The organism is Teichococcus aerophilus (assembly GCF_014490485.1).
Lineage (GTDB): Bacteria > Pseudomonadota > Alphaproteobacteria > Acetobacterales > Acetobacteraceae > Pseudoroseomonas > Pseudoroseomonas aerophila.
Genome location: NZ_JACTVA010000035.1, coordinates 1 through 55627 on the forward strand (window position 1 = coordinate 1; position 55627 = coordinate 55627).

Here is a 55627-nt window from a genome sequence, read left to right on the forward strand (position 1 = left end):
CTGGCCAGTGGGCCGTGCAGGTCGGCGCCTTCGCGGCGCGCGGCCCGGCGCAGACCGCCGCGCAGAAGGCCGCCGGCCGTGGCGGCCGCACGGAGGTGGAGCGGGTGCGCGTCAACGGCAACTGGTTCTGGCGCGCCCGCGTCACCGGCCTCTCCGCCGATGCGGCGCGTGGCACCTGCCGCGCCACGCGCGGCCCATGCATGGTGCTCTCCCCCAGCGCCCAGTAACCGGCGCACAGTAAGCGGCACGGGGCGCCGGGCCCCGCCCGCCGAGCACCGGATTAAGCCCGGTTGGTGGATCGCGCAGCGGCGCGATCCACGGTATCCTGCCCGCCTGTCCCACGTGCAAAGGCGGTGTGCAGTATGACTCTCCCTTATGACCGCGTGCTTCGCGGCAATCTCGTCCTCCCCGATCGTGTCGTCGCCGACGGCTACATCGCCATCCGGGGCGAGACCATCGCGGCCATCGGCGAGGGAGAGCTTCCCCCGGCGAACGAGGTACATGACTTCAGCGGCCACACCCTGCTGCCGGGGCTGGTCGATGGCCACATGCACACCAGCAGCGCGCTGGGCTGGCCGGGTATCGAGGGCGCGACGCGCTCCGCCGCCGCCGGCGGCGTCACCACCTGCGTGGACATGCCTTACGATGTGCCCCGCGCCGTCACCAACGCGGAGATCTTCGCGGAGAAGGTGGCGGTGGTAAACGCCACCTCGCATGTCGATGTCGCGCTCTACGGCACTATAACCAAGCAGGGCGGCATCGATGCCATTGCCGGGCTGGCGGATGCTGGCGCCTGCTCCTTCAAACTCTCCACCTATGAATACGACGCGGTGCGCTTCCCGCGCATCGACCATCCCACCATGGTCGCCGCCTTCCGCGAGATCGCGAAGACCGGCCTCATGGTGGCACTGCACAACGAGGACCAGGAGCTGGTGGAGCGGCTGACCGCCGAGGCCAAGGCCTCCGGCCGCGTCGACCCGATCATGCACGCCCGCACCCGCCCGCCTCTGGCGGAGACGATGGCGGATCTGGAGATCTTCGAGATCGGCATGGAGACGGGTGCGCACGTGCACATCGCGCACTCCTCGGTCGCCCGTGGCTTCGACATCGCGGAGAGCTTCCGCGCCCAGGGCGGCCTTTCCACCGGCGAGGCCTGCCTGCAGTATCTCTGCATGACGGAGGAGGACCTGGTCCGCCTCAAGGGCTTCGGCAAGTGCAACCCCCCCTTCCGCACCGCCGAGGAAGTGGAGCGCATGTGGGTGGCGCTGCTGGCCGGCAAGGTCGCCTACATCTCCACGGACCATGCCCCCTGGCCGCGCGAGAAGAAGCTGGGCGACGACATCTTCGCCTGTGGCGCCGGGCTGACCGGCCTGCAGTCCTTCGCGCCGGTCCTCTACTCCCTGCTGGTGGAACGCGGGCTGCCGCTGACGCTGATGGCGAAGTACGCGTCTGAGCGGACGGCGAAGTTCCACGGCCTGTTCCCCAAGAAGGGCGCGCTGCGCGTCGGCTCCGACGCCGACGTGCTGGTGATGCAGGAAGGCGACTTCATCTTCGACGAAGCCATCATCCAGGACAGGGAGGCCACCCGCTGGTCGCCCTATCACGGCCGCAAGATCAAGGCGCGCGTCGCCGCCACCTTCCTGCGCGGCACCCAACTGTGGGATGGCGAGACGGTGCTGGCCAACCCCGGCGCCGGCCGCTTCGTGCCACGCCAGCATCGCGACACCTATCTGGGCGAAGGCTGACACGCGATGCGGGTGTTCCTGATCTGCCTCTCCATCGTCCTGGCGCTGGCGCTATGGGTGTGGGCGACCGGGCCGGGAACATCCCTGTTGCTGGCGCTGGGCGGCGGGCTGTTCGCCGCCCTGGTCGGCCGCGTCGCCTATATCCTGCTGCGTCCGCGCATCCCGGACCAGAACGACCCGGTGCCGGCCCCGTCCGGCACGTCCCAGGTGCTGCGGCCCCGGCCGCGCCACCGCCACCACCCCTGAACCGCCAGCCACCAGGAACAAGCCGATGTTCGAGATCCGCCAGGAAGGCGACGAGGAATTCTCCGTCTGGATCGCCGGGAAGGAGCGCATCGCCCTGCTGCGCACCCAGGATGCGGCCGAGGCGCTGATGGATGCGCTGGAAGACGCGTGGGACGATGCCTTCATGCGCGCCATCGCCGAGACACAAATCGAGCACGGCGAGGATTTCATCGACCCGATGCCGCCGGCCGCGAGCCACTGAGTGGGGCTGGGGTGTGGGAGGCACCCTCCTTCGCATCCCTGTTCTCCCTTCCAGGCGACCTGGCCTGCGCCCTCGGTGACCCGGGCCCGCACACCGCCCCGCCTGACACGTCTGACCCGTGCTCGCCTCCCGCCGCAGCCCGCGGACTCGTAGAAGAAGATGGGGTCCGGGGAATTCCTTCCCCGGCCTTCCTTCTCCTGCCCCTCCCGAGCCGTGGCAGGCCGCGCACCGCAAAAATCCCATGAAAAAGATGGCCGGCAGGAATTCCTTCCCTCGCCGTCCCCTCGCATACTCGCCACCGAGTTCCTGGCATCCGGTTTGCTAGAGCGTGACCGCCCAAGGTGCGAAGCATCGGCCGGGCTTATCGCGCGGCCAGGCAACGGCCGGCCCTGGCGTCGCCACCTCCGGCGGCCGCCGGGTCCCGGCCTTCGCGCCCGTCTGAAGGAGTGACCACAGCATGACCCGTCGTCTCACCGTCGCAGCCGCCCAGCTCGGCCCCATCCAGAAGGCGGAGGGGCGCGACGTGGTCGTCGCCCGCCTGGTGCGGCTGATGGAGACCGCGCACAAGCGCGGTGCCGAAGTCGTGGTGTTCCCCGAGCTGGCGCTGACCACCTTCTTCCCGCGCTGGTACGAGGAAGACATCAACAACGCCGACCATTGGTACGAGAGCGCGATGCCGTCCAACGAGACGGCGCCGCTGTTCGAGGCCGCGCGGAAGTACAATATCGGCTTCCACCTCGGCTATGGCGAGATCGCCTACGAGGCGGACGAGACCGGGGTGGTGCGCAAGCGCCACTTCAACACCGCCATCTACGTGCATCCCTCGGGCGAGGTGGTGCTGAAGTACCGCAAGGTGCACCTGCCCGGGCACAAGGAATTCGACCCCGCGCGCAAGGTGCAGCACCTGGAGAAGCGCTACTTCGAGGTCGGCAATCTCGGCTTCCCGGTCGTGCGGGCGCCGATCGGCCAGGCCGGCCCGGTGAATATCGGCATGATGATCTGCAATGACCGCCGCTGGCCGGAATCCTGGCGCGTGATGGGCCTGCAGCAGGTGGAGCTGGTGATGCTGGGCTACAACACGCCCTCCATCAACCAGGACGCCAAGGGGTTCGAGGCGCATCACCTGCGCGTGGCGCACAGCCATCTCTCCATCCAGGCCGGCTGCTACCAGAACGCCACCTTCGGCGTCGCCGTCGCCAAGGCGGGCGTGGAGGATGGGTGCGAGCTGTTCGGCAATTCCATCATCGTCAACCCGCAGGGCCAGATCATGGCTGAGGCGACAAGCTGGGATGACGAGCTGATTGTCGCTGATTGCGACCTCGACATGTGCAATCTGGGCCGCACGACGATCTTCAACTTCGCCGCGCATCGCCGGGTCGAGGCCTATGGCCGCATCCTGGAGCAGACCGGCAGCGTGGCGCCCGCCGAGTGGGCGCCCGCCGCCAAGGCCGCCGAGTAACCGACTAGGCGCGGCCGGCCGCGGCCGCGAGACGAGACGGAAGCCGGCATGAGCGGCCGGCTTCCGCGCTGACATGAATTCGCTCCATCACACGCCAAGGGTTTTCGTCATGCACCGCCGCAGTTTCCTGTCCGCTGTCCTCGCGCCCGCGCTGGCGTCCGCCCCCGCCTTCGCACAGGGCAGTGACGCACGGGCCCGGACGCTGCGGGTGGTGCCGGAAACCCTGACCACCATCCTCGACCCGCATTTCACCACCAGCTTCACCGCGCGCGACTTCTCCTACCTGGTATTCGACACGCTCTTCGCCGTCGATGACCAGTGGCGCCCGCAGCCGCAGATGGTGGAGCGCTGGCAGCGCAGCGAGGACGGGCTGACCTGGACCTTCACCCTGCGCGAAGGCCTGGTGTTCCACGATGGCAGCCCCGTCACCGCCGAGGATTGCGTCGCCAGCCTGCGCCGCTGGGGCGCGCGGGATGCGCTGGGCGGCCTGCTGCTACGGGCTACCGGCACGCTGGAGCCGGTGGACGCCGCCACCTTCCGCCTGGTGCTGAGCCAGCCCTTCGGCCTGGTGCTGGAAGCCCTGGCCAAGCCCGGCGCCATGGTGCCGATGATCATGCCGAAGCGCCTGGCCGAGACGCCGGCCACCCGGCCGATCACCGAGCCCGTCGGCTCCGGCCCCTATCGCTTCGTGGCGGAGGAGTACCGGCCGGGCGACCGCATCGTCCTGGCCCGCCACGCCGCCTACAAGCCGCGCCCGGAGCCTTCCGTCTGGGCCAGCGGCGGCAAGCACCCGCGCTTCGACCGGGTGGAACTGATCGCCATGCCGGATGTCTCCAGCCAGGTGAGCGCGCTGACCACGGGCGAGGTGGATTACCTGGAGCGCCTGCCCGCCGACGTGCTGCCGATCCTGGAGCGCAACCGGCAGGTGAAGGTGCAGGTGGTCAGCCCGTTCGGCTACCAGGGCATCCTGCGCTTCAACCACCGCCTGCCCCCTTTCGACAACCCGAAGGTGCGCCGCGCGGTGATGATGGCGGTGGACCAGGCGGACTACCTGCCCGGCGTCGCCGGCCGCGCCGAGTTCGGCCGGGAATGCCGCAGCTTCTACGGCTGCGGCACGCCCTACGAGACCAATGCCGGCATGCCGGCCAAGCCGGACCTGGAAGCCGCACGCCGCCTGCTGGCCGAGAGCGGCGCCGATCTCTCCGTGCCCGTCGTCATCCTGCATCCGGCCGATGCGCCGGGCATCGCCTCGCTCGGCCTGGTGACGCAGGACCTGCTGACCCGCCTCGGCTTCAAGGTGGACATGCAGAGCATGGACCTGAACACCTTCTTCGGCCGCCGGGCGCGGCCGGAAGGCTGGAACATCTTCCACACCACCAACACCGTGCCGGACATGCAAACGCCGCTGCAGAACGTCTACCTGAACGGCGCCGGCCCCGGCCCGGCGGGCTTCGCCGGCTGGCCGGAGGATGCGGAGGTGGAGCGGCTGCGCGCCGCCTTCGCCGCCGCCAACAGCGAGGCCGAGCGCAAGACTCTGGCCGAGGCGATCCACGCCCGCGCCGCCGAGGCCGGCTTCTACATGCCGCTTGGCCAGTTCGTCGCCGCCTCCGCCTGGCGGGCCGAGCTGACCGACGTGCCGACCGGCCCGGCCATGTTCCTCTGGAACATCGGGCGCGGCGCCCGGTGAGCGCCATGCTGAGCTATTCCGATTATCTGGACCTGGTGCCGAAGGTGGAGTTGCACCTCCACATCGCCGGCGCGGTGCGCGCCACCACTCTGGTGGAACTGGCGGCAGCCAATGGCGTGCGCCTGCCGCGCCCGGCAGAGACGCTGTACCAGTGGCCGGATTTCTATGGCTTCCTGGAAATCCTGCGCCTCGGCGCTCTGGCGGTGCGGCGGCGGGAGGAATTCGCCCGCATCGCCTATGAATGCATCGAGGATCTGCACCGGCACGGCAACGTCCGCCATGCCGAGATCTTCTTCAACCCGCATTACTACACGCCCAACGGCGCCACCTACCCCGAGATCGTCGACGGGTTGCTGGACGGCCTGGCGCGGGCGGAAGCCGCGTTCGGCACCTCCGCGCTGCTGATCGCCTGCATCGACCGCAGCGTGTGCCTGCCGTCCGAGGCGCTGGAGATGCTGGACTGGATGCAGCAACACCCGCGCGAGAAGGTGGTCGGCATCGGGCTGGATGGCGCGGAACGCGCCGGCCCGCCGCTGGTGTGGGTGGAAGCCTGGCGCCGCGCCGGACGCGCCGGCTTCCGCCGCACCGCGCATGTCTGCGAGGATAACCAGACCCTCTTCGAAGGCCCGCCCACCCACTTCACCCATTGCCGGGATGCGCTGGGCTGCGACCGGCTGGACCACGGCTACAACATGCTGGCGGACCCGGCCATCACCGCCCGCGCGGCGGCGGAAGGCGTGCCCTTCACCATGGCCTGCTGGTCCTCGATCCTGCCCAATCGCGGGCCGCGCCAGCAGCGCATCAAGCGGATGTACGAGGCCGGGCTGACGATCGTGCTGGGCACGGACGACCCCACCTTCTTCCACACCACCATGGGCCATTGCTGGCGCACGCTGTTCGCCGCCACCGGCTGGCAGCCCGCCGATGCGCGCCGCCTGAGCCTGAACGGCATCGACGCCAGCTGGCTGCCGGAGGATCGCAAGGCCGCGTTGCGCGCCGCGTTCACCGCGCGGCTGGATGCGTTGGACACGTCGCTCGACCTGTCTGACCGGACAATCGATGGCGCCATCGAACGCCCGCAGCCACGCTGGGAAGGGTGAGGAGACTCCGCCGCTGACCTGCTGTGCGGGGATGGCGTTGTGGGGAACGAGGCGCCGCGACAATGATGACGATTAACGCCGCCGCCATCTTGTCATCACGCCGTCATGGGCGGAGCATCCCGGTCCCGACTTGCTGACCGTGGAGCCTGCTGCATGCCGAAAGAAACCGACGCCCGCGTTGCCGCCATCGCCGCCGAGGCGACCGAGTGGCGGCGCGATATCCACGCCCACCCGGAACTGGCCTTCCAGGAACACCGCACCAGCGACCTCGTCGCCGCCAAGCTGGAGTCCTGGGGCATCGAGGTAACGCGCGGCATCGCCGGCACGGGGCTGGTCGGCACGCTGCGCGGCGGCCGCGCGGCAGCGGGCGATGGGCGTGGCGCCAACAGCCCGCGCGCCATCGGCCTGCGCGCCGACATGGACGCGCTGCCGATGCAGGAGATCACCGGCCTGCCCTATGCCAGCCAGACACCGGGCAAGATGCATGCCTGCGGGCATGACGGGCATACCTCCATGCTGCTCGGCGCCGCCAAGTACCTGGCGGAGACGAAGAACTTCGACGGCACCGTCCACTTCATCTTCCAGCCGGCCGAGGAGGATGGCGGCGGCGGCGAGGTGATGGTGAAGGAAGGGCTGTTCGACCGCTTCCCCTGCGATGCCGTCTTCGGCATCCACAATGACTCGCGCACCGAGGCCGGCACTTTCGTCATCACCCGTGGCACCACCAACGCGGCGGCCGATTCCATCGACATCGTGGTGAAGGGCATGGGCGGCCACGCCGCGCGGCCGCATACCGCGATCGACCCGGTGGTGGCGGCGGCGCATATCATCGTCGCGGCGCAGACCGTGGTCAGCCGGCATACGGACCCGCTGGATTCCGCCGTCATCTCGCTCTGCACCGTGCATGGCGGCACCGCGCGCAACGTCATCCCGGAAGAGGTGACGATCACCGGCACCGTGCGCACCCTGCTGCCGGAGACGCGGGATGCGGTAGAGGAGCAGTTGCGCAACGTCATCACCGCCACCGCCACCGCCCATGGCACCCAGGTGGAGATCCGCTACGCGCGGGGCTACCCGCCGGTGGTGAATACCGATTCCGCGGTGGAACGCGCGCAGCTGGCCGCCGCCGCCATGGCCGGCGAGGCAAGGCTGGTGCGGGAGCGCCCGCCCACCATGGGCGGCGAGGATTTCGCCTACATGGCCAACACGGTGCCGGGCTGCTTCATCCGCCTCGGCCAGGTGGACATGTCGAAGGAAAACTTCGCCACCCACCACCCGCGCTACAATTTCAACGACGCCATCCTGCCAACCGGCATCGCCTTCTGGTCGAGCCTGGTGGAACAGGAGCTGGCCGGGGAGTGAAACGGTTTGGAGAAGGTCGGTCCGCCGCCCTTCTCCATCGCCTCGTCGCCGGGCCGAAGAGGCTGCGAAACGACGGCTGGCGCCGACCGTAGCCAAGGTGCCCACGAAGCTGGTCAGGCGCGCTATCCCGGACCGATGCGCCATTCGGCATCAGGCCGCAGGTCACGGTGGCCCGGTGCCGCCACTCTCCGCCTGCATGCCGGATCTGGGGGGTCTGCCTTAAGGCAGGTGGAGTGGCTCGAACCCGCCCCACTCCTCGCCCGGGCCAAAGGGGAGTGAGCGCCAGGAGACCGACATCTCGTCGAAATCGTCGCTGCCCTCGCCGGCGACCTCGATGCCGCCATGGCCATCCTGCCGGACGAAATCGCACAGAACGACAAGGCTCTCCGGGAACATGACGAAGGAGCGGTTGATCAGCGGCGCCTCCCCCGTCGCCCGCTGCACGGCCGCAATGGCTTCCAGCGGCGACACGCCGAACAACCGCACACCGCCGACGCTGAGGCGGTAGCACAGCCTCGGCGCGATCATCTCGCACAGCCGGCCGTCCCGGTAATCCAGGATCAGCCCGCTTTCCCGTTGCTCGGTCACCAGGTTGGCCTGCAGGGGCGCGGCTTCCCGCATGGCGTCCACCGCCGCCGTGATCTCCTCCGGCTCCAGCAGATTGGCGAAGGCCTGTAGGCTTTCCTCGGCATGCTCGGCCAGATCGTCCCCGGCACGTTCACGGCTGACCCCGCCGATGCTTTGGGAAAAGCTCCCCACATCGCCACGCGTCATGCCGAAATGAATGTCCCCCAGCCCCACGCGGGGCTTCAGGCTCCAGGTATCGTAATTATCGTCCAAGGCGAGCATGGGGGCCTATCCAAGCAGTCATGGGGAAACCATGAGCGCCCGGCGAGTTGCGCCGTGGCGTGCAGGGGCCTCCATTCTCGCCGAAAACCACGCCCAGCGGGGCTGAACTTTACGCCAGCGCCAGCAGCGCCTGCGCGGCGGCCGCCTGGCACGGCTCGATCACCGGCACGCCGGCCGCATCTTCCACCGCCGCGCGATGCCCGGCCATGCCGGCACAACCCAGGATGACGGCCTCACTGCCGGCCGCAACCAGCGCCCTCGCGGTGTCGCACAATGCGGCGCGGGCGGCGGTGGGGTCGGTCAGCGTCTCCATCGGCAGGTTCAGCGCGATGCTGGCCGCCAGGCGGGACTCGACGCCCATGGATTGCAGCACCTTGCGCTGCCTTGCCTTGGAGGCCTCGACGAAGGCGATGATGCCGAAGCGCTCCGCCCTGACCAGGGCAGACGCCACGGCGGAGCGGAACGGGCCGATCACCGGCCGCGACGTCACCGTCCGCAGTACGTCGATCGCGGGGTCGGACACGCAGGCGATGATGTAGGCCAGGGCGGCTTCCCGCTCCACCATCTGGCAGAGCGGCTCCGCCACGCTGAACCAGTCCCGCCAGGTGGCGATCGCCGGCGGGCCGCCGGGCAGGGAAACCACCTCGAACGGCGGGCGCCGCCCGTCCGCGCCGGGCGGCGCGGCGAAGGGGGCCAGGGATTGCGCGATGCCGGCAGTGCAGCTGTGCGAGCAATTCGGGTTGATGACGAGGATGCGGCTTGCCATCTGACCTTTGTCCCTGCCCCGCTGCCCTGTCGCAAGCCCCTCTCGCAAGCCTTGATCTGCGGGGGCGAAATGAACGATATTGCGTTGCACAAATCAGAAGGCCCACCCAGGAGACTGCACCGGGTAGGGTCCAGGAACGCCTTCCAGGAACACCGCATGACCAGCCAGCCACTGAGGCGGTGGGAACCGGATCGCGCGGCCGAGCCCCGCGGGACCGAGCTTCCCCCGTTCATGACCATGATCCGCCGAGGCCTGCGCGGCCGCTGCCCGGTCTGCGGGGAGGGCAAGCTGTTCGCCGGCTTCCTGACCATCGCCCCGGCTTGCGACCGCTGTGGCGCGGCCTTCGCGCATATCCATGCCGATGACGCGCCGCCCTATATCGTCATCTTCCTGGTCGGCCACCTGCTGGTGCCGGTGATCTTCTGGGTCGAAAAGACCTGGATGCCGCCGATGTGGCTGCACATGGCGCTCTGGCTGCCGCTGTTCACCATCATTTGCACCTTGATGCTGCGGCCGGTGAAGGGCGCGGTGCTGGGCTGGATGCTGCGGCTGGGTCCGTTGGGGGACACGGCGGAGGCCACCATCGCGCCCCGCCCCTCCGCCCGGGCCGATGGCGATGCCTGAGCCCGAGATGAACGCCGCCCCCAGCCAGCGGCTGGAGCGGATCGAGCTGCCGGACAGCGCGCCGCTGCCCAGCCCCTATGCCGAGGCGGACCGGACCCAGGCCGTGGCCGACCTGCTGATGGCCAACCGGTTCGACCCGGAAGGGCTGCCCGGCGGCCCCTATGCGCTGCATCTCTCGCTGCGCGAGGGCCGGCTGATCTTCGACATCCGCGACACCGCCGACCAGCCGCTGCACGCGCTGATGCTGGCGCTCGGCCCGTTCCGCCGGCTGATCAAGGACTACCACATGGTGGTCGAAAGCCATGAGCGGGCGGTGACCGAGGGCGGCAACGAGTCCAGCATCCAGGCCATCGACATGGGGCGGCGCGGCCTGCACAACGAAGGGGCCGAGCTGCTGGCCCGCCGCCTGCACGGCCGCGTGGAGCTGGATTTCGAAACGGCGCGGCGCCTGTTCACCCTGGTCTGCGCCCTGCACCAGCGGATCTGAAACCGCCCGCTATAGAGCGGGGGTGGCACGCGTGCCCCGGAGAGATGGCGTGGGAAGGTCGGGGGAGTGAACTCCCCCGAACCCCCTCCTTTTCTCTGTCAGTTTCAGATGTGGCCGCTGTAGTCACGCGTGCGCCAGGACGGTTTCTCGTGCAGAAGGCCCGCTTCGCCAGCACCTCTTGGATGAACAGAAAGAAAAGGAGTGGGGGTCCGGGGGAGAATTAATTCTCCCCTAGTCCTGGCCCGACCAATCGGTGCAACGCTGCTACCCAGCGTCTCTCGCGCCTCTAGTCGCAGTAGGGCGTATAGCCGCTCGGCGGCAGGCGGCGGCCGGCGACCTCGACCTCCTGCCAGCGCGGCGGCAGCAGCCGCAACTCGCCGGCCAGGATGCCGGCTGCTACCTCCCGGCCGCAATTGCCGGTGTTGAAGGAGCCGGTGCGCCGCCACTCGCCTTCCATCTGCTGGAACACCAGGAAGCTCTGCCCGGCAGGGCCGACCAGCCACGCCCGCTGCCCGTTGCCTTCCAGGTCAACCGGCGTCGCGACGCAATCGGTGATGCGGCAGAACGCGGACTGGCCCTGCATGGACGCCACGATTCCGGGCGGGATCTCCGCCTCGGCCGGGTAGGGCACCAGGCGCGGCCGCGAGGGTGTCTCCACGACGGAATCCGGCGGCGGCTCGGCCTGGCGCCGCGCTGCCGTGGCGATGGCCGGGTCGGGGTGCTGCGTCAGCGCCTGCAGGGCCCGCCGGCCGTAGCGGCGGGAAAAATCCTGCAGGAAGCGAAAGTCGAAGGCCTCCACCGGCACCTTGCCATCCAGCAGCCGGGCTACCTGGCTGTTGACGGCCAGCCGGTTGGGGTCGGCCAACGGAGTGTTCAGCCCCAGCACCACCAAAACGGCGATGCCGGCGACTGCGATGTTGGCGGGCTCCAGCAGCCGCATCCGCGGCCGCAGGGCCGCCAGCGCGTAGGGCACGGCATAGCAGGCCAGCACCAGGACCACTGCGACGCTGATCACCCGGTTCCGCGTCAGCCCGTATTGGCCAATGCGCAGCCACAGGCCCCAGGCGGCCAGCGCCACCAGCACCGGCAGCACCCAGCAGGCCAGCCGGGCGGACCAGCGCAGCAACGGCAGCGCCCCGGCATGGCCGTCCTGGTGCACGGCGTTGATCAGCACCACCAGCGTGGCGGCGGCCGTCATCAGCAGCGGCCCGCCATAGCCCGTTTCCCACAGCGGGGTCAGCCCGGTGAAGGGCAGCGCCAGCAGGAAGCAGGTGGTCAGCCCCGCCAGCAGCGGCGTCAGCCAGCCCAGCAGCGTCAACCCCAGGATGCGCACCCCACGTGTCAGCCGGTCCTGCGCATCGGCCAGGTGCAGCGCGGCAGCGCCCACTGTGGTGGTGACGACGATGACGAACGGGGCCTCCTCCGCCAGCCGGTCCAGCCACCCGATGCCGATGACCTGGAACAGCGAGGCCCCCAGCCGGTACACCGCCCAGAAGGCGGCGACAAAGGCGATGCCCAGCAGCAATTGAATGGCGGAGCGCCACGCGGCCTCGAAACAGGCGCCATAGCCCGGCCACCAATGGCGGGAGGCGTCGGCGGCGGCGACCAGGTTATGCGCCACGAACAGCATCGGCAGCAGGGACAGCATGAGTTGCAGCGACGGCTCGGCCAGGCCGCCGCTGCTATTCTGCCGCAGGTCGTGCGAGCCCATCAGCACAATCACCACCCCGGCCGTCAGCACCCAGCCGGCCAATACGCGGCGGCGCAGATGGCCCAGCCCCAGCAGCACCGTCAGCGGCAGGAAGGCTACCAGCAGGCAGAGCAGCGTAAACCCCTTGGGGTTGCGCAGCAGCCAAGGTGCCGGGTCGTCCGCCAGCAGGCGCCACAGCCCGTAGCCTGCCACGCCCTGCAACAGGCCGATGATCATGCGGGCGGCGGCGATGCCGGCCGCCGGTGCGGGCGCGGGCCGCGAGTCGCTGTCTGACATGCGGCGGATGCTGCCGCCCGGTTCAAGCTCTGTCACATCAGAGGATCGCGCGCAGAGCTCACCTTTGCGATGGGCATGACGAAGCGCGCGAAAACACCCTATATGCCGGGCCTGAGACCCCCTGCCCCGCCCGCACCGCGCGGCCCTCCACGGACGGAGCCTTGCCATGAAGATCGACGGCGTCGCCTATCGCAGCGTCTGGGTAGACGAGGATGGCTGGTCCGTCCGTATCCTGGACCAGACCCGCCTGCCCTGGACCGTGGACATCCTGCGCCTGACGGATGAGCAGCAGGTGGCGCACGCCATCAAATCCATGCAGGTGCGCGGCGCACCGCTGATCGGCGCCGTCGCCGCCTACGGGCTGGCGCTGGCATTGCGCCGCGATGCCTCCGACGCCGCGCTGGAAAGCGTCGCCGCCATGTTGGGCGAGACGCGGCCGACCGCGATCAACCTCCGCTGGGCCCTGGCCCGCATGCTGGCGGCGCTGCGCCCGGTGGCCCCGGCCGCGCGCGCCCAGGCTGCCTACGATGCCGCCGCCGCCATCGCGGAGGATGACGTCGAGACCTGCCGCAGCATCGGCCAGCACGGCCTGCCGCTGATCCAGGACATCGCCGCCCGCAAGCCCGGGCAGCCGGTCAATATCCTGACCCACTGCAACACCGGCTGGATCGCGACGGTCGATTACGGCACGGCGCTCTCCGTCATCTACCAGGCGCACGATGCCGGCATTCCGGTGCATGTGTGGGTGGACGAGACCCGCCCGCGCAACCAGGGCTCGGCGCTGACGGCGTGGGAGCTCGGCAAGCACGGCGTGCCGCATACCGTGATCGCCGACAATGCCGGTGGTCACCTGATGCAGCATGGGCAGGTGGACATCGTGCTGGTGGGCACCGACCGGGTGACGCGCCATGGCGATGTGGCCAACAAGATCGGTACTTACCTGAAGGCGCTGGCCTGCCACGACAACAACGTGCCCTTCTGGGTGGCGCTGCCGCACTCCACGCTGGACATGTCCGTGCGGGACGGCCTGCGCGAGATCCCGATCGAGGAGCGCGCCGCCGAGGAAGTGCTGACCGTGACGGGCCAGACGGCCGATGGCAAGGTGGTGACGGTCCGTACCGCCGCCCCCGGCAGCGCCGGCGCCAACCCGGCGTTCGACGTGACGCCGGCCCGGCTGGTGACGGGGCTGATCACCGAACGCGGGCGCTGCGATGCCTCCGAAGCCGGGCTGCTCGGACTGTATCCGGAGTTCGCGGCGAAGGCGGCCTGACGGGGCACGGTTGATGGAAGGCTGGGGAAGCAATTCCCCAGCCCCCATCTTCTTTTCTTCGCGTTGGGCTGTGCGAGAGGCCATCCGTGCTTTGGTGAGGCGGCTGCCGGTTGCTGCGGCAGGCAGTGCCGGCTGAAGGCGTCGCCGCCGCCCGATACCCGTCTCGGCCCAGCCCAGCCCTCTTTCAACCGAACGACCCTCCCCCACAGCCACGCCACACAACTCGCAAAAAAGAAGGGGCCCGGGGAATTCCTTCACCGGCCTTCTCCCACCGCGGCATGAAAAGCGGCGCACCCTCAGCCCGCGTCCTGCAACGCCTCCGACATCACCCGCAGCCCGCGGTCCAGCACCTTTTCCTTCCGCATCACCAGCACGAGTTCCCGCGAGGTCGCCGGACGTAGCGGGCGGCGTTCGGCGCCCGGCACGTCCTCCGGCAGCGCCAACCCAGGGAGGACGGACGCACCAAGGCCGCCGCCCACCAGCACCTTGATGGCCTCCACGCTGCCCAGTTCCATGATTGGCTTCGGTGCCACCCCGGCCTTGCGGAACCAGGCGTCGACGATCCCGCGCGTATCGCCGCCGGCCTCGTAGAGAATCAGCGGCAGCCCCGCCAGTTGGGAAGGGGTCAGCGGCCCTTCCCCCAGGCTGCCGCGCGGCACCAGCGCCACGAGGCCGTCCCGCCGCAGCGGGATGCGCGCCAGGCTGCGGCTGAGGCTGCGCGGCATCGTGACCAGGCCGGCATCCAGGCTGCCTTCCTCCACCCGGCGCAGCATCTCCGGCGTGTTGCCGATGACGACCAGGATCTCCAGCCCCGGCATGCGCCGACGCGCTGCCTCCAGCACCGGTGGCAGCAGGTGGATGCAGGCGGTGGCCCCGGTGCCCAACCGCACCCGGCCGAAATCGCCGGAGCGGCAGGCGAGCGCGGCGGTGGTGACTTCGATGGCGGCGGCCTGGGCGCGGCGGGCGGGTTCCAGGATGGCCAGGCCGGCGGCGGTCGGCACCACGCGTCCCTCCGCCCGGTCCAGCAAGCGGGCGCCAAGGATGCGCTCCATCTCCCGCAACTGCTGGCTGGCGGCGGGCTGGGTCAGGTTGAGGGAGCGCGCGGCTTCCGTGACGCTGCCGAGATCGATGGCGGCGATGAAGGTGCGAAGCTGGCGCAACGTCGGGGTGTCCATAAGGCAAACTTATTCTGATGCGGCGCATTCAGAAAACTTTCTTTCCGATACGGCCTGGCAGCCCGACCATGGGCCGGCACCCTCCATGGCCAGATCGAACGTGACCCAGACCACCATCCGCCCCGTCGCTGACGCCGATCTCGGCGCCATCACCGCCATCTACCGCCACCACGTGCTGTACGGCAGCGCCTCCTTCGAGACGGAACCACCGGCGGAGGCGGAGATGGCCCGGCGCCGGTCCGCGCTGCTGGACCAGGAGTACCCGTATCTGGTGGCCGAGCGCGGCGGCGACGTCCTTGGCTACGCCTATGCCGGTGCCTATCGGCCGCGCGTGGCCTACCGCAACACGGTGGAGGATTCGGTCTATCTGCGGCCGGATGCCTTTGGGCTCGGCATCGGCTCCATGCTGCTGGCGGCCCTCATCGAGACCTGCGAGGCACGCGGCTTCCGGCAGATGATGGCGGTGGTGGGGGATAGCGCCAACGCATCCTCCATCCGGCTGCATCAGCGCCATGGCTTCCGCTGCGTCGGCACGTTGGAGACCGTCGGCTACAAGCATGGGCGATGGCTGGATTGCGTGCTGTTCCAGCGCCGCCTCGGCGCCGGCGCCACCACGCCCCCACAGCCCCGCGATGCCTGAGAACCCAGTACCGGTCCGCCGCCTGGCTTGGGCACTGGGGGTCAACCAGCTGCTCTCCTGGGCCACCAGCTTCTATGTGCCGGCTGTCATCGCCGGGGCGGCGGCGGCGGAAATGGGCGTCTCCACCGCCCTGCTGATGGGCGGGTTTTCCTGCGCGCTGCTGATCACCGGCCTCTGCGCGCCACATGTTGGCCGATGGATCGGCCAGCATGGCGGCCGCTTCTCATTGGCGGCCAGCACGGTGGTGCTGGGGCTGGGCTTGCTGCTGCTGGCCTGGGCACAAGGTGTGGGCGGCTGGTATCTGGGCTGGGCGGTGCTCGGAATCGGCATGGCGCTGGGGCTGTACGATGCCGCTTTCGCCACGGCCGGCACCTTGCTCGGCGTTGGCGTGGCACCGGCCATCACCGGCATCTCGCTGCTCGGCGGCTTTGCCAGCACGCTGGGCTGGCCGGCCGGCATGGCGCTGCTCGGCCTGCTGGACTGGCGCGGCGTGCTGGTTGTCTATGCCCTGGTGCAGTTGGCCGTGAACCTGCCACTGGTGCTGTGGGCCGTACCCCAAGCGCCGCCGCAGCCGCCCGCCCCGGCCGCCGCCACAACCGGCCCAACGGCCGCCCACCGTCTCAGGGCGGTGATGCTGGCTTGCATGGGCAGCTTCTTCACCCTCCGCTGGTTCATCACCTCCGCCATGGCGGCGCATGTCCTGCCATTGATGGCCGGGCTCGGCCTCAGCCCCGGCCAGGCTCTGGCCGCCGCCATGCTGATCGGCCCCGGCCAGGTGGCAGGGCGCCTGCTGGAATGGCAGTTGGCGCCGCGCATCGGCACATTGTGGCGGGCGAGGCTGGGGGCGCTGCTGTTTCCAGCGGGCGCATTGCTGCTGCTCTCCGGTAGCCCGTTTGCCGCCTTCGGCTTCGCGCTGCTCTATGGGATGAGCAACGGCATCCTCACCATCAACCGCGGTACGCTGCCCATGCTGGTCTTCGGCCCCAACGGCTACGCCGCCCTGCTCGGCTGGATCGCGCTGCCGGTGCTGCTGGCCCAGGCCGCCGCACCCGCCGTGGCGGCACCCTTCATTGCCGCACTGCCCGCGACCGGCCTGCTGGTCGGCTCCGGCTGCGTCGCCGGGCTCGCCGCGTTTCTGCTGTTGCCATTGCGGGCCCGGGTGACCGGGTGACAGGGGGATGGAGGCAGGCCGGGGAAGGAATTCCCCGGACCCCATCTTTCCTTTTTTCGAGTTTTGCCAAGTAGGCGTTGAGAGGGCGGGTCTGAGAGACGGCTGGGTGCGCCGGAGGTTCTAGACCTCTGGCGACTGACGGTTCAGTCCTTGTGGGCCCATTTTGAATATCAGCTGCTGCGTCCGCTCTCATTCCTACGGCGCCACCCCAACTCCCAGAAAATAAAGAAGGGGTCCGGGGAATTCCTTCCCCGGCCTTCACCCCCCGCCCCAAGCCCACGCGTGCCCTGCACCGAAGGATATTTTTTGCGGCAAACGTCGGCCTTAGGGACATTTCCTTCCCGTTTCCCTTCGGATGTTGCACGCTTCTTGCTGGCAATCGGCGCTGGCCAGCGCCACCATCGCGGCGAACTTGGCCGCCAGGAGTCTTTGAACGATGCGTTTCCTTGCCTGCCTTCTTGCCGCGCCGCTGGCCTTCGGGCTGTTGGCGACCCCTGCTTCCGCGCAGCAGCCGCTGCGGACGGCGGTGGACGGCACCTTTGCCCCGCATGCCTTCCCCAAGTTGGATGGCGGCGTGCAGGGCTTCAACGTGGATCTGTTCACCGAGGTCGCGCGCCGTCTCGGCCGGCCCATCACCATCGACAGTGCCAGCTTCTCCGGCCTGGTGCCTGCTTTGAATGCAGGCCGCTACGACTTCCTGGCGGCGCCGGTGACGGTCACGGCGGAGCGGGCGGAGAACCTGCTGTTCACCGAGGGCTACCTGTACACCGCCTTCCAGTTCGGCATCCGCAAGGGCACCACGCCGATCACCAGCCTGGAGGAACTGCGCGGCAAGGTCATCGCCGTGAACAAGGGTTCCGCCTACGACGCGTGGGCGCAGGCGAACGCGGCCAAGTACGGCTTCACGGCTCAGACCTTCGAGAGCCAGCCGGATGCCGTGCAGGCGGTGCTGGCCGGCCGCGCCTATGCCACGCTCGGCGGCAACACCGTCATCCGCTACGCCGCCACGCGCACGCCGAACTTCGTGCCGGACTTCGTCATCAAGGAGACCCGCGCGCATTGGGGTGCGCCGTTCCGCCGCGACAATGCGGAACTGCGCAATGCGGTGGAGAACGTGCTGGAATGCATGAAGAAGGACGGTAGCCTGGCGGCGCTGTCCGAGAAGTGGTTCGGCGTGAAGCCCGGCCCGGACGATGCCGAGAACACGGTATTCCCCGGCTATGGTGTTCCCGGCCTGGCCGGCTACGACGCCACGCCGCACGAGCCGCGCTGCAGCTAAGAGACTATTTCAGAAGTCTGCTGGCTAAAGGCGCGGCCGGAGTTTTTCGTGCCAGCACGGAGGTGGCTTGGACCAATGCAGGGACATTGGGCCAAGCCGCCGACACATCTGGTGCGGAAAAGACCGCCGCCGCGCCTGACCCGGCAGGCTTTTGAAACAGACGCCAAATCGGCCGCTTGCGTGAAGGCCCCGCGGCAGCGAGCGCCGCTGGGCCGGACGGCTGGGGAACCCGGCGCGCCCCACAGCGTTTGTCCTTCATGCAACGGAAGGAGGACGCCGTGCCCCGTGGTGACAAGTCTGCCTATACCGACAAGCAGAAGCGCAAGGCCGAGCATATCGAAGAAGGCTACGAGGCCCGCGGCGTTCCGGAAGGCGAGGCCGAGCGGCGCGCCTGGGCGACAGTGAACAAGGACGAGGGCGGCGGGAAGAAGAGCGGTTCCGGCCGTGGGCATCCCTCCAGCAACGCCGCGTCCCACAAGGGCGGCAAGGCTGGTGGCCAGGCCTCGGCCTCCCGCTCCGCCGCCGCGCGTTCCGCCAGTGCCAAGAAGGCGGCGGCAACACGCAAGGCCCACGCCAGCTAAGCCAGCGGAACAGGCGGCCCCGTTATCGCTAAAGGCCAGAGGGATCGCGCGCGGGTCAATCTTCCGCGCGCTCCCCCGTGGCTGCTTAGCGCTGGCGCCAGGGCAGCCCCTCGGCCTTCCAGCCCGCCACGCTGCCGCGATGGCCACTGGCATCCGGCGGCCCCTCAAACCCGTCCGCCACGTTGAATGCGTTGGGGAAGCCGGCGGCCTGCGCCGCCTGCCCGGCCGCCAGGCTGCGGGCACCGGAGCGGCACAGGAAATACAGCTTGTTCAGCGGCGTCACGCCCGCCTTGCGCAGGTGTTCGGAGAAGGCCGCGTTCACCTGCATGGACGGATAGACCTGCCAGGGGATCAGCACAGGCTGCTTACCGGCTTCCGTGAGGTCCGGCAGGCCGACGAAGTTCCACTCGGCGTCGGTGCGGACATCGATCAGCACCGCGTCATGGTCCGTTCGCAGCGAGTCCCAGGCGGCGCGGGGGGTGACGTCGGCAACGCTCATGGCGGCTCTCCCTCAAGAAGTTAGGTCGAATGTGGGCGCCCTCAGGCGCTTCGTCCATCTCGGCACGGGCCTTGCACTGCACAACGGCCCGGTGCCACCGTGGCATCATAGCATTGGCGGAGCGTGCGGCCATTTCAGCGTCATCCTTTTCGCGCGGCATGGGCCGAGTACCTGTCCTGGCCGCCGCGTCCTTCGCCACCTCCACCCAGTCCTTCGTCTATGCCGGCCTGCTGAATGAGATGTCGCACGACCTGGGCGTCGCCGTCGCCCACGTCGGGCAGCTCGGCACCGCTTTCGCGCTGGCCTATGGACTTTCGGCCATTCCATTGGCGGCGTTGTGCGCGCGGGTGCCGCGCCGGCGGCTGATGGTCGGGGCGCTTTCCGCCATGGCGCTGCTCAATCTCGGCATGGCGCTGGCGCCCAGCTTCGGGGCGCTGCTGTTGCTGCGGGTGCTGTGCGGCATGGCGGCGGCGCTGATCGTCCCCTCCGCCAGCGCCGTTGCCGTGGTGTTGGCGCCACCGGAGAAACGTGCGCGGGCGTTGGCATTGGTCATCGGCGGCACCACGGCGGCGTTTCTGCTGGGCATTCCGCTGGGCTCCGTCGCCGGGGCCACCTTCGGCTGGCACGGCGCCTTCGGGCTGACCACCGTGCTCTGCGCCGCCAGCGCCCTGGCCATCCGCATGGCACTGCCGGAGGTGCCGGGCGAGGGCCGGGGCGGCGCCAGCCTCGGCGTGCTGCGGCGCGGCGGCGTGCTGCCGGCCATCGGGTTGGCCTATTTCTGCTTCACCAGCTCCTTCGCCACCTCGGCCTATATCGGCCCGGCGGTGAATGCCGTCAGCGGGTTGAGCGGCGGCGGCGTCGGGTTGATGCAGGCGCTCTCCGGCGTCGCTTCCATCTTCGGGCTGCCGCTGGGCACGCGGATGTACGAGAAGGCGGGCGTCCATACCGTCTGGCTGGTACCAGCGGCCATCGTGGCCGCGCAGGCATTGCAGGCTTCCCTGCTGCTCGGCTTCCTGCAGGGCAGCATGCTGGCCATCGCCGCGCAGGGGCTGGCGCTGCTGGTTTCCTCGATGGCCATCTTCGCCATGATGCCCGTCGTCCAGTCCCGCCTGATCGCGTTGGCGCCGGATGCGCGGGGCGTCGTGCTGGCCGCCAATGCATCCGGCGTCTATCTCGGCCAGGCCAGCGGCGCGGCGGCGGGTGGCATCGCCATCGCCGTGGCGGGCCTGCCCGGCATCAGCATCGCCGGTACGCTGATCGCCTGCTGCGCGCTGCTGCTGGCATTCCAGGTACGGCGCGGGGCGCGTGCGGGGGCGTGAAGGCCCCACCCCCGCAACACGCGTTCCGACCTGGACGCACCGCCCCGCCTTTCCTCGATTCGCTCCAGGGATGATTCGCGCTTCCCGCCGCTGGCCACCCGCGCGATCATGCGCACCGTGCAACGCGGTACCCCGCGTCGGCACGAGGCGTCGGGACGGCGCGCGTGGTTCCTGCTGGCTGGCACTTCCGCCACCGGTGTTCATGCCCTGGGGAAACCGAACCAATGGCCTTCGTGGTAGCAGTGGCACAACGCAAGGGCGGCGCCGGCAAGTCCACCGTCGCCGCGACACTGGCCACCACCTACGCCGCGCAGGGCCTGCGCGTCGCCCTGCTGGATACCGACCCGCAGCAGACCCTGGCCCGCTGGCAGCAGGAACGCATGGCCGCCGGCACCCGCGCCGCAGCGCTGACCTTCGAGGCACCCTCCGGCTGGCGGCTGCCGGCGATGATCGAGCGCATGGCCAAGGCGCATGACGTCGTGGTGCTGGATACGCCGCCGCATGCCGATACCGATGCGCGCATTGCCATCCGCGGCGCCGACCTGGTGCTGGTGCCGCTGCAACCCTCCCCCGCCGATGTCTGGGCCATGGAAGGCACCCTGGCCCTGGTGGCGGAGGAACGGCGGCGCGCCATGCTGGTGCTGAACCGCGTGCCCGCCGCCGGCAAGCTGCGGGAAGACATCGCGCGCGAATTGCTGCGGCGGGAACTGCCTTTGCTGGAACCCGGCTTCGGCAACCGCACCGCCTTTGCCACCGCCTTCGCCAAGGGGCTGGGCGTGGTAGAAAGCGCGCCCCGCAGCGCCGCCGCCGACGAAGCCCGCGCGGTGGCCGAGGCCGTCGCCGCCCTGAAAACCGGCAAGGCGCTGGGAGCCGCATGAACGATACAACGACCTTCGAACTCATCGAGGACCGTCACGGGCCCGAAGCCAAGGCCATCAGCGAAGGCCTGCGCGCCCACCGGGCCGCCGCGCTGGGCTTCAATGCCACCAGCCAGCCGCTCTGCCTGGTGCACCGGGACCCCTCCGGCCGCATCCTGGGTGGGCTGGTCGGCGAAGTGGTGCTGGATTGGCTCTATGTCGAGGCATTCTGGCTGGATGACAGCCTGCGCGGCCAGGGCATCGGCAGCCGCATGCTGGCCCAGGCGGAAGAAACGGCCCGACAGCACGGCGCGGTCGGCGCGCATCTCAACACCAGCAGCTTCCAGGCGCCTGCCTTCTACCAGCGGCACGGATACGTCGCCTTGGGCGGACTGGAAGGAAGGCCGCACGGCCAACGGCGCTACTGGTTCGCCAAGCGCTTCGACGGCCAGGACCCGCGCGCGCCGGCGCCCTGATGGGTTTGTGGCGTTAGAGGAGAAGGCCGGGGAAGGAATTCCCCGGACCCCTTCTTTTTTCTGCGCGTTTGGCGTGGCGCTGTCGGACTGAAAGCGGACGCGGCTTGATGATTCTAATGGGCCACGCGGGCTGAAATCTCAGTCGCAGGAGGTCCAGGATCTCTGGCGCATTCAGCCGTTTCTCAGGTGCGCTCCCTTCGACAGCCACGCCCAAAAAAACTCGAGAAAGGAGAAGAAGGGGTCCGGGGAATCCCTTCCCCGGCCTTCGCCCCAAGAAGCAATCCTGATTTGACAGCAAGAAGCGGAGTTCCAGCATCCGGCTGCTCCGCCACCCTGGCCAGACCGCATCCAAAGGTCTTCGCCCCATGTCCGCCGACACCGCCCTTCCCGCTGCCTTTCGCCGGCTGAGCTGGTCCAACCTGGCGGCGCAGTTGTCCGAGCAGGTGGCGCTGGCGGCGGCGCCGCTGGTGGCGGTGTTGCTGCTGGGGGCCGGGGCGGCGGAGGCCGGCTTGCTGCAAACGGCACAGACCTTGCCGTTCCTGCTGCTGTCCCTGCCCATCGGCGTGCTGGCGGACCGGATGTCCCGCCGCTGGCTGATGGCGGGGGCGGAGTTCCTGCGCGCGGCGTCGCTGCTGGTGGTCCTGGCGCTGCTGGTGGGCGGTGCGTTGAACCTGCCGTTGCTGGCCGCGCTGGGGTTTGTGGGTGCCATCGGCACGGTGGCCTACAGCGTGGCGGCGCCGGCGCTGGTGCCGTCACTGGTGCGGCGGGACCAGCTGGCCACGGCCAATCGCTGGCTGGAACTGGCGCGCAGCATTGCCTTCGCGGCGGGCCCGGCTTTGGGTGGTGCGCTGGTGGGATGGACCGGCGCTTCCGCCGCCTATGTGCTGGCCACGGCGCTGTCCCTGCTGGCGGCCCTGACGCTGGCCAGGCTGCCGGAAAGCCAGGCCCCCGCTCGGCCCCGCCGCCACCCGCTGGATGAATTGCGGGAAGGCGCGCGCTTCGTCGGCACGCACCCGTTGCTGCGGCCGGTGCTCCTGACAGCGGTGTTCTTCAACACCGGCTGGTTCGTGCTGCAGGCCGTGTATGTGGCGTATGCCGTGCAGCATCTGGGGCTGACGGCCTGGGGCGTCGGCGTCACGCTGGCCATCTATGGCGGCGGCATGGTGATGGGGGCCTGGGTAGCACCACGCCTGGCGGCGCGGATCGGCTTTGGCACGCTGGTGGTGGTCGGGCCGGCCTGCGGGCTGGCGGGGGCCCTGCTGATGCTGCTGAGCGCTTGGGTGAGGCTGCCGGCGCTGGCGGGGCTGTCCTTCTTCCTGTTCGGCGTGGGGCCGATCCTCTGGACCATTGCCACCACGACGCTGCGGCAGGCGGTGACGCCACAGGCGGTGCTCGGCCGGGTCTCCGCGGTGGTGATGACGGCCACCTTCGGTGCCCGGCCGTTGGGGGCCGCGATCGGCGCGCTGGTCGCGGCACGGCTGGGGGTGGAAGCCAGCTTGGCGGTCGCGGCGGGTTGCTTCCTGGTGCAGTTCCTGCTGATCGCCGCCTCCCCCGTGCCGCGGCTGGCGCGGCTGCCGGATGCGGTGGCCGCCTGAGGCTCAGGCTTCCGCCAGCGCCTCCTCCGCCGTCACCATCCGCAGCCTGCGGGTGCCGAGGGGGGCGCCGTTGGTCTGGTCGACCACCACGGCTCGCACAGTGTGGCCGGTCTCGGCATCGACCAGCCGGTTGAGCGTGCCGCCGCCGCAATGGCGTGCGCCCCAGGCGCCGAGCACCTGCAGCACCGGCAGGAAGTCCCGCCCCGCCTCGGTCAGCACATACTCGTGGCGGGGCGGCCGTTCGCTGTAGCGGCGCTTTTCCAGCAGCCCATGCGCCGTCAGCGCCTTCAACCGGCTCGTCAGGATGTTGGGGGCGATGCCCAGCCGCGTGCGGAACTCGTCGAAGCGCGCCACGCCCAGCCCGGCATCGCGCAGGATCAGCCAGCTCCAGCCATCGCCGGCCCGGGCGAGGCCGCGGGCCACCGGGCAGGGCCCATGAGAAAGTGCGTCAGTGTCCATTGCAAAAAGATAGCAACTTACTATCGTATTGCAAGTGACTTGGCCCACCCCGTGGCCAACGGAGATTCCCATGAGTTCGACCACCCCCGCTTCCGGCCTGGGCACCGCCCTGATCACCGGCGCCTCCACCGGCCTCGGCGCCGTCTATGCCCGTAAGCTGGCACAGCGCGGCTATGACCTGACCCTGGTGGCGCGGGACCAGGCGCGGATGGAGGCCCTGGCCGCCACCCTGCGGGCCGAGACCGGCCGCACCATCGACATCCTGCCTGCTGACCTGACCGACCCCGCCGCGCTGGCGCAGGTGGCCCAGCGCCTGGCGGAGGACGCCGCCATCACCCTGCTGGTCAACAACGCCGGCATGGCGCTGGATGGCGGGCTACTGGATAGCAAGCCGGCGGCGATCGAGCGGGTGATCGCGCTGAACATCACGGCGCCGACGCTGCTGGCCAGCGCGGCCGGCAAGGCCTTCGTGGCGCGCGGCAAGGGCGGGTTGATCAACATTTCCTCGGTCGTGGCGATGGCGCCGGAGCAGTTCGAGGGCATCTACAGCGGTTCCAAATCCTACATCCTGAACCTAACGCTTTCCCTGGCCGCCGGGCTGAAGGGCACCGGCGTGCATGCACAGGTCGTGCTGCCCGGCGCCACCCGCACCGAGATCTGGGAGCGGTCCGGCAAGGACGTGGATGCCTTCCCGGACGGGATCGTCATGGAGGCCGATGATCTGGTCGAAGCCGCCCTGCTGGGCTTCGAGCGGGGCGAGGTGGTGACCATCCCGCCGCTGGAAGATGAAGGCCAGTGGCAGGCCTACGAGGCAGCGCGCACCGCCATGGGCCCGTATCTGTCACGCCGCGACGTGGCGACGCGCTACCGCCAGGGCTGACCGGGTAGCTGGTTGGGTCCAGCACCCCCGGCTCTGCGGAGGTGATGGATCGGCCAGTTTGGCCGATGCGGTGGCGGCAGCAATCCATTCGTACCTGCGAGATGGCGGCTGCTGTCTGGCCGCGCCCCGGCGACGTTTCCTCGGAGTGATCGACATTCGGCTTCGAATAGGAAGGCCGGGGAAAGAATTCCCCGGCCCCCATCTTTCTTCTGTGAGTCTTTCGGGCGTGACTGCCGATGCGTCAGCCTTTTGAAGCCAACCTGGGCGCATGTCAGGGGTCCATGACCTCCGGCAGCTGAGGGTTCAGTTCAGGCGGCCCTTTATATTCTTCGTGGACCCCGCCTCAGTCCTGAAGCCTGACGCCAAACTCTCGGAAAAAAGATGGGGTTTCAGGGGAATTCCTTCCCCTGACCTTCCATGCCCGCCTCAGCGACCGAATATCGGACCGCCCTAGCCGCCGCGGGCGTTGCCGCGCGTGTTGCTCCACCACATGGCCAGCCCCCCGGTCACCAGGATGGCGATGCCGGCCACGCTCCATGCATCCGGCCACTCCTCCCACACCAGCGCGCCGAGGGCGGTGGTCCACAGGATGCCGGAATACTCGAACGGGGCGATCAGCGTGGTGTCGCCACTGCGATAGGCCGCCGTCATCAGCAACTGCGCAAAGGCCGAGATCACGCCGACCGCCACCAGCAGCGCCCATTGCCGCCCATCCGGCCAGGCCCAGCCCGGCAGTGCGGCGACGGCGCCAACGACGGTGCCGCCCAACGCGAACCACAGCACGATGGTGGCGCCCGACTCGCCGTTCTCGCCCATGCGGCGGATGGTGATCATCGCCAGCGCCCAGCCCAGCGCGCCGGCCAGCACCACCAGCACCGGCACCAGCGGCAGGCCGGTCTGCTCCAGCCCTTCCCACGGGCGCAGCATCACCAGGACGCCGCCGAACCCGGCGAGCATCGCCAGCATGCGCCCGCGCTGCAGCGTCTCCCCCAGCATCAGCACGGACAGGCCGGCCAGGAAGAACGGCATGGTGAAGCTGAGTGCCGTGACGGTCGCCAGCGGCAGGTGCACATAGCCGTAGAAGCTGCCGAACATGCCCAGCAGCCCCCACAGTACCCGCTGCGCATGGGCAAAGGGCTGGCGCGTCGTCAGCAGCGCGGCGAGGGAGGCATTGCGCCCCGCCTTCCGGGCCGCCAGCACCGCCAGCGCCAGCAGCACCGGGATGGCCAGCAGGTTGCGGAACAGGATGACCTGCATCACCGGCACCTCGCCCCGCAGCGCCTTCACGGCAGCCGCGGCGAGGGCGAAGGTTGCGGCGGCGCCCAGAACGCACAGAATGGCTTTCTGGCGCGCGGCCCTGATGCGGCGGGTCTCGGCGGCCTGCGCCTCGGCAGAGGGGCGGGCAGAATCGGAAAGGATGGTTTGTTGCATGATCTGGACGTTCCGCAGCAAGGCTTGGCATCACACCGCGAGGCGCGCAACCGTCCGCCACGCCCCTGAAGGCCCGCGCGCATGATGGCGAGGCCCGCCAAGGCCCCGGTGGTGCCGGAGCATCCGCTGTATGTGCCGGAGAGCGACGAGGTGGTCTGGGATGGCCGCTTCCCGCTGCAACGCGTGCGTTTCCGCTACCGCCGCTTCGATGGCAGCCTTTCCGGCCTGCTGACCTGGGAGATGTGGCGGCGCGGCCGCGCCGTGGTGATCCTGCCCTACGACCCCTGGACGCACCGCATCGCCCTGATCGAGCAATTCCGCCTGCCGTGCCTGGCCGCCGGCGAGGACCCGATCTCCCGCGAATGCCCCGCCGGCCTGCTGGAGGAAGGCGAGGACCCGGAGGAATGCGCGGCGCGTGAGGTGCAGGAGGAAGCCGGGCTGACGCCGGACAAGCTGGAATCCATCGGCCAGTTCATGCTGCTGCAGGGCGGCTGCGACGAGAAGCTGAATTTCTACGCCGCCCGCGTCCACCTGCCCGAGCCCGGCCAGGCCGGCACGCTGGGGCTGGAGAGCGAGCACGAGGAAACCCGCGTGACCATCGTCGATGCCGATGAGGCCTTCGCGATGCTGGCGCGCAACGAGATCCGCAACGCCAGCGCGGCGCTCAGCCTGTTGTGGCTGCAGGTGCACAGCGCGCGGCTGCGGCAGGAATGGACCGCATGACCATCGAGACCCTGTTCCACGCCGACGCCTATGCCCGCGAAGCCGAGGCCAAGGTGCTCTCCGCTACGGCCGAGGGCGTGTGGCTGGACCGTAGCATCTTCTACGCCCAGTCCGGCGGCCAGCCCGGTGATACCGGCACGCTGCGCTGGGCAGGCGGCGAGATGGCGGTGGCCAATACCGTGAAAGGCGAGGCCGGCGCCATCCTGCTGAAGCCCGCGGAAGGCGCCACCCTGCCGCCCGAGGGCGCAGCGGTGACGATGCTGCTGGACTGGCCACGCCGCCACCGGCTGATGCGCATGCACACCGCCATGCACCTGCTGTGCAGCCTGATCCCCGGCGCCGGCGTCACCGGCGGGCAGATCGGGCTGGAGAAGTCCCGCCTGGATTTCGACCTGCCGGAGCCACCGACGAAGGAGGCGCTGACCGAGGGTCTGCGCGCCCTGGTTGCCGCCAACCATCCCGTCAGCACCTCCTGGGTGGATGAGGCCGAGCTGGACGCCAATCCGGGCCTGGTCCGCACCCTCTCGGTCAAGCCGCCGCGCGGTGCGGGGGTGGTGCGGCTGGTGCGGATCGGCGAGGGTGAAGCCCCCGTCGATCTCCAGCCCTGCGGCGGCACGCATGTGCGTGCTACCGGCGAGATCGGCACCGTGACCGTCACCAAGCTCGAGAACAAGGGCAAGCAGAACCGCCGGGTCTACCTGGTGGTGGAGGATTGAACGCCATGCAGGACCTGGTATCCGCCGATTGGCTGAAGGGCGAGTTGGGCAAGCCCGACCTCGTGCTCTTCGACGCCACCTACTACCTGCCGCCCGAGGGCAAGGACGCCCGCGCGCTGTTCGACGCCGCGCATATCCCCGGCGCCCGCTTCTTCGACATCAACGAAGTGGCGGACCCGGAGACGGACCTGCCGCACATGGCCCCCACCCCGGGCCGTGCCGCCCGGCTGCTGGGGCAGCTCGGCGTCTCCAACGACGCCCGCATCGTGTTCTACGACCAGAAGGGGTTGTTCTCCGCCGCGCGCGGCTGGTGGCTGCTGCGGCTGTTCGGGCATGAGCGGGTGGCGGTGCTGGATGGCGGCCTGCCGAAATGGCGCGCGGAAGGCGGCGACACCGCCTCAGGTCCCGCCCCCGCCCCTGCCCCCCAGACCTTCTGGGCCGATTTCATCGCCCGCCGCCTGGCCGGCATCGGCGATGTGAAGCGCGTGGTGGCCGATGGCTCGGCGCGCATCATCGACGCCCGCGCCCGCGGCCGCTTCGATGGCACGGCGGCCGAGCCGCGCCCCGGCCTGCCTTCCGGCCACATGCCCGGCGCCTGCAACGTGCCGGCAACCGAGTTGCTGGCGCCGGACCAGACCATGCTGCCGCCGGATGCGCTGCGGGCCATCTTCGCCCAGGCCGGCATCGACGGCTCGCAGCCGCTCATTGCCTCCTGCGGCACCGGCGTCACCGCCTGCGTGGTGGCGCTGGGCCTGGTACGCGCCGGCCTGCCGGAACCCGCCATCTATGACGGCTCCTGGACCGAATGGGCCTCTCGCCCCGAAACGCAGAAAGAGAAGAGCGCCTGATGCCCGACGACCATTCCAAGCCGCCGCATGCCACCGACGGGCAGGGCTTCGCCACCCGCGTCACCCATGTCAGCCGGCCTTCGGTCCGCAGCCATGGCTTCGTCAATCACGGCGTGCATCGCGGCTCCACCGTGCTGTACCCGTCCTGCGCGGCGCGCGGCACCATCAACGATGCGTCGTTCGACAAGCACGCGCTGACCTACGGCACCGCCGGCGGCCCGACGCATTTCGCGCTGGAGGACGCCATCGCCGAGGTGGAGGGCGGCACACGCTGCATGATCGTCGGCACCGGCCTGGCCGCCTGCGCCGTGCCGTTGCTGGCCTACCTCAAGGCCGGCGACCACTGCCTGATCCCGGACACGGTCTACAGTCCCACGCGCCGGCTGGCGGACGGCATGATGGCGGGCTGGGGCATCGAGACCACCTACTACGACCCCACCATCGACGCCGAGGGGCTGCGGGCGCTGATGCGGCCCAACACAAAGGTGCTCTACACCGAGAGCCCCGGCAGCCACACTTTCGAGCTGCAGGACATCGATGCCCTGGCTGAAGTGGCCCACGCCGCCGGCGCCAAGGTGCTGATGGACAACACCTGGGGCATCCACCACTACCAGCCCTTCCAGCATGGCGTGGACGTCTCCATCCAGGCGCTGACCAAGTATGTCGGTGGGCATTCGGACGTGCTGCTGGGCAGCATTACCGTGAATAATGACGAGGATTTCCACGCCATTGCCGCCGCCGGCCGCTACATGGGCCACTATGCCAGCCCGGACGATTGCTGGCTGGCGCTGCGCGGCCTGCGGACCATGGCGGTGCGGCTGAAGCACCAGGAACAGGCTGGGCTGGAGGTCGCGCGCTGGTTCGAGGGCCGGCCGGAAGTGCTGAGGGTGCTGCACCCGGCCCTGCCCAGCCACCCGCAGAACGCCCTGTTCAAGCGGGACTTCACCGGCGCGTGCAGCCTGTTCGGCGTGGTGTTCCAGCCCCGCTACAGCACGGCGCAGATCGACGCCGTGGTGGACGGGCTGAAGCTGTTCGGCATCGGCGCCTCCTGGGGCGGGTTCGAGAGCCTGGCTCTGCCGACCACCAACTATGTCAGCCGCACCGCCACCAGCGCCGACCGGCTGGGCGGCCCCACCGTGCGCTTCCACATCGGGCTGGAGGACACGGCGGACCTGATCGCCGACATCGCGGCGGGGCTTGATACGCTGCCGCGCTGAAATCCGCGCCGCGCCTCGCAACTCCGCGAGGCGCGGCACGCTTAACCGTGGCGCTCTCCAACCAGGGGTTCACCGTGCCACCTTCGTTCAACCAATCGCGTATCTCGCAAGGCCGCCCGAACCCTCTGGGCGCCACCTGGACCGGGCTCGGCGTCAATTTCGCCCTGTTCTCGGCCAATGCCACCAAGGTCGAGCTCTGCCTGTTCGACCATTCGGGCGAGACTGAGCTGGAACGCATCGAGCTGCCGGAATACACCAACGAGGTGTTCCACGGCTTCCTGCCCGATGCGCGGCCCGGCACCGTCTACGCCTACCGCGTCCACGGCCCCTACGCGCCGGAGGAAGGCCACAGGTTCAACCCGAACAAGCTGGTGCTGGACCCCTACGCGCTCAGCCATGTCGGCGACCTGAAGTGGGACCCCTCGCTGTTCGGCTACACGATCGGTCATAAGGACGAGGACCTGTCCTACGACGAGCGGGACAGCGCCCAGTACATGCCGAAGTGCCGCGTGGTGGACCCCGCCTTCACCTGGGGCAATGACCGCCGCCCGCGCATCCCGTGGGAGCGCACGGTGTTCTACGAGACGCACGTCAAGGGCATCACCAAGCGCCACCCGCTGGTGCCGCCGGACGCCCAGGGCACCTATGCCGGCCTGGCGCATCCCGACGTCATCAAGCACATCAAGTCGCTGGGCGTGACCTCGGTCGAGCTGCTGCCGATCCACTTTTTCCTGAACGACGACTACCTGATCAACAAGGGGCTGGTGAACTACTGGGGGTACAACTCCCTCGGCTTCTTCTCCCCGGCCCGTCGCTACGCGCGCACGCCGGACTTCGCCTTCTCCGAGTTCAAGGAGATGGTGGCGAGGCTGCATGACGCGGGCCTCGAGGTCATCATGGACGTGGTGTACAACCACACGGCCGAGGGCAACGAGCGCGGCGCCACACTGTCCTTCAAGGGCATCGACAACGCCAGCTACTACCGCCTGCTGCCGGACCAGAAGCGCTACTACATCAACGACACCGGCACCGGGAACACCGTCAACCTCTCCCACCCCCGGGTGCTGCAGATGGTCGCGGACAGCCTGCGCTACTGGGTCAACGAGATGCATGTCGATGGCTTCCGCTTCGACCTCGGCACCATCCTGGCGCGTGAGCCGGGTGGCTTCGACACGCAATCCGCCTTCCTCAAGGCCTGCATGCAGGACCCGGTGCTGGCCGATGTGAAGCTGATCGCCGAGCCGTGGGACATTGGCCCCGGCGGTTATCAGGTCGGCAATTTCGCGCCCGGCTGGGCCGAGTGGAACGACAAGTACCGCGATACAGTGCGCGGCTTCTGGCTGGGCGAGGAAGGCAAGGCCGCCGACCTCGGCAACCGCCTCTCCGGCTCCGGCGACCTGTTCGACCATAATGGCCGCAAGCCCTGGGCCAGCGTGAACTTCCTGGCGGCGCATGACGGCTTCACCGTCAACGACCTCGTCACCTACAACGAGAAGCACAACGAGGCGAATGGCGAGGAGAACCGCGACGGCCACTCGCACAACATCTCGCACAACTATGGCGTCGAGGGGCCAACGGACGACGCGGAGATCAACGCGACGCGTGAGCGGCAGATCCGCAACATGCTGGGCACGCTGTATCTGAGCCAGGGCACGCCGCTGCTGCTGGCAGGCGACGAGTTCGGCCGCACCCAGCAGGGCAACAACAACGCCTATTGCCAGGATAACGAGATCTCCTGGCTGGACTGGGACTGGGGGGAAAAGGGGGATCACCTCGTCGCCTTCACCCAGCGCCTGGCGCAGTTGCGCAACCGCTTCCCCGTCCTGCGCCGCGGCCGCTTCCTGAACGGCGACTTCCACGAGGCCAGCGGCAGCAAGGCCCTGGCCTGGTACAAGCCCTCCGGCGAGGAGATGGAGCCGGACGACTGGAACGACCCGAACACGAAGTGCTTCGCCCGCATGCTGGATGGCCGCGCGCAGGAGAGCGGCATCAAGGTGGCCGCGCATGACGAGACGCTGCTGCTGATCCTGAACGCGCACCACGAGGCGGTGGACTTCACCCTGCCGGCCAGCCAGGACGGCCGTGCCTGGGTGCGGCTGCTGGACACCAACGTCACCGGCGAGGATGAGGACGAGGAGCCCGCCTTCCCGATCGGTGAGACCTATACGGTGACCGGCCGCTCCCTGCTGTTGTTCCGCCTGCGGACGCAGCAGCGCCGCCATCAGACCTGACGCCGGAACAGGCCGGGGGAGACATCCCCCGGCCCGTTTGCCCTACCGCCACCACGGCTCGCCGCCGTGGGAGAACGGGCTTGGGGAGCAGGTGCTCCATTCGACGCCCCTGCCCTGGCATTCCGCCGCGGTATCCCGGATCATCGGCGTTCATCGCCGGGGGAACCGATCATGGCAGACAGCATCACCATCTATCACAACCCTGCCTGCGGCACGTCCCGCACGGTGCTCGCCGCGCTACGCGAGGCCGGGCATGAGCCGCTGGTGGTGGAATACCTCAAGGCCGGCTGGACCCGCCCGCAGTTGCAGCGCCTGCTGGCGGCGATGGGCGCCACCCCACGCGATATCCTGCGTGCCAAGGAAGCGCCCGACCTGCCGGCGGATGCATCGGACGACGCCATCCTGGATGCGATGGTGGCACGGCCGGTGCTGGTGAACCGACCCATCGTCATCACCCCACGCGGAACAAGGCTGTGCCGGCCGGCGGATACGGTCGCGTCGCTGCTCTAGGGCCAGTCCACGTTCAACAAAGGTGAGGAAGGTCAGGGGAAGGAATTCCCCTGAAACCCCATCTTTTTCTGCGAGTTTGGTGTGGGGCTTCAGGGCTGGCAGGCGCGACCTTGATGAATATCAAAAGCCATAGCCCTGCGCGTGGTCATTGGAGGCCACAGATCTTCGCCGCCGCCCCGGCCAAGGCTTGAGGCTGACGCTTCCACAGCCACGCCCCAAAGACTCGCAAACAAAAGATGGGATCCGGGGCATTCCTTCCCCGGCCTTCCTACCCCGAGCCAAAATGTCGATCCGCGCCTGCGCCTGATGCACGCCGCCGGGTCATGCGGCCGGCGGCCAGTCAGGCTCTCGGTGCCTTGGGCCGGCTGGCGGTCAGCAGCACCACGCCCAGCGCGATCAGGAACGCGGCGGCGACGTCGTGCGGCTGGGGGATTTCCGCCAGCAGCAGCGCCGCCAGCGCCATGGTGATGACCGGGATCAGGGCCGAGAGCGAGGCCCCCGCCGCCGCACCCAGCAGCGCTACCGCGCGGTTGAAGGCCAGCAGGCCGAATACGGTGGTCAGCACGCCCTGGTACCCGGCCTGGAGCGCGATATCCGCCAGCGGCGCCGTGGTCAGGTGGTTCGGCAGGAACAGCAGGTACACCGGCAGATACGCCGCCGCCGAGAGGATGGCGGAGAGCGACGCCGCGTGCAGCGCCGGCAGGCGTGCCCGGCGCAGGATCAGCACATACCCGGCCCAGAGCAGCGCGGCGAAGACGAAGGCCACATGCCCAGGCCCCTGCCCGGGCTGGGAGGACCACCACCCGATCATCAGGCTGCCCACCAGGATAGCGCCGGCACCCCACCAGGCCTGGCCGGGCGGCCGGTCCCGCCACAGCAGCACGCCGAGGATGGCGACCATCACCGTCATCATGCCCGGGATCAGCGCCCCGGCCTGGGACGCGGGCGCATAGGTCATGCCGATGGCGGAGACCAGCGCATAGGGTGCGCCGCCGCCGGCCACCAGCATCAGCAAGCCGCGCCAGCCCAGCCGGTCCAGCGCCAGGCCATGTTTCAGCAGGACGGGCAGCAGCAGGATGGCACCGACGCCGTAGCGCAGGGCGATGATGTCGTAGGCCGTCAGCGTGGACTTCACGCCCAGCCGCGTCAGCACGAAGGAGCCGGACCAGACCACCACGCCGCCCAGCCCCCAGGCCAGCCCCGGCAACAAGCCACCCCGAGCCGCTGCCCCGTTACCCGCCTGACCCGACATCCCACGCACTCCATCCATCGCGGGCGATCATGGCAGCGGGCGGGGATTGTGGCGTCCCCCTAAATCGGGTGGAGCGGATCGAGAGGGGCGCTGCTCCTCTCGATCCCCGTGCCAAAGGCCCGAGGCCTTTGGAAACCCATTCATGGGCGCGGGGGGCGAAGAACATCTGGCTATGGGAAACTCAGCGGGCGGGCGCGTCAGTTGAGGATGAAGGTCCAGACGATCGCGGCGCCGGGGATCGCATCCCCTGCGGTGGAGTGGTGCCCTTCACCTTGCGCGCGGCAAGCGTGCCTCAGGCGGCGGCGGAGCAGGTGGCGCAGCGGCCCTCGATCTCGACGGTCGCCTGGATGGCGGTGAAGCCCACCCGCTGCGCCGCCGCTTCAAGGGCATGCGCCACGGCGTGGTCGCTGATCTCGACGGTGGTGCCGCAATCGCGGCAGATCAGGAACTGGTGCGGGTGGTGGTGGTCGTGGCCATGGGCGTGGTCGTGCCCGGCCTCGACGCAGCCGACGAAGGCATTCAGCCGCTCCACCTTATGGATCAGCCCCTGCTCCAGCAGGAAGTCCAGCGCGCGGTACACGGTGGGCGGCGCGGCACCGGGGCGCAGGGCCTTCAGCTTGTCAAGCAGCGCATAGGCGCCCAGCGGCTGGTCCGATTCCAGCACCAGGCCGAGCACCTGCCGCCGCAGCTCCGTCAGCTGGGCGCCGGCGCGGGCGCAGCGGGCATCGGCCGCCGCCAGGGCGTGCGCGACATCCGGTGCCGGCGTATCCTGGCCATCCGTTCCACTCGCGCTGCCCTGACCTGCCGCCATCGCCATTCTCCTGCCCGCCCGCATCGTTATACTGTAACACACATCGTTCCGAGGATTCCGCCATGACGACGGCCCCCAGCAGCCCCGCCCCCTCGCCGGAGGCCCGCGCCCAGTTCCTGGCCGCCATCCGCTTCAACCGCGATGGGCTGGTGCCCGTCATCGCCCAGGCGCAGGGCAGTGGCGAGGTGCTGATGATGGCCTGGGCCAATGCCGAAGCGCTGGAGGAAACCCTAGCCACCGGACGTGTCGTCTATTTCAGCCGCAGCCGCAACGCGCTGTGGCGGAAGGGCGAGACATCCGGCCAGGTGCAACATCTGGTGGACCTGCGCCTGGATTGCGATGGGGACACCGTCCTGGCCGTGGTGGAGCAGAAAGGCGTGGCCTGCCACACCGGCCGCCGCAGCTGCTTCTTCCAGGCCCTGCGGGAGGACCAGCTGGTGCCCATCACGGCGCCGGAGGTGGAGCCGGAAGCCCTGTACGGCCACGCCCATGGCCACTGAGCCGCCGGCCCAGCCGGTCGCCGCGCCCATTCCTGTCACGGTGCTGACGGGCTTCCTGGGCGCCGGCAAGACCACGCTGCTGAACCACCTGCTGCGACAGCCGGAGATGGCGGCCACGGCGGTGATGATCAACGAGTTCGGCGAGATCGGCCTGGACCACCTGCTGGTCGAGACGCTGGAGGAGGACGCCATCCTGCTGCAGGCCGGCTGCCTGTGCTGCACCATCCGTGGCGACCTCTCCGCCGCGCTGCTGCGGCTGGCGGAGCGGGTGGAAGCCGGCCAGGTGGTGCGCCGCGTGGTGCTGGAGACGACCGGCCTGGCCGACCCCGTGCCCATCCTGCAGACCCTGCTGGCCGACCCGGCCATCCAGCGCCACTTCGTCCTGGCCGGGGTGGTGACGCTGGTGGACGCCGCCAACGCCATGGCGACGCTGGACAGCCAGCCGGAAGCGGTGCGGCAGGTGGCGGTGGCCGACCGCCTGCTGGTGAGCAAGCCGGACCTGGTCGATGCGGCGGCCCTGGCGGCGCTGCAGGAGCGGCTGCGGACGCAGAACCCCGGTGCCGTGCCGGCCCTGGCGCCGCAGGGCGCCGCCCCGGTCGAGGCCTTCCTGGGTGAGGCGCGCTTCGACCCCGCCGAGCGGGGCGAGGCCGTGCGCGGCTGGCTGGCCCCGGCGGCCTGGGACGCGCATGCGCACCATCAAGGCCATACGCACCGGCACGGCCACGCGCATCATGGCCATAGCCATCACCACCACGAGGCCGGCCGGCATGACGCCAACCGGCACGATGCCAGCATCCACGCCTTCTGCCTGACCTTCGACCGCCCCCTGCCGTGGCAAGGCCTGGCGACGTGGCTGGAAATGCTGACCGCCACCCGCGGTGCCTCCGTCCTGCGCGTGAAGGGCATCCTGGACCTGGAAGGGCACGACAAGCCGGTGGCCATCCATGGCGTGCAGCATGTCTGGCACAGCCCTACCGTGCTCTCCGGCTGGCCGGAGGGCGAAGCGCGGCAGTCCCGTCTGGTGTTCATCCTGCGGGACCTGCCCCGCAGCGTGGTGGAGGACGGGCTGGCCGCCTTCGTCACCGCCGCGCGCCAGGACGCCGGCTAAACGGGCCGCAGCCGGGCCAGCAGAGACCGGCGGCCTCCTGCGATCTGCGCCGCCGCCGCAACCGAAACGGATGCCGCAGCGTTGCCTTGGCCAATGGAGCCAAGAGGAGGGCGCCGCGATGCCGTTGACCATGCCGGAGGAAATCCTCCTGTTGATGCTGGATGACGAGACGGGCCGGCTGACCGACCGTGCCGCCCCGGCTGGCGATTACGCCCTGGTGGGCGCCATGCTGGCCGAGCTGGCGCTGGAGGAACGGATCGACGCCGACCCGCCGCGCCTGCGGGTGAAGAACCCCGCCCCTACCGGCGACACGGTGCTGGACGGCGTGCTGGCCCGCATCACCGCCGAGCCGGAGCCGCAGGACAGCCGCTGGTGGGTGGAAACCCTGGTCCGCGACGCCGAGGATTTCCGCAACGCCTATTTCGAGCGGCTGGTGCAGCGCGGCATCCTGCGGGCCGAGGAAGGCCGCTTCCTCTGGATCTTCTCTGAGCGCCGCTACCCCGTGATCTCCGACAAGGAGGAGCGCGAGGTGAAGGCGCGGCTGATGAGCGTGATCTTCGAGGACGGCCCGCCGGATGCACGCGATTCCCTGCTGATCGGCCTGACGCGGGCGGCGGGGCTGTTCCCCATGCTGCTGGCGCCGGAGGAGCTGGAACGGGCCCAGCCGCGCATCGACGCCGTCTCCCGCCACGAGTCGCTGAACAAGACGGTGTCGGACGCCGTGCGGGATATCTTCACGGAAATCGCCCGCTACGCACCGATGATGTAAAAACCAACGGTTTTGTCATGCGCCGCCGCTGCTGGCAGGCAGCGGCGCGTGCTTATCTATCCCTAAGGCCAAGGATGGCCGATGGGAGATACGCCATGCAGCGACGGATGATTCTGGCCATGACGGCCTGCCTTGCTTTGCCGTCGGGGCTGGCGATGGCCCAGGCCCCCGCTGGTACCCAGCCCGTGCGGCTGCGCGGTGTGCTGGACAGTATCGACCCCGCCACGCTGGAGATGACGACGCGGGACGGCGCCAAGGTGACCGCCCGCCTGCCGGAAAACCTGCGCGTCAGCCAGATGATGGCTGCCAAGCTGAGTGACATCCAGGCGGACAGCTATGTCGGCTCCGCCGCCGTGCCGCAACCCGATGGCACCCTGCGCGCTTTGCAGGTGACGATCTTTCCACCCGCCGCGCGCGGTGTCGGCGAAGGCCACCGCCCGTGGGACCTGGGCGGTAGCAGCACCATGACCAACGGCACGGTCGCCAGCATGACCAACGGTACGGTGGGCAGCGTCGGCACCGGGCAGGACATGGTGCTAACCGTGCGCTATGCCGGCGGCGAGCAGCGTATCCTGGTGCCGGAGGATGTGCCCGTGGTCACCTTTGGCCCGGGGGAGCGCGCCATGCTGGTGCCGGGCGCGCAGATCATCCTCAGCGGCAGCCGTGCCGCGGATGGTGCCGTCACCGCCGCCAGCGTCACCGTCGGCAAGGACGGGCTGGTGCCGCCGAATTAGAGCGTGATGCGTTCGCCTTCATCCACGCACCACGCTCCGTGTCGTTGTTTGGTCCGTGGTCCAGGCGTTCCGGTGAGTCCAACTCAGGCCGCCACGATCCAGCGCGCCGCCGCAGGCTGAACCACGCGGCGGCGCCCGTTAAGTGACCAGCGGCCTGAAGCAGGTCGGCTGCCCCGGCAGCGGATTTGTGCGGGCCGGCATCGTTTCGAGGCGGGGAGCCCTGGGACGCCGTGCCTGAACGGCCCGGGGCTCTCCATTGCAGGAGGCTTTTCATGTCCGCAGACACGCCCGTCGCGCTCATCACCGGTGGCGCCCATGGTATCGGCGCCGGCATCGCCGCGCATCTCGCAGCGAAGGGCTGGCGGGTGGTGACGGCGGACATGAAGCCCGCCCCCGCCAATGCCCCCGGCCGCCACACCATCGCCGACGTGGCGGATGAAGCGGCGGTGGCCGCGCTGTTGCAGGGCGTGGCGGAGACCGAGGGCCGGCTGGACGGGCTGGTCTGCAATGCCGGCATCATGATCCGCAAGCCGGTGGAGCAGCTTTCGCTCGGCGAGTGGCGGCGGGTGCTGGATACCAACCTGACCAGCAGCTTCCTGCTGACCAAGGCCGCCGCGCCGCTGCTGCGCGCCTCCGGGCGCGGTGCCATCGTCACCATCGCCTCCACCCGCGCGCATATGTCGGAGCCGGATACGGAATCCTATTCCGCCAGCAAGGGCGGGCTGATGGCGCTGACGCACGCGCTGGCGGTCAGCCTGGGTCCGGATATCCGCGTGAACTGCATCAGCCCGGGCTGGATCAACGTCTCCGACGAAGCCCTGCGGCCGGAGGACCACGCCCAGCACCCGGCCGGCCGGGTGGGACAGCCGAAGGACGTCGCGTCCCTCGCCGCCTGGCTGCTGGGCGAGGATGCCGGCTTCGTCACCGGCGCAGAGTTCATCACCGACGGCGGCATGACGCGAAAGATGATCTACCCCGAGTGAACATGGACATCCGCCCATGATCCTGAAGCGGTCTTGAACGCCGGCCCGGCTGCCGCTTGTGGCCGATCGCCGGGCCACATGGTTTATCCAGGCCCTGTGCAACAAGGCTGGGCGTTGGAAGCATGATCCTGATCTGGCGCGGCTGGGGTATCCTGACCCTACCCATCATCGTGGTGACGTGGCTGGTGATCGGCGGCGGGCTGGCCGTGCTGGCCCGGAAGATGGGCCTGCCGCAGTTGGAGCCGGTGGGCGCCGCCATTGGCTGCCTGGCCGCGGCGGCCGCGATCTGGTGGTCCGGGAAGCGGCTGAACGGCCGCCCGCCGCGCGAGCTGATCGATGCCAGGACCGGTGAGCGCGTGTTGCTGCACCGGCGGCATGAGATGTTCTTCGTGCCGATGCAGTACTGGGCCATCCTGCCCCTGCTGGGCATCGTGGTGGTGCTGCTGCCGCTGTTCACCCAGGCCGGCGGCCTGAGCAAGAACTGACCAACGGCAGCCCCGCGAACCTGCCGCCCAGGCCTTCAGGGTTGGCGGGCGCGCAGGAAGGCCACTAGGGCCTCCCCCACATGCTCCACATGCTGCTTCAGGAAGGGCACGGCGGCACGCACGTCGCCAGCGCGGCAGAGCTGCACCAGCTCGCGATGCTCGCTATCCGCGCGCTCCAGGGACTCAAGGTCGGAGGAGAGCTGCAGGCGGGTGTAGCGGTCGCATTCCTGCAGCAGGCTGGTCACCAGCGTCGCGGTGCGGGGCTTGCCGGCGTGCTGATACAGCATCAGGTGCAGCGTGGTGTTCAGCTCGCCCCAGCGCGCCGTATCCCGCTCCCGCAACGCGCGCGAATAATCCGCCAACACCACGTCGATGGCTTCGTAATCCGATTCCGTCAGGCGCGGCGCGGAATGGCGCAGCAGGCGCGGCTCCAGCAACGCGCGCAGCTCGAACGCCTCCGCCACGTCCTCGACTGAGAGGGAGGACACCGTCGCGCCCTTATGCGGCAGGATGCGGACGAAGCCCTCGGCTTCCAGCTGGAACAGGGCTTCGCGCACCGGGATGCGGCTGACGCCGAACTCCTCGGCCAGCGTGTCCTGCCGTAGCTGGGAACCGGCGGCGAAGCTGCCATCGAGGATGCGGCGGCGGATCTCCTCCAGCAGCGCCCCGGCCACGGTGCGATGCGCCAGGCCCTTGCGGCCGCGCGCGGTGGTGGTGCTCACCGGGGTTCTCCGATCCTGTGCATGGCGTGCCGCTTCGCGATCCTTGGCGCCTGACTATCCGCAGGGGGTGGAGGCTGTCCATCTCCCGCCCGGGGCCTGAAACATTGTTGACGCACCGATTGTATAAATTCTACATTCGACACAGCAAGACATATCGCAGCGAGCACGCCAATGCCCAAGGTCAGCTGGCAGGGGGTCTTCCCCGCCGTCACCACGCAGTTCCACGACGATCTCAGCCTGGACGTGCAGCGCACCCACGGCGTCATGCAGGCGCTGATCCGCGACGGTGTCTCCGGCCTCATCGTCTGCGGCACGGTGGGGGAGAATTGCTCCCTCTCCCGCGACGAGAAGATCACGGTGATGGAGGCGGCCAAGGATGCCGCCGGCGGCCGCGTGCCGGTCATCGCCGGCATCGCCGAGTTCACCACCGCCTTCGCCTGCGACATGGCGAAGGAAGCCGCGCGCATCGGCCTGGACGGCGTCATGGTGATGCCGGCACTGGTCTATTCCTCGAAGCCGCATGAGACGGCGGCGCATTTCCGCGGCGTCTCCAAGGCCACCGACCTGCCGGTGATGGTCTATAACAACCCGCCCATCTACAAGAACGACGTCACGCCACAGATCCTCGCCTCCCTCGCGGATTGCGAGACGGTGGTGTGCTTCAAGGAATCCTCGGGCGATTCCCGCCGCTTCACCGATGTCCGCAACATGGTGGGCGACCGCTTCCTCATGTTCGCCGGCCTGGACGACACCGTGGTGGAGAGCATCATGCTTGGCGCCAAGGGCTGGGTCTCCGGCATGTCCAACGCCTTTCCGCAGGAGGGCGAGGCGCTGTTCCGCCTGGCCGCCGCCGGCCGGTACGCGGAAGCGCGCGCGCTGTACGACTGGTTCATGCCGCTGCTGCACCTCGATGCGCGCCCGGACCTCGTCCAGTGCATCAAGCTGTGCGAGCATATCGTGGGCCGTGGCACGTATCTGACGCGCCCGCCGCGCCTGGCGCTCTCGGCCGAGGAGACGGCGGAGGTGGAGGCGCTGATGCGGACCGCGCTCGCCACCCGCCCTGCCCTGCCGCAAATCGCCGCACTGGCTGCCTGATCGTCACGGCCGCGCCGCCGGCCACCTGCTGGAGTTCTCGCCCATGAGCCTTCCCCTCACCCGGCGCACCCTGCTGGCCGGCGGTGCCGCCCTGGCTTCCTCCGGCCTCGCGCGGCCGCATTTCGCCCACGCGCAAGGCGGCGGCGGCAACCGCGGCACGCTGCGCTTCATCCCCTCCACGCCGCTGCCCTCGCTGGACCCGATCGTCGCCACCAGCTACGTCATCCGCAACCATGGCTACCTGATCTACGACACGCTGTTCGCCACCGATGCGAACTTCCAGATCAAGCCGCAGATGGTCCGTGAATGGCAGACGGCGCCGGACGGGCTGACATGGACTTTCCACCTGCGCGACGGCCTGGCCTTCCATGACGGCCAGCCGGTGCGCGCGCAGGACTGCATCGCCTCCATCCAGCGCTGGTCCAAGCGCGACGCCTTCGGCCAGACGTTCGCGACGTTCGTCGAAGGCTACGCCGCCGACGATGCGCGCACCTTCAGCATCAGGCTGAAGAAGCCCTTCCCGCTGCTGCCGGATGCACTGGGCAAGCTCTCCTCCAACGTGCCCTTCATCATGCCGGAGCGGGTGGCGCAGGGCGATGCGTCCAAGCCGATCTCGGACCCCACCGGCTCCGGCCCCTGGCAGTTCCAGAGCCGCGAGTGGGTGCCAGGGCAAAACGCCATCTACACCCGCAACGCCACCTACAAGCCGCGGGAGGAAGCGCCCTCCTGGGCCGCTGGCGGCAAAGTGGCGAAGATCGACCGCATCGAGTGGCTGGCGCTGACCGAGCCCTCCGCCGCCGTCGGCGCCCTGCTGCAAGGCGAGGTGGACTGGTACGAGCAGCCGCCGGTCGATCTCCTGCCCGTGCTGAAGCGGGACCGCAACATCGCCATCCAGAACGTGCCGCTCGGCCTGATCCTGCTGATGCGCTTCAACCAGGCGCAGCCGCCCTTCAACAACCCCGGCGTGCGCCGCGCGGTGCTGATGGCGATGAAGCAGGAGGACTACATGCAGGCCGTGGTCGGCAGCCCCGACTACTACAGGGAAGCCAAGACCTTCTTCACCCCCGGCTCCCCCATGTCCACCGGCGCCGGTGGGCAGGAGGCGATGCGCGGGGACCTGGAACGCGCCAAGGCGATGCTGAAGGAAGCCGGCTACGCCAACGAGAAGGTCGTGCTGCTGGCGCCGGCGGACCAGCCCATCGCCTACAACCAGTCGCTGGTGACGCAGGAACTGCTGAAGAACCTTGGCATGAATGTCGAGTTGATCTCGACCGACTGGGCCAGCTTCATCGGCCGCCGCAGCAATCGCGGCCTGCCGGATGCGGGCGGCTGGTCGGTGTTCCATACGCTGTGGTCCGGCGCCGATGTGCTGAACCCGGCACTGCACCCGCTGATCCGCAGCAACGGCGCCACCGCCTGGTTCGGCTGGCCGGAGGACGCGACCCTGGAAGGCCTGCGCGATCAGTGGATCGCGACCGCCGATACGGCGAGGCAGAAGGAACTGGCGGCGCAGATCGAACGCCGGGCGTTCGAGACGGTGCCCTACGCACCGGCCGGCCTGATCGAACAGCCGATGGCCTACCGTACCAGCCTGAAGGGCATGGTGGTCTCCCCGGTGCAATTCTTCTGGAACATGGAGAAGACGGGCTGATTTGGGGGTAGATGCAAAAGGCTGGGGAAGGAATTCCCCAGACCCCATCTTTTTTCTGCGAGTTAGGGGGCAGGGCCGGCAGGCGCAGCTTGGATATTTTTACAAATCCGCGCCGACAGAACCGTTGGCTGTCACGCTACTAGGCGCCGACCTCCTCTCCAAAAGCTTGAAGCAAAAAGATGGGGCCCGGGGAATTCTTTCCCCGGCCTTACCCCCTAATGCGGCAGCACTTCCGTCGCATCGAAGGTGGTCCCGATCACGTTGTTCCGCCCCGCTGCCTTGGCCAGGTAGAGCTGGCTGTCCGCCACGCGCATCCAGTGGTCCGGCACCGCCCCCGGCACGCAGGCGGCGGTCGCCACGCCGATGCTGACGGTGACGATCGGCGCCGTGTCCGAGGACGCATGCGGGATGCCGAGCAGCAGGACGCGTTCCTTGATCTGCATCGCCACATCCAGCGCCTGCTCGTGGCCCATGGCGGGCAGGATGCAGGCGAATTCCTCCCCTCCATAGCGGACAGCGACGTCGGAGGCGCAGCGTATGGCGCGGTTCAGCGCCGCGGCCACCATGGCCAGGCAGCGGTCCCCGGCGGCGTGGCCGTAGGCGTCGTTGAAGCGTTTAAAGAAATCGACGTCGAGGATGATGACGGATAGTGGCTCACCGGTCTCCGTCAGGCGGGAGACATCCTGGTTCAGCGACTTCTCCAGCCGCCGGCGGTTGCCGAGGCCGGTCAGCGCGTCCGTCACCGCCAGCTCGGCCAGTTCGTCGCGCATCCGCTTCATCTCGACATGGTTGCGCACGCGGGCACGGGCGATGACAGGCGAGATCGGCTTGGCCAGGTAGTCGATGGCGCCCATCAGCAGGCCGCGTACCTCGGCCTCCTGGTCTCCCAGCGCGGTGGTGAAGATGATGGGCACGTCCATCAGCAGCGGGTCGGACTTGATGACGCGGCAGACCTCGTAGCCATCCATCCCCGGCATCAGCACGTCCAGCAGGATCAGGTCCGGCAGCAAGCTGCGCGCGACGCGGACGGCCTCCGCCCCCGATGTGGCGAAGGAGATGTCATGCTCCTCCTCCAGCGCCTCGCTGAGGATCTCGATGTTGCTGACTTCGTCGTCAACGACAAGGATGACAGCACGTTGCCTCACTGCGCTCCCTCCTGGACGCGGAAGGCGTCCGACATGGTCTCGATCAGGTCCGCCGCGCTGGCGTAGTCCAGGCGGGACAATGCATCGCCCAGCGCCGTCATGGCCGGCATGCCGGGCGGCACTAGCAGCACCAGCGCCTCGTAGGTCCGACGGGCGGAAAGGCTGCGGCGCTCCACCTGCTGGCGCAGCTGCGCCAGCAGCGGCTCGGCCGCCACCAGGTCGATGGTCGCGGGGCGGACGGCGGGGGCCAGCGGCGGTTCCGGCGGCAGGGACTGGCGCAGCGTGTCGATGGCGGCCAGGGCGGCGGCCAGCGCCTGTTCCAACTGGTCCAGCCAGGCTGGCACGGCGTCCAGTTGCCCATGCGCCAGCGAGTCCTCGACATGCCGTGCCGCCTCGGCCACCAGGCGGATTTCCAACGCGCCGGCCACGCCCTTCAGCGTATGCGCCAGCGCGCGCGCGTCCTCGAACTCACCCATCGCCATCATGCCGCGCAGGCGCGTGGTGGCGGAGGCGTATCGGGCGCCGAAATCCAGGATCAGCTTTCGCAGCAACTTGCGTTTGCCGTTCACGCGCCGCAGCGCCGCCGGCAGGTCGAAGGCAGGCATGCTGTCCGGCAACTCGTCCTCCGCCAGCAGCGGGCGCGGCGGCGGCTCCGGCACCGGCGCGGCAGGCGCGGGGGAGGCGCTGATCCACTGCTCCAGCGTACGGATCAGCGCGGCGGGATCGACGGGCTTGGAAAGGTGGTCGTTCATCCCGACCTGCAGGCAGCGTTGCCGCTCTGCCTCGTAGGCATGCGCCGTCATGGCGATGATGGGAAGCTGGGTGGCGGAGAGCGCCTGGCGGATGCGCGTGGTGGCCTCGTAGCCATCCATCACCGGCATCTGCACATCCATCAGTACGGCATCGTAGCGCAGGGGCCCGTGCAGCACCTTGTCGCAGGCGATGCGCCCGTTCTCGGCGGTGTCGACCACCAGGCCGGCATCGGTGAGGATCTCGGTTGCCAGCTCGCGGTTGATCTCGTTGTCCTCCACCAGCAGCAGGTGGCGGCCCATCAGTGGCGATGCCGGGGGCGGCGGGGCGGCATCCCGTGACGCATCGGCGAGCACGACCGCCTCGGCCCGACTGAACAGGCGGGTCAGCGTCTCCAGCAACAGCCCGGCATCCACCGGCTTGACCAGGAAGGCGGAGATGCCGGCGCCATCGGCAGCGGACATCACCTCCTCCCGCCCATAGGCGCTGACCATCAGCATGGTGGGGATGTGGGACAGGCGCACGTGGTCCCGGATCGCCCGCGCCACTTCCACGCCGTCCATCCCCGGCATCTTCCAGTCCATCATCACCAAGTCGTAGGGCCGGCCGCGCGTGGCCTCCGCCTCCAGCGCGCTCACCGCCTCCCGCCCGGATGCCGCCAGGTCCACCTGCATGCCCCAGGCGCCGAAGGTGGCCTGCAGGATCTCGCGGGAGCCGGAATTGTCGTCCACCACCATGATGCGCAGCTTGCGCAGCGCCTCGACCGTCAGGCGGCGGGACATCACCTCGGCATCGCCGCGCTGCATGGCGGTGGTGAAGGTGAAGGTGCTGCCCTTCCCCGGCTCGCTCTCCACCGCGATAGTGCCGCCCATCAGTTCCACCAGCTGGCGGCTGATGGCGAGGCCGAGGCCGGTGCCGCCGAACTTCCGGGTGGTGGAGGCATCGGCCTGGGAGAAGGTGCTGAACAGCATCTCCCGCTGCTGCCGCGTCATGCCGATGCCGGTGTCGCGCACCGCGAATTCCAGCAGCAGGTCCTCGCCCCGCTGCTCCCGCACCCGCACCGCCACGTCCACGCCGCCACGCTCGGTGAATTTCACCGCGTTGCTGATGACGTTCAGCAGCACCTGGTTGAGCCGCAGCGCATCCCCCACCACCGCATCCGGCACGTCCGGGGCGATGCTGACATTCAGCGCGATGCCCTTCTCCTGCGCGCGGAGGGAGGCGATGCCGATGGTGCTGTCCAGCGCCGGGCGCAGGCCGAAATCCGCCTTCTCCAGCACCAGCTTGCCGGCCTCGATCTTGGAGAAGTCCAGGATATCGTTGATGAGGGAGAGCAGGTTGCCGCTGGCGGTCTTGATCTTCACCAGGTAGTTCCGCTGCGGCGGCGCCAGCTCCGTCCGCAGCGCCAGGTGGCAGAAGCCGAGGATGGCGTTCATCGGCGTGCGGATCTCGTGGCTCATATTGGCCAGGAACATGCTCTTGGCCTCGCTGGCCGCCGTCGCCTCCCGCGTCCGCTCCATGATCTCGGCCGACATCGCCTCGATCCGCGCGAAGCTGCTGACCAGGGTCTGGCTCAGCCACACCAGCACCGCCGTCTGGAACGCCACGATGGCGGCGTGCAGGATCACCCGGTCTAGGTCCGCGCCGCGGGCGAAGATCATGGAGGGATAAATGAAGTTCAGCACCAGGTGGTGCAGCGCGATGGTCGCCGCCGCCACCACCAGCGTCCGCCAGTCGCACCAGGCCATCAGCAGGGCCAGGGTGGCGAAGAAGTACATGTGCATGTCCATCTGCCAGCCATGGCCGGCCAGCAGGTAGACCAGCAGCGCCGGCTGCCCCATCAGCGCCACGGCGGAGAGATAGCGCGTCGCCGGCGCCGGGCCCTGCCGCCACCAGGAAAGCTGCACCGCGCCGTTCAGTACCAGGGTCACCGCCATGGCCGGCCAGGGCGGATGCCCCGTCAGCCAGGCGACGGCGCCGATGAGCGGCAGGTGCAGCCACAACAGCAGGATCAGCAGCCGGCCGAAGCGCTGCCGCAGGCCAGTGATTTCCTGCATCAGACGCGCCCTTCCATGGCGGCGGGCGCATCGTTCAGCCCCAGGCAGCCCCGCAGCCTTGCGGGGTCCACCACCAACCAGGCACCGGCCCGGTACAGGGCGGCGGAAAATCCGGGGTCCTCCGAATAGGCGACCAGCACGTTGCCGAAGCCGCCGGCCTCCACCATCCGCCCGCCGGCCTGGACCACGATGGCTGCCGTATCCCCCAGACCGAACCAGGGCGGGGCGATGACGGCCATCTGGCTGCCCTGCCGGGGCGAGGCCAAGGTAACGGCGAAGATCGAGCCAGCACTGAACAGAGCCAGGGCCAGTGCAGGGAGAAAATGCCGAAGGCGCGGGGCCTCGTCGTTCATGTTGGTTATTCCTGGCCGGTGCCGATTATTCTCGGTTCGCCAATATTTTCTTATTAGCCGTAGATGCGACTGTTCTTCTGCCGACTTGCTTTTTATTCTCGATTGGCTCGGCTCGGGCGCCATTTTCCGTATCGTTATATTTAAAGACATCGTTAATCGTCATACAAGTTCCGAATTTCATCGAGCGAAATAAATTCACCTTCGGCGCTACCGGCCCGCCAAGCCCTCGCCCTGCGCCCCGACCTCGCCCCGCCCGCCGATCCGCTGTATCCCTGCCCCCATGGCCCTCCGCTTCGAGACCGTGCGCGGCGACGCACTGCAACCCTGGCTGCCGGCCCTGGCGCGGCTGCGCATCGGTGTGTTCCGCGACTGGCCCTATCTGTACAAAGGCGACCGCCGGGCCGAGGCCGCCTATCTCCGCGACTTCTCCCGCAACGCCGACGCCGCCATCATCCTGGCGCTGGACGGCGAGCGCGCCGTCGGTGCCGCCACCTGCGAACCAATGGCCAACGCCCATGGCTGGGCCCGCGCGCCCTTCATCGCCAGCGGGCGCGACCCGGCGGCTTATTGCTACTTCGGGGAGAGCGTGTTGCTGCCGGCCTGGCGCGGCCAGGGCGCCGGCGTTCGCTTCTTCGAGCGGCGCGAAGCCCATGCCCGCAGCCTGGGCCTGCACCGCACCACCTTCTGCGCCGTGCGGCGGGACGACCCTGCCGACCCGCGCCGCCCCGCCAGCTATACGCCTCTGGACGGCTTCTGGCGCAATCGCGGCTACGCCCCCGCCGGCTTCGCCTGCGCCCTGCCCTGGCGGGAGACCGGCCGGCGCGGGGAAACGCCCCACATGCTCGATTTCTGGGAACGCGCCCTGCCATGACCGCCCAGCCCGTACCCGCGCGGCCCCTGCGCCTCGCCTTGCTGCAATACCCGGTGGAGCGGCCCGAGGGCATCGCTGCCTTCGGCGCCAAGCTGGACCACTGGCTGGCCCAGGCCAAAGCCGGCGGCGCCGAGCTGGCCGTGCTGCCGGAATATGCCTGCGTGGAGCTGGGCGCCGCCCTCACCCGCTCCGACATCGCTGACGAGGCGGCGGAGCTGGCGGCGATGGTCGAAGCCGCGCCCGCCATCCTGGCCGAGATGCGCGCAGCCGCCCGCCGCGCCGGGCTGTGGCTGCTGGCCGGTACCCTGCCGATGCGGGATGCCGATGGCCTGATCCGCAACCGCGCCCCGCTGATCGACCCCGAAGGCCGCCTCGCCACCCAGGACAAGCATGCGATGACGCGGTTCGAGCGGGAGCGCTGGGGCGTCACCGCCGGTGCCAGCCCCTCGGTATTCAGCACGCCGTGGGGGCTGATCGGCATCTCCGTCTGCTACGACGCGGAATTCCCGAAGCACGTGCGCGCCCAGGTGGAAGCCGGCGCCTGGCTGGTCCTCGCCCCCTCCTGCACCGACACGCTGCACGGCTTCAACCGCGTCCGCGTCTGCGCCGCCGCGCGCGCGGTGGAGAACCAGTGCTTCGTCGCCATCACCCCCACCGTCGGCACCGCGCCCTGGTCCGCCGCGCTGGATGCCAACCGGGGCTACGCCGCCGTGTTCGGCCCGATCGACCGCGGCTTCCCGGAGGATGGCGTGCTAGCGCGCGGCGCGCTCGACATGCCGCAATGGGTGTTCGCCGAGCTGGACCCCGCGCGCATCGAGGCCGTCCGCCGTGAAGGCGCCGTCTTCAACCACCGGGACTGGCCCAAGCGATCCTTCCACAAGCCGCCCGTGGCGGTGCCGGCATGACGCTGGTCTATATCGTCGCCGGGGAAGCCTCTGGCGACCTGCTGGGGGCCCGGCTGATCGCCGCCCTGCGTGACGCGCGCCCGGACCTGGTCTTCGCCGGCGTCGGCGGCGACCGCATGGCCGAGCAGGGTTTTGTCAGTCTCTTCCCCATGCGGGAACTCGCCGTGATGGGGTTGGCGGAGGTGCTGCCCAATATCCGCCGCCTCTCCCAGCGGCTGACGCAGACAGTGGCCGATATCGAAGCGCGCCGCCCCGCCGTGGTCGTCACCATCGACAGCCCCGGCTTCGGCCTGCGCGTGGCGGCGCGGGTTAGGCCCAAGGGCTTCACCATCCTCCACTACGTCGCCCCCCAGGTCTGGGCCTGGCGCCAGGGGCGGGTGAAGCGCATCGCCAAGGAAGTCGACCGCATCCTGGCCCTGCTGCCCTTCGAGGCGCCCTTCTTCGAGAAAGCCGGCATCCCGGTCGATTTCGTCGGCCATTCCATCCTGGAATCCGGCGCCGACCAGGGCGACGCCGCCCGCTTCCGCGCCCTCCACGCCATCGCGCCGGATGAGCGCATCGTCCTCGTCATGCCCGGCAGCCGCCGCAGCGAGGTCGGCCGCCTGCTACCCACCTTCGGCGCCGCGCTGAAGCTGGCCGCCAACCGCGTGCCGAAGCTGCGCCCCGTCGTCCCGCTCGCCGGGCCGGTGGAGGAGAGCGTCCGCGCCGTCGCCGCCGGCTGGCACCCCGCGCCCATCCTGGTGCGCGACATCGCCGAGAAATACGACGCCTTCGCCGCCGCCGAGGCCGGCATCATCAAATCCGGCACCTCCTCGCTGGAGGTGGCACTGGCCGGCGTGCCCATGGTGGTGGGCTACCGCGTCAACCCGATCACCGCCGCCATCGTGCGCCGGCTGGTCAAGGTGCAGTATGTCAGCATCGTCAACCTCCTCGCCAAGCGCAGCATCATTCCGGAATTGCTGCAGGAGGATTGCACGCCCGAAAAGCTCTCCGCCGAACTGGTCCGCCTGCTGACGGACCCCGCCGCGGCGACAGCCCAGCGCGACGGCTTCGCCAGCGTGTTCGACATGCTACGGCCGGAGGGCGGCGTGCCCAGCGCGGCAGCGGCCGCGTCGGTGCTGCGGGCGATCGAGGGGCGGTCGGCAGAAGCGCCGAGTTAAGGTTGGGGGCATGAACTCCCCCAAGCCCCCGTCTTTTTCTGCGAGTTTTGAGGTGGGTCCAGATGCCGGATGCGGCGCCTGTAGCCTTGGAACGTGGCCGTCGCCGGTGAATCAGCGGGAAATCACGCGGCCGGCGAGCTCGGGTTTCGCAGGGCATGATACGCGGCGGACCCACCTTGAAGCTTATCTGCTGAAAAGCGAATGGAGCGGATAAGCTCCGATCTCGTTTGATCGCGTGATGCGCGCCTTCGCTTGATTCAACCGCAGGCAATTGTGCCATCCATTGGATGACCCCCTGGTCCTGACGCGATTCTGCAGAGGTCTGCCTTCCCGGAAATCGGCCCGCCGGCCATCAAGTCAGTCCAATGAAGGCCGAGGAAAACACGCCCCAGCGTCACCCCTTCAACATCGCCGCCAATTCGGCCGACAGCCCGCTGCTATCCCGGCCCGAGAGCGGCGCCAGGCTGCCGGCACGCGGCTTCGGCAGGTTCAGCGCCACCAGCGCCTCGGCCTGCTTCACCGCGCAGGCAATGCCGTCCAGCAACGGCACGGGGGACCGGTCCGCCAGCCGGGCCGCCATGCCGGCCAGCGCGGCACCGCCCAGCACCACCGCATCGGCGCCGCCTTCCACCAGGCGGTGGATGCCTGCCAGCACCGCCGCCTCGGCCCCAGCCGGGTCGCGCACCGCCTCCTGCGGCGTCATCGCCACGCCATCCAGGCCGGACAGGCGGGAGGACAGGCCATGGCGGCCAATCAGTTCCCGGTAGGTCTCCACCCCACCCAGCGTCAGCAGGCCGAAGCGCGCCGCCACCATGCAGGCGGTCAGGCACGCAGCCTCGGTCATGCCGACCACCGGGCAGGGCATCAGCTGGCGTGCGGCTTCCAGCGCGGTGTCGTGGCTGACCGCCAGCACCACCGCCTGCACCTGCCCGCTATGCCCGGCCAGCAACTCCAGCAACGCATGCCCGGCGATGATGTTCTCAGCGCGAGAGGAGATGACCGCCGGGCCGAAGCGGGGAGTTGCCGGCACGATCTCGGTGCCCGGCGCCGCCGCATCCCGCGCCGCCGCGGCGCAGAGCTGCGTGATCGCCTCGGTCGTGTTGGCGTTCGCGACCAGGATGCGCATCATGCGCCCAGCCCCGCGAAGGCACCGGTGGCCAGGCGGGAATCCACCTTGCCCCGCAGCGCCAGCGCCTCCAGCCCCGATGCCGGGTCCGCCCAGACCAGGAAGGGGTTCAGCGCCAGCACATCCCCCGGCCGCAGCGGCAGGCTGAGCGCCAGGCCCGGCGTCTCCAGCGCCGCATCCAGCGCGGCCAGCGCTGCGGCAGGCGTGGCGCGGGCGATCGCCTCCCGCCGCAGCCAGGCGGAAAACACGCCGCTGCTGACAGCAAAGACCGGCAGGTCCAGATCCTCCCCATGTGGCAGCGGGCGGTAGAACACCTCCAGCTGGGCGCGGTCCGCCTTCATCAGGGCGTTGTGCACGGCGGCGGCGGACCGCAGCGTCACGGTCGTCGGCTGCCGGCACAGTAGCAGCAGGATATCGCTGGCACCCTCCGCCAGGCTGCCGGCCGGTACGGTCATCCTCTCGCCCATCCGCTCGCCCAGAGTGGCCAGCAGTGCCGCGCCATCCTCCGGCGCCGGCAGGCCGCGCAGCAGCGCGAAGCCCTTGCCATGCGCCAGCCGCTCCGCCACGCGGGACAGCAAGGGGTCCAGCACGGGCCTCGGCTCGCCCGGCGGCGCCAGGGTTTCCGCGGCGGCCTCGGCCCCCAGCGGCACCATCCAGTCGGCGGGGGAGAGCGCCTCCGCGGTCCAGAGATGCGCGCCACTCTCAGGTGCGATGCGGCGGGGGGTCGGGGTGTCTGTCATCGTCAGGCAGGCTAGCAGGCGGCCCCGGCCGCCGTCAGCCACACATGCGTCAGTGGCGGTGTGCACCCAGGCCTTTGCGGAAGCTAAGGAAGGTTGGGGAAGGAGTTCCCCAGGCCCCTTCTTTTTCTGCAGTTTTGGCAGCTCTCCCCGGGCTGTAGGGGCGTGCCCTGGTGATGGAAACAGGCACGAGAGCTGGACCATCGGTCCGCGCACCTCGTTGCCGCCCCGCTTCAGATCGAAACACCTGCTTCGCAGTCGCACCAGAGCACTCGAAAAAGCAAAGGAAGGGGATCGGGGAATTCTTCCCCGGCCTTCCGCTGATCTTCCTTCTCATCCGCCCAAACCGACCATTCCCGGCCGCCCGGACCCCCTTGCCGCATCGGCCCGGGCATCGCAGGCTCGTCACCTCACCGCCGGAACCATGGCCGCCGCCGCTGCCGGATGCGGCATGGACCAGCCTGTCTTTGTCCCGCGTAATGCGCGCCACCCTCGGCGCCACGCCCAGCAGGAGCACCACCCCATGGATGCAGCGACGCCGAATGCCCCCTCCCCCAACGCGGACCGGGCCCTCGCGCTGCCCTTCACGGCGGAGGCGCTGCTGGCCGCGATGCGTCCTTGGGTGGAGCAGGAAAGCCCGACCTTCGACGCCACCGCCGTTAATGCCATGATGTCCCTCGCCATGCGGGACATGGCGCTGATGGGCGCGCAGGTGGAGCGCATTCCCGGCCGCCTGGGCCTGGGCGATTGCGTCCGTGCCCGCTTCGCGCCCCCCGGCGCCCCGGCCGGCGGCATCCTGATCCTGGCGCATCTGGATACGGTGCATCCGGTAGGCACGCTGGCGAACGGCCTGCCCTTCCGCGTGGAAGGCGACCGCGCCTTCGGCCCCGGCCTGTTCGACATGAAGGGCGGCACCGTGCTGGCGCTGCAGGCACTGGGCGCGCTGGCCAAGGCCGGCATCCCCACCAGCCGCCCGGTGACGGTGCTGCTGACCAGCGACGAGGAGATCGGCAGCCCCTCCACCCGCGACCTGATTGAGGCCGAGGCCGCCCGCCACCAGGTGGTGCTGGTGCCGGAGCCGGGGCGCGCCGACCATGGCGTGGTCAGCGGCCGCTATGCCATTGCCCGCTTCAACCTGCGTGCCACTGGCAAGCCCAGCCATGCCGGCGCGCAACTCTCCGCCGGCCGCAGCGCGGTGAAGGAGATGGCGCGCCGGATGATCGCCATCGAGGACATGACGACCGAGGCCTGCACCTATTCCGTCGGCGTCTTCCATGGCGGCCAGTGGGTGAACTGCGTGCCCACCTTCTGCGATGCCGAGTCGCTGAGCATGGCCAAGCGCCAGGCGGATCTGGACGCGGCGGTGGAGAAGATGCTGGCGCTGAACGACACCAGCGGCGATGTCCGCTTCGAGGTGAAGCGCGGCGTCACCCGCCCGGTGTGGGAGCCGGATGCCGGCACGATGGGCCTGTATGAGCTGGCGCGCGGCCTCGGCGCCAAGCTGGGCCTGACCATCGGGCATGAGAGCGCCGGCGGCGGCTCGGACGGCAACTTCACCGGCGCCATGGGTATCCCGACGCTGGATGGGCTGGGCGTGATGGGCGGCAACGCGCATACGCTGAACGAACACGTGCTGATGGATAGCCTGGTGCCCCGCGCCCGGTTGCTGGCCGGCCTGCTGGCCAGCGTCTGACCGCACGGGGCCGGGGAATCCCGCTTCCCCGGCCCTGCCGTTCGCCAACGCTACGCCTTCAGGGTGTCTCGGCCGGCTCCGCCACCGGTGGGCGCAGGCCCAGCGCCACCGGCACTGCCAGCGCGCAAAGCGCCGCCATCAGCCAGAACACTCCGCCGCCGAAATTGGCGTAGAGCGGGCCACACACCAGCGTCAGCAGCGCCGTGGCGACGCCGACACCCAGGCTGGCGTGCAGGGATTGCGCCGTCGCCGCCTGCCCCGGCGGCACCAGGCTGATCAGCAGGCGCATCGAGGCCAGATACTGCGCGCCGAAGGTCAGGCCATGCAGCAGTTGCGCCACCGCCAGCGCCGGCAACCAGACCGTGCCGGCCAGCAGCCCCCAGCGCACCACCCCCGCCACCGCCGCGACCAGGGAGAGGCCGCGCAGCCCCAGCCGTTCCACCAGCGCGTGGCCGAAGGTGAACAGCAGGATCTCGGCGATGACGCCACCGGCCCATAGCAGGCCGATGGTCAGCGGTGCGTGCCCTGCCGCCGCCCAGTGGATGGCGCCGAACGCGTACAGTGCGGCGTGGCTGCCCTGCACCAGGGCCGAGACCAGCATCAGCCGCCCCAGCCCCGGCAGCGCCAGCACGGCGCGGAAACTGCCGGGCCGCGCCACGCGCACCTCGCCCGTCCGCCGCAGCGTCAGCGCCGCGAGGGCGGAGAGCACCAGCATCAGCGCCAGCAGCACCGGCACGATATCGTAGCCCTGCCGCCCCACCAGCCAGCCCGCCAGCGCCGAGGCCAGGATGAAGGTGGCCGAGCCGACCGCGCGCACCCGGCCGTAGTCGAACAGCCCGCGCCTGGCGGCGGCAAGCGTGACCGTCTCGCTCAACGGCACCAGCGGGGCCAGGACGGTGCTGTACATCAGCTGCGCCAGCAGGATGCCGACGACGCCCGCCGCCAGCAGAAAGCCGCAGGCCGCCAGGGCGGAGGCCGCCGCCGTCGCTGCCAGCAGCAGGCGCGGGTCGTGCAGCGAATCGGCCAGCCGCCCCGCCATTGGCCCTACCAGCAGGCGCACGGCAGAACCCAGTGCCAGGGCGACCGAGACCTCCCCCGCATCGAGGCCACGAGAGGTCAGGAAGGCCGGCAGAAAGGGCTGGAACACCCCGACCACGGCATAGGCGGCGCCCAATAGCGCCGCGTGGCGCAAGGCATGGGAGGTCGAGGCAGGAGCTTGGCGCATGAGCCCCGCCAGCCTGCCCCAGCCCCGCCGGCAGGACCAGGGGCCAGTCGCTGGGGCGAGGTGCTTCAGTGGGTGCTGCGGTCACGGCGCACGTGCCAGGCCTTCACCTCGTCACGCCATTCACGGTTTCGGCTCCGGTCCCATCATCGCCCGTCCGCCGCCGTGCGCGCCAGGAAGCCATCCACCGCGCGGCGCAGTTCCGCGCTGCGCCCCTGTAGCCCATCGGCGGCGCCGGAGAGGGTGACAAGTTCCGCCCGCGTGCGGGTGGCTGCGCCCTGCACGTCGGCGCTGCGCTGGGCCACGGCATTGGTGCCCTGCGCGGCGGCGGCGGCGGCGCGGGCAATCTCCTTCGTCGCGGCGCCCTGCTGCTCCACCGCCGCGGCAATGCCGGCGCTGATGCGGTCCATCTCCGCGATGGTCGCGGCAATGCCGCCAATGGCCTGTACCGTGGCGCCGGTGGCCTGCCGCATCGCCTCGATCTGCCCGCCGATCTCCTCGGTCGCCCTGGCGGTCTGGCTGGCCAGGGACTTCACCTCGCTGGCCACCACGGCAAAGCCCTTGCCGGCCTCGCCCGCGCGTGCCGCCTCGATCGTCGCGTTCAGCGCCAGCAGGTTGGTCTGTCCGGCGATGTCGCCGATCAGCCGCACCACGTCGCCGATGCGGGCGGCGGCGTCCGTCAGCCCCTGCACGGTGCGGTCGCTGTTGCGGGCGGCCTCCGCCGCGCCGGTCGCGGCCTGGGTCGCCTGCGCGGTCTGGCGCGCGATCTCCTGCACGGCGGAGGCCATTTCCTCGGCCGCCGCGGCCACGGTGCGCACTTCCTGGGCGGTGCCGCCGGCCGCATCCGCCACCGCGTGCCCGGCATCCTCGCCCACTTCCGCCGCCTGCATCAGCGCCTGCCGCGCCCCGCCCACCGATTCCGTCGCCTGGAACAGGCCGGACATGGCGCGGTCCACTTCCTGCCGGAAGGCGGCGACGGCGCTGGCATACAGTTCCGCCTGTTGCGCCCGCTGCTCGGCCTGATGCCGGGCGCCGGCCTCCACCTTGCGCGCCTCACTCAGGCTCTGG

Annotated in this window: 55 protein-coding genes (1 of these 55 cut by a window edge); 38 read left to right on the forward strand and 17 right to left on the reverse strand. The window is 69.6% G+C overall.

Annotated elements, in window-relative coordinates:
- The 8 genes from IBL26_RS17115 to IBL26_RS17150 all read left to right on the forward strand — a co-directional run.
- Positions 1-227 (forward strand): SPOR domain-containing protein (locus IBL26_RS17115; RefSeq protein ID WP_187785725.1); only part of this gene is annotated, 227 nt, incomplete at its 5' end.
- Positions 228-362: 135 nt separating this feature from the next.
- A complete protein-coding gene (locus IBL26_RS17120; RefSeq protein WP_187785726.1) occupies positions 363-1745 on the forward strand; it encodes a dihydroorotase in 1383 nt (460 codons plus the stop codon).
- A 6-nt stretch (positions 1746-1751) separates the two neighbouring features.
- The gene (locus tag IBL26_RS17125; RefSeq protein WP_187785727.1) at positions 1752-1991 is read left to right on the forward strand and encodes a hypothetical protein; all 240 of its coding nucleotides are present in this window, start codon (positions 1752-1754) and stop codon (positions 1989-1991) included.
- Between the two features lie 25 nt (positions 1992-2016).
- Positions 2017-2232 carry a hypothetical protein gene (locus IBL26_RS17130; RefSeq protein WP_187785728.1) on the forward strand — a complete coding sequence of 72 codons (216 nt, stop codon included), beginning with the start codon at positions 2017-2019 and terminating at the stop codon, positions 2230-2232.
- A 457-nt stretch (positions 2233-2689) separates the two neighbouring features.
- Positions 2690-3691, forward strand: a complete 1002-nt coding sequence (locus tag IBL26_RS17135) for an N-carbamoyl-D-amino-acid hydrolase (protein WP_187785729.1) — start codon at positions 2690-2692, stop codon at positions 3689-3691.
- 109 nt (positions 3692-3800) lie between these two features.
- A complete protein-coding gene (locus IBL26_RS17140; protein WP_187785730.1) occupies positions 3801-5378 on the forward strand; it encodes an ABC transporter substrate-binding protein in 1578 nt (525 codons plus the stop codon).
- Between the two features lie 5 nt (positions 5379-5383).
- Positions 5384-6478 (forward strand): adenosine deaminase, encoded by a 1095-nt coding sequence (add, locus tag IBL26_RS17145; protein WP_187785731.1) that lies wholly within the window; start codon positions 5384-5386, stop codon positions 6476-6478.
- A 153-nt stretch (positions 6479-6631) separates the two neighbouring features.
- Positions 6632-7840: a M20 aminoacylase family protein gene (locus IBL26_RS17150; RefSeq protein WP_187785732.1), complete on the forward strand. Its 1209-nt coding sequence runs from the start codon at positions 6632-6634 to the stop codon at positions 7838-7840.
- A 219-nt stretch (positions 7841-8059) separates the two neighbouring features.
- Here the strand turns inward: IBL26_RS17150 and IBL26_RS17155 are convergent, their stop codons facing one another.
- A complete protein-coding gene (locus tag IBL26_RS17155) occupies positions 8060-8689 on the reverse strand; it encodes a hypothetical protein (RefSeq protein ID WP_187785733.1) in 630 nt (209 codons plus the stop codon).
- A gap of 109 nt (positions 8690-8798) precedes the next feature.
- Positions 8799-9455 (reverse strand): aspartate/glutamate racemase family protein, encoded by a 657-nt coding sequence (locus IBL26_RS17160; protein WP_187785734.1) that lies wholly within the window; start codon positions 9453-9455, stop codon positions 8799-8801.
- Positions 9456-9686: 231 nt separating this feature from the next.
- Here IBL26_RS17160 and IBL26_RS17165 point away from each other — a divergent pair, with 231 nt between their 5' ends.
- Together IBL26_RS17165 and IBL26_RS17170 are read left to right on the forward strand one after the other, a co-directional pair.
- Positions 9687-10079 carry a DUF983 domain-containing protein gene (locus IBL26_RS17165; protein WP_241749503.1) on the forward strand — a complete coding sequence of 131 codons (393 nt, stop codon included), beginning with the start codon at positions 9687-9689 and terminating at the stop codon, positions 10077-10079.
- Positions 10080-10086: 7 nt separating this feature from the next.
- Positions 10087-10566, forward strand: a complete 480-nt coding sequence (locus IBL26_RS17170) for a UPF0262 family protein (protein ID WP_187785736.1) — start codon at positions 10087-10089, stop codon at positions 10564-10566.
- A gap of 286 nt (positions 10567-10852) precedes the next feature.
- Here the strand turns inward: IBL26_RS17170 and IBL26_RS17175 are convergent, their stop codons facing one another.
- Entirely contained in the window at positions 10853-12553 is a 1701-nt protein-coding gene (locus tag IBL26_RS17175) for a DUF4153 domain-containing protein (protein ID WP_187785737.1), read from the reverse strand.
- Between the two features lie 166 nt (positions 12554-12719).
- Between IBL26_RS17175 and mtnA the strand changes: the two genes are divergently transcribed.
- The gene (mtnA, locus tag IBL26_RS17180; protein WP_187785738.1) at positions 12720-13823 is read left to right on the forward strand and encodes an S-methyl-5-thioribose-1-phosphate isomerase; all 1104 of its coding nucleotides are present in this window, start codon (positions 12720-12722) and stop codon (positions 13821-13823) included.
- A gap of 296 nt (positions 13824-14119) precedes the next feature.
- On the opposite strand, the gene IBL26_RS17185 is transcribed toward mtnA, so the two are convergent.
- Positions 14120-14998: a LysR family transcriptional regulator gene (locus IBL26_RS17185; protein WP_187785739.1), complete on the reverse strand. Its 879-nt coding sequence runs from the start codon at positions 14996-14998 to the stop codon at positions 14120-14122.
- A gap of 85 nt (positions 14999-15083) precedes the next feature.
- Between IBL26_RS17185 and IBL26_RS17190 the strand changes: the two genes are divergently transcribed.
- From IBL26_RS17190 to IBL26_RS17205, 4 genes are all read left to right on the forward strand, one after another.
- Positions 15084-15638, forward strand: coding sequence for a GNAT family N-acetyltransferase (locus tag IBL26_RS17190; RefSeq protein WP_187785740.1), 555 nt, complete (start codon positions 15084-15086; stop codon positions 15636-15638).
- Positions 15631-16809 (forward strand): MFS transporter, encoded by a 1179-nt coding sequence (locus IBL26_RS17195; RefSeq protein ID WP_187785741.1) that lies wholly within the window; start codon positions 15631-15633, stop codon positions 16807-16809. The genes IBL26_RS17190 and IBL26_RS17195 overlap by 8 nt, the downstream gene beginning before the upstream one ends.
- A 436-nt stretch (positions 16810-17245) precedes the next feature.
- On the forward strand, positions 17246-18088 hold the full coding sequence (locus IBL26_RS17200; protein WP_187785742.1) for a transporter substrate-binding domain-containing protein: 843 nt from the start codon (positions 17246-17248) through the stop codon (positions 18086-18088).
- 278 nt (positions 18089-18366) lie between these two features.
- On the forward strand, positions 18367-18669 hold the full coding sequence (locus tag IBL26_RS17205; RefSeq protein ID WP_187785743.1) for a plasmid stabilization protein: 303 nt from the start codon (positions 18367-18369) through the stop codon (positions 18667-18669).
- 85 nt (positions 18670-18754) lie between these two features.
- Here IBL26_RS17205 and IBL26_RS17210 read toward each other — a convergent pair whose 3' ends face one another.
- Positions 18755-19168, reverse strand: a complete 414-nt coding sequence (locus IBL26_RS17210) for a rhodanese-like domain-containing protein (protein WP_187785744.1) — start codon at positions 19166-19168, stop codon at positions 18755-18757.
- A gap of 158 nt (positions 19169-19326) precedes the next feature.
- On the opposite strand from IBL26_RS17210, the gene IBL26_RS17215 reads away from it, so the two are divergent.
- From IBL26_RS17215 to IBL26_RS17230, 4 genes are all read left to right on the forward strand, one after another.
- Entirely contained in the window at positions 19327-20487 is a 1161-nt protein-coding gene (locus IBL26_RS17215) for an MFS transporter (protein WP_187785745.1), read from the forward strand.
- A 224-nt stretch (positions 20488-20711) separates the two neighbouring features.
- Entirely contained in the window at positions 20712-21365 is a 654-nt protein-coding gene (gene parA / locus IBL26_RS17220; RefSeq protein WP_187785746.1) for a ParA family partition ATPase, read from the forward strand.
- Positions 21362-21820 (forward strand): GNAT family N-acetyltransferase, encoded by a 459-nt coding sequence (locus IBL26_RS17225; RefSeq protein ID WP_187785747.1) that lies wholly within the window; start codon positions 21362-21364, stop codon positions 21818-21820. Before parA ends, IBL26_RS17225 begins: the two co-directional genes overlap by 4 nt.
- A gap of 365 nt (positions 21821-22185) precedes the next feature.
- The gene (locus tag IBL26_RS17230; RefSeq protein ID WP_187785748.1) at positions 22186-23415 is read left to right on the forward strand and encodes an MFS transporter; all 1230 of its coding nucleotides are present in this window, start codon (positions 22186-22188) and stop codon (positions 23413-23415) included.
- 3 nt (positions 23416-23418) lie between these two features.
- Here the strand turns inward: IBL26_RS17230 and IBL26_RS17235 are convergent, their stop codons facing one another.
- Complete coding sequence (locus tag IBL26_RS17235) at positions 23419-23838, reverse strand: winged helix-turn-helix transcriptional regulator (RefSeq protein WP_206684251.1); 420 nt, start codon at positions 23836-23838, stop codon at positions 23419-23421.
- A gap of 106 nt (positions 23839-23944) precedes the next feature.
- Here IBL26_RS17235 and IBL26_RS17240 point away from each other — a divergent pair, with 106 nt between their 5' ends.
- A complete protein-coding gene (locus IBL26_RS17240; protein ID WP_187785750.1) occupies positions 23945-24754 on the forward strand; it encodes an SDR family NAD(P)-dependent oxidoreductase in 810 nt (269 codons plus the stop codon).
- Positions 24755-25204: 450 nt separating this feature from the next.
- On the opposite strand, the gene IBL26_RS17245 is transcribed toward IBL26_RS17240, so the two are convergent.
- Complete coding sequence (locus IBL26_RS17245; RefSeq protein WP_187785751.1) at positions 25205-26185, reverse strand: DMT family transporter; 981 nt, start codon at positions 26183-26185, stop codon at positions 25205-25207.
- Between the two features lie 81 nt (positions 26186-26266).
- Here IBL26_RS17245 and IBL26_RS17250 point away from each other — a divergent pair, with 81 nt between their 5' ends.
- From IBL26_RS17250 to IBL26_RS17275, 6 genes are all read left to right on the forward strand, one after another.
- Positions 26267-26908: an NUDIX domain-containing protein gene (locus IBL26_RS17250; RefSeq protein ID WP_187785752.1), complete on the forward strand. Its 642-nt coding sequence runs from the start codon at positions 26267-26269 to the stop codon at positions 26906-26908.
- Entirely contained in the window at positions 26905-27624 is a 720-nt protein-coding gene (locus IBL26_RS17255; protein WP_187785753.1) for an alanyl-tRNA editing protein, read from the forward strand. Before IBL26_RS17250 ends, IBL26_RS17255 begins: the two co-directional genes overlap by 4 nt.
- A 5-nt stretch (positions 27625-27629) precedes the next feature.
- Positions 27630-28472 carry a sulfurtransferase gene (locus IBL26_RS17260; protein ID WP_187785754.1) on the forward strand — a complete coding sequence of 281 codons (843 nt, stop codon included), beginning with the start codon at positions 27630-27632 and terminating at the stop codon, positions 28470-28472.
- Positions 28472-29689, forward strand: coding sequence for a cystathionine beta-lyase (gene metC, locus IBL26_RS17265; RefSeq protein WP_187785755.1), 1218 nt, complete (start codon positions 28472-28474; stop codon positions 29687-29689). Before IBL26_RS17260 ends, metC begins: the two co-directional genes overlap by 1 nt.
- A 47-nt stretch (positions 29690-29736) precedes the next feature.
- Positions 29737-31920 carry a glycogen debranching protein GlgX gene (gene glgX, locus IBL26_RS17270; protein WP_187785756.1) on the forward strand — a complete coding sequence of 728 codons (2184 nt, stop codon included), beginning with the start codon at positions 29737-29739 and terminating at the stop codon, positions 31918-31920.
- 171 nt (positions 31921-32091) lie between these two features.
- Entirely contained in the window at positions 32092-32430 is a 339-nt protein-coding gene (locus tag IBL26_RS17275; protein ID WP_187785757.1) for an arsenate reductase family protein, read from the forward strand.
- 340 nt (positions 32431-32770) lie between these two features.
- Here IBL26_RS17275 and IBL26_RS17280 read toward each other — a convergent pair whose 3' ends face one another.
- Both IBL26_RS17280 and IBL26_RS17285 read right to left on the reverse strand, forming a co-directional pair.
- Positions 32771-33682, reverse strand: a complete 912-nt coding sequence (locus IBL26_RS17280; RefSeq protein ID WP_187785758.1) for a DMT family transporter — start codon at positions 33680-33682, stop codon at positions 32771-32773.
- 292 nt (positions 33683-33974) lie between these two features.
- On the reverse strand, positions 33975-34499 hold the full coding sequence (locus IBL26_RS17285) for a Fur family transcriptional regulator (RefSeq protein ID WP_187785759.1): 525 nt from the start codon (positions 34497-34499) through the stop codon (positions 33975-33977).
- Positions 34500-34555: 56 nt separating this feature from the next.
- Here IBL26_RS17285 and hisI point away from each other — a divergent pair, with 56 nt between their 5' ends.
- The 6 genes from hisI (at position 34556) to IBL26_RS17315 (ending at position 39072) form a co-directional block, all read left to right on the forward strand.
- Positions 34556-34993 carry a phosphoribosyl-AMP cyclohydrolase gene (gene hisI / locus IBL26_RS17290; RefSeq protein ID WP_187785760.1) on the forward strand — a complete coding sequence of 146 codons (438 nt, stop codon included), beginning with the start codon at positions 34556-34558 and terminating at the stop codon, positions 34991-34993.
- Positions 34983-36101 carry a CobW family GTP-binding protein gene (locus IBL26_RS17295; RefSeq protein ID WP_187785761.1) on the forward strand — a complete coding sequence of 373 codons (1119 nt, stop codon included), beginning with the start codon at positions 34983-34985 and terminating at the stop codon, positions 36099-36101. The genes hisI and IBL26_RS17295 overlap by 11 nt, the downstream gene beginning before the upstream one ends.
- Positions 36102-36219: 118 nt before the next feature.
- Positions 36220-36870, forward strand: a complete 651-nt coding sequence (locus tag IBL26_RS17300; protein WP_187785762.1) for a GOLPH3/VPS74 family protein — start codon at positions 36220-36222, stop codon at positions 36868-36870.
- A 95-nt stretch (positions 36871-36965) separates the two neighbouring features.
- Positions 36966-37604, forward strand: coding sequence for a hypothetical protein (locus tag IBL26_RS17305; protein WP_187785763.1), 639 nt, complete (start codon positions 36966-36968; stop codon positions 37602-37604).
- A 272-nt stretch (positions 37605-37876) separates the two neighbouring features.
- Positions 37877-38587, forward strand: coding sequence for an SDR family oxidoreductase (locus IBL26_RS17310; protein WP_187785764.1), 711 nt, complete (start codon positions 37877-37879; stop codon positions 38585-38587).
- 122 nt (positions 38588-38709) lie between these two features.
- Positions 38710-39072: a hypothetical protein gene (locus tag IBL26_RS17315; protein ID WP_187785765.1), complete on the forward strand. Its 363-nt coding sequence runs from the start codon at positions 38710-38712 to the stop codon at positions 39070-39072.
- A 35-nt stretch (positions 39073-39107) separates the two neighbouring features.
- Here the strand turns inward: IBL26_RS17315 and IBL26_RS17320 are convergent, their stop codons facing one another.
- The gene (locus IBL26_RS17320; protein ID WP_367615458.1) at positions 39108-39794 is read right to left on the reverse strand and encodes a GntR family transcriptional regulator; all 687 of its coding nucleotides are present in this window, start codon (positions 39792-39794) and stop codon (positions 39108-39110) included.
- 171 nt (positions 39795-39965) lie between these two features.
- Between IBL26_RS17320 and IBL26_RS17325 the strand changes: the two genes are divergently transcribed.
- Positions 39966-40889 (forward strand): dihydrodipicolinate synthase family protein, encoded by a 924-nt coding sequence (locus IBL26_RS17325; RefSeq protein WP_187785766.1) that lies wholly within the window; start codon positions 39966-39968, stop codon positions 40887-40889.
- Between the two features lie 43 nt (positions 40890-40932).
- Positions 40933-42540 (forward strand): ABC transporter substrate-binding protein, encoded by a 1608-nt coding sequence (locus IBL26_RS17330; protein ID WP_187785767.1) that lies wholly within the window; start codon positions 40933-40935, stop codon positions 42538-42540.
- Positions 42541-42755: 215 nt separating this feature from the next.
- Here the strand turns inward: IBL26_RS17330 and IBL26_RS26135 are convergent, their stop codons facing one another.
- From IBL26_RS26135 to IBL26_RS17345, 3 genes are read right to left on the reverse strand one after another with little or no spacing between them, the layout of a single operon-like run.
- A complete protein-coding gene (locus tag IBL26_RS26135) occupies positions 42756-43685 on the reverse strand; it encodes a diguanylate cyclase (RefSeq protein WP_187785768.1) in 930 nt (309 codons plus the stop codon).
- A complete protein-coding gene (locus IBL26_RS17340; protein ID WP_187785769.1) occupies positions 43682-46492 on the reverse strand; it encodes a hybrid sensor histidine kinase/response regulator in 2811 nt (936 codons plus the stop codon). Before IBL26_RS17340 ends, IBL26_RS26135 begins: the two co-directional genes overlap by 4 nt.
- On the reverse strand, positions 46492-46845 hold the full coding sequence (locus IBL26_RS17345; RefSeq protein ID WP_187785770.1) for a hypothetical protein: 354 nt from the start codon (positions 46843-46845) through the stop codon (positions 46492-46494). Before IBL26_RS17345 ends, IBL26_RS17340 begins: the two co-directional genes overlap by 1 nt.
- A gap of 280 nt (positions 46846-47125) precedes the next feature.
- On the opposite strand from IBL26_RS17345, the gene IBL26_RS17350 reads away from it, so the two are divergent.
- From IBL26_RS17350 to lpxB, 3 genes are read left to right on the forward strand one after another with little or no spacing between them, the layout of a single operon-like run.
- A complete protein-coding gene (locus IBL26_RS17350; protein ID WP_187785771.1) occupies positions 47126-47716 on the forward strand; it encodes a GNAT family N-acetyltransferase in 591 nt (196 codons plus the stop codon).
- On the forward strand, positions 47713-48621 hold the full coding sequence (locus tag IBL26_RS17355) for a carbon-nitrogen hydrolase family protein (RefSeq protein WP_187785772.1): 909 nt from the start codon (positions 47713-47715) through the stop codon (positions 48619-48621). The genes IBL26_RS17350 and IBL26_RS17355 overlap by 4 nt, the downstream gene beginning before the upstream one ends.
- A complete protein-coding gene (lpxB, locus tag IBL26_RS17360; RefSeq protein WP_187785773.1) occupies positions 48618-49781 on the forward strand; it encodes a lipid-A-disaccharide synthase in 1164 nt (387 codons plus the stop codon). The genes IBL26_RS17355 and lpxB overlap by 4 nt, the downstream gene beginning before the upstream one ends.
- A gap of 394 nt (positions 49782-50175) precedes the next feature.
- Here lpxB and IBL26_RS17365 read toward each other — a convergent pair whose 3' ends face one another.
- Positions 50176-50910 carry an aspartate/glutamate racemase family protein gene (locus tag IBL26_RS17365; RefSeq protein ID WP_187785774.1) on the reverse strand — a complete coding sequence of 245 codons (735 nt, stop codon included), beginning with the start codon at positions 50908-50910 and terminating at the stop codon, positions 50176-50178.
- Complete coding sequence (locus tag IBL26_RS17370) at positions 50907-51647, reverse strand: hypothetical protein (RefSeq protein WP_187785775.1); 741 nt, start codon at positions 51645-51647, stop codon at positions 50907-50909. The genes IBL26_RS17365 and IBL26_RS17370 overlap by 4 nt, the downstream gene beginning before the upstream one ends.
- 520 nt (positions 51648-52167) lie before the next feature.
- On the opposite strand from IBL26_RS17370, the gene IBL26_RS17375 reads away from it, so the two are divergent.
- Entirely contained in the window at positions 52168-53337 is a 1170-nt protein-coding gene (locus IBL26_RS17375) for a M20/M25/M40 family metallo-hydrolase (protein ID WP_187785776.1), read from the forward strand.
- Positions 53338-53395: 58 nt separating this feature from the next.
- Here the strand turns inward: IBL26_RS17375 and IBL26_RS17380 are convergent, their stop codons facing one another.
- Positions 53396-54562, reverse strand: a complete 1167-nt coding sequence (locus IBL26_RS17380; RefSeq protein ID WP_187785777.1) for an MFS transporter — start codon at positions 54560-54562, stop codon at positions 53396-53398.
- A gap of 143 nt (positions 54563-54705) precedes the next feature.
- Positions 54706-55627 carry the 3' portion of a methyl-accepting chemotaxis protein gene (locus tag IBL26_RS17385; RefSeq protein WP_187785778.1) on the reverse strand. The gene runs 773 nt beyond the window's last position, so the window shows 922 of its 1695 coding nt (coding positions 774-1695); its start codon lies beyond the right edge, outside the window; its stop codon occupies positions 54706-54708.

What these genes read in the sequence shown, in the direction of transcription:
- IBL26_RS17200 (WP_187785742.1), top strand. Translation starts at nt 17,246, where the DNA reads ATGCGTTTCCTTGCCTGCCTTCTTGCCGCGCCGCTGGCCTTCGGGCTG.
- IBL26_RS17195 (WP_187785741.1), top strand. Translation starts at nt 15,631, where the DNA reads ATGCCTGAGAACCCAGTACCGGTCCGCCGCCTGGCTTGGGCACTGGGG.
- add (WP_187785731.1), top strand. Translation starts at nt 5,384, where the DNA reads ATGCTGAGCTATTCCGATTATCTGGACCTGGTGCCGAAGGTGGAGTTG.
- IBL26_RS17330 (WP_187785767.1), top strand. Translation starts at nt 40,933, where the DNA reads ATGAGCCTTCCCCTCACCCGGCGCACCCTGCTGGCCGGCGGTGCCGCC.
- IBL26_RS17210 (WP_187785744.1), bottom strand. Translation starts at nt 19,168, where the DNA reads ATGAGCGTTGCCGACGTCACCCCCCGCGCCGCCTGGGACTCGCTGCGA.
- IBL26_RS17170 (WP_187785736.1), top strand. Translation starts at nt 10,087, where the DNA reads ATGAACGCCGCCCCCAGCCAGCGGCTGGAGCGGATCGAGCTGCCGGAC.
- IBL26_RS17280 (WP_187785758.1), bottom strand. Translation starts at nt 33,682, where the DNA reads ATGTCGGGTCAGGCGGGTAACGGGGCAGCGGCTCGGGGTGGCTTGTTG.
- parA (WP_187785746.1), top strand. Translation starts at nt 20,712, where the DNA reads ATGGCCTTCGTGGTAGCAGTGGCACAACGCAAGGGCGGCGCCGGCAAG.
- IBL26_RS17355 (WP_187785772.1), top strand. Translation starts at nt 47,713, where the DNA reads ATGACCGCCCAGCCCGTACCCGCGCGGCCCCTGCGCCTCGCCTTGCTG.
- IBL26_RS17255 (WP_187785753.1), top strand. Translation starts at nt 26,905, where the DNA reads ATGACCATCGAGACCCTGTTCCACGCCGACGCCTATGCCCGCGAAGCC.
- IBL26_RS17130 (WP_187785728.1), top strand. Translation starts at nt 2,017, where the DNA reads ATGTTCGAGATCCGCCAGGAAGGCGACGAGGAATTCTCCGTCTGGATC.
- IBL26_RS17215 (WP_187785745.1), top strand. Translation starts at nt 19,327, where the DNA reads ATGGGCCGAGTACCTGTCCTGGCCGCCGCGTCCTTCGCCACCTCCACC.
- IBL26_RS17245 (WP_187785751.1), bottom strand. Translation starts at nt 26,185, where the DNA reads ATGCAACAAACCATCCTTTCCGATTCTGCCCGCCCCTCTGCCGAGGCG.
- IBL26_RS17250 (WP_187785752.1), top strand. Translation starts at nt 26,267, where the DNA reads ATGATGGCGAGGCCCGCCAAGGCCCCGGTGGTGCCGGAGCATCCGCTG.
- hisI (WP_187785760.1), top strand. Translation starts at nt 34,556, where the DNA reads ATGACGACGGCCCCCAGCAGCCCCGCCCCCTCGCCGGAGGCCCGCGCC.
- lpxB (WP_187785773.1), top strand. Translation starts at nt 48,618, where the DNA reads ATGACGCTGGTCTATATCGTCGCCGGGGAAGCCTCTGGCGACCTGCTG.
- IBL26_RS17350 (WP_187785771.1), top strand. Translation starts at nt 47,126, where the DNA reads ATGGCCCTCCGCTTCGAGACCGTGCGCGGCGACGCACTGCAACCCTGG.
- IBL26_RS17160 (WP_187785734.1), bottom strand. Translation starts at nt 9,455, where the DNA reads ATGGCAAGCCGCATCCTCGTCATCAACCCGAATTGCTCGCACAGCTGC.
- IBL26_RS17375 (WP_187785776.1), top strand. Translation starts at nt 52,168, where the DNA reads ATGGATGCAGCGACGCCGAATGCCCCCTCCCCCAACGCGGACCGGGCC.
- IBL26_RS17370 (WP_187785775.1), bottom strand. Translation starts at nt 51,647, where the DNA reads ATGACAGACACCCCGACCCCCCGCCGCATCGCACCTGAGAGTGGCGCG.
- IBL26_RS17345 (WP_187785770.1), bottom strand. Translation starts at nt 46,845, where the DNA reads ATGAACGACGAGGCCCCGCGCCTTCGGCATTTTCTCCCTGCACTGGCC.
- IBL26_RS17185 (WP_187785739.1), bottom strand. Translation starts at nt 14,998, where the DNA reads ATGGACACCCCGACGTTGCGCCAGCTTCGCACCTTCATCGCCGCCATC.
- IBL26_RS17365 (WP_187785774.1), bottom strand. Translation starts at nt 50,910, where the DNA reads ATGATGCGCATCCTGGTCGCGAACGCCAACACGACCGAGGCGATCACG.
- IBL26_RS17190 (WP_187785740.1), top strand. Translation starts at nt 15,084, where the DNA reads ATGGCCAGATCGAACGTGACCCAGACCACCATCCGCCCCGTCGCTGAC.
- IBL26_RS17140 (WP_187785730.1), top strand. Translation starts at nt 3,801, where the DNA reads ATGCACCGCCGCAGTTTCCTGTCCGCTGTCCTCGCGCCCGCGCTGGCG.
- IBL26_RS17155 (WP_187785733.1), bottom strand. Translation starts at nt 8,689, where the DNA reads ATGCTCGCCTTGGACGATAATTACGATACCTGGAGCCTGAAGCCCCGC.
- IBL26_RS17125 (WP_187785727.1), top strand. Translation starts at nt 1,752, where the DNA reads ATGCGGGTGTTCCTGATCTGCCTCTCCATCGTCCTGGCGCTGGCGCTA.
- mtnA (WP_187785738.1), top strand. Translation starts at nt 12,720, where the DNA reads ATGAAGATCGACGGCGTCGCCTATCGCAGCGTCTGGGTAGACGAGGAT.
- IBL26_RS17380 (WP_187785777.1), bottom strand. Translation starts at nt 54,562, where the DNA reads ATGCGCCAAGCTCCTGCCTCGACCTCCCATGCCTTGCGCCACGCGGCG.
- IBL26_RS17260 (WP_187785754.1), top strand. Translation starts at nt 27,630, where the DNA reads ATGCAGGACCTGGTATCCGCCGATTGGCTGAAGGGCGAGTTGGGCAAG.
- IBL26_RS17165 (WP_241749503.1), top strand. Translation starts at nt 9,687, where the DNA reads ATGACCATGATCCGCCGAGGCCTGCGCGGCCGCTGCCCGGTCTGCGGG.
- IBL26_RS17230 (WP_187785748.1), top strand. Translation starts at nt 22,186, where the DNA reads ATGTCCGCCGACACCGCCCTTCCCGCTGCCTTTCGCCGGCTGAGCTGG.
- IBL26_RS17315 (WP_187785765.1), top strand. Translation starts at nt 38,710, where the DNA reads ATGATCCTGATCTGGCGCGGCTGGGGTATCCTGACCCTACCCATCATC.
- IBL26_RS17295 (WP_187785761.1), top strand. Translation starts at nt 34,983, where the DNA reads ATGGCCACTGAGCCGCCGGCCCAGCCGGTCGCCGCGCCCATTCCTGTC.
- IBL26_RS17120 (WP_187785726.1), top strand. Translation starts at nt 363, where the DNA reads ATGACTCTCCCTTATGACCGCGTGCTTCGCGGCAATCTCGTCCTCCCC.
- IBL26_RS17305 (WP_187785763.1), top strand. Translation starts at nt 36,966, where the DNA reads ATGCAGCGACGGATGATTCTGGCCATGACGGCCTGCCTTGCTTTGCCG.
- IBL26_RS17325 (WP_187785766.1), top strand. Translation starts at nt 39,966, where the DNA reads ATGCCCAAGGTCAGCTGGCAGGGGGTCTTCCCCGCCGTCACCACGCAG.
- metC (WP_187785755.1), top strand. Translation starts at nt 28,472, where the DNA reads ATGCCCGACGACCATTCCAAGCCGCCGCATGCCACCGACGGGCAGGGC.
- IBL26_RS17225 (WP_187785747.1), top strand. Translation starts at nt 21,362, where the DNA reads ATGAACGATACAACGACCTTCGAACTCATCGAGGACCGTCACGGGCCC.
- IBL26_RS17150 (WP_187785732.1), top strand. Translation starts at nt 6,632, where the DNA reads ATGCCGAAAGAAACCGACGCCCGCGTTGCCGCCATCGCCGCCGAGGCG.
- IBL26_RS17240 (WP_187785750.1), top strand. Translation starts at nt 23,945, where the DNA reads ATGAGTTCGACCACCCCCGCTTCCGGCCTGGGCACCGCCCTGATCACC.
- IBL26_RS17310 (WP_187785764.1), top strand. Translation starts at nt 37,877, where the DNA reads ATGTCCGCAGACACGCCCGTCGCGCTCATCACCGGTGGCGCCCATGGT.
- IBL26_RS17300 (WP_187785762.1), top strand. Translation starts at nt 36,220, where the DNA reads ATGCCGTTGACCATGCCGGAGGAAATCCTCCTGTTGATGCTGGATGAC.
- IBL26_RS17340 (WP_187785769.1), bottom strand. Translation starts at nt 46,492, where the DNA reads ATGCAGGAAATCACTGGCCTGCGGCAGCGCTTCGGCCGGCTGCTGATC.
- IBL26_RS17285 (WP_187785759.1), bottom strand. Translation starts at nt 34,499, where the DNA reads ATGGCGATGGCGGCAGGTCAGGGCAGCGCGAGTGGAACGGATGGCCAG.
- IBL26_RS17135 (WP_187785729.1), top strand. Translation starts at nt 2,690, where the DNA reads ATGACCCGTCGTCTCACCGTCGCAGCCGCCCAGCTCGGCCCCATCCAG.
- IBL26_RS17275 (WP_187785757.1), top strand. Translation starts at nt 32,092, where the DNA reads ATGGCAGACAGCATCACCATCTATCACAACCCTGCCTGCGGCACGTCC.
- IBL26_RS17175 (WP_187785737.1), bottom strand. Translation starts at nt 12,553, where the DNA reads ATGTCAGACAGCGACTCGCGGCCCGCGCCCGCACCGGCGGCCGGCATC.